The 57,671-nt window shown below is 57.5% G+C and carries 56 protein-coding genes and 3 pseudogenes (1 of these 59 cut by a window edge); 29 read left to right on the top strand and 30 right to left on the bottom strand.

The features are described 5' to 3' along the window. Positions 1-47: 47 nt before the first annotated feature. The 6 genes from QZ862_RS05635 to QZ862_RS05610 form a co-directional block, all read right to left on the bottom strand. Positions 48-1,085: an aldo/keto reductase gene (locus QZ862_RS05635; RefSeq protein ID WP_296037464.1), complete on the bottom strand. Its 1,038-nt coding sequence runs from the start codon at positions 1,083-1,085 to the stop codon at positions 48-50. Between the two features lie 14 nt (positions 1,086-1,099). Then, a complete protein-coding gene (locus QZ862_RS05630) occupies positions 1,100-2,089 on the bottom strand; it encodes an ABC transporter permease (RefSeq protein WP_296098075.1) in 990 nt (329 codons plus the stop codon). Positions 2,090-2,100: 11 nt separating this feature from the next. Next, positions 2,101-3,081 (bottom strand): ABC transporter permease, encoded by a 981-nt coding sequence (locus QZ862_RS05625; RefSeq protein WP_296037458.1) that lies wholly within the window; start codon positions 3,079-3,081, stop codon positions 2,101-2,103. Continuing rightward, entirely contained in the window at positions 3,078-4,583 is a 1,506-nt protein-coding gene (locus QZ862_RS05620; protein WP_296037456.1) for a sugar ABC transporter ATP-binding protein, read from the bottom strand. Before QZ862_RS05620 ends, QZ862_RS05625 begins: the two co-directional genes overlap by 4 nt. A 95-nt stretch (positions 4,584-4,678) precedes the next feature. Next, positions 4,679-5,719, bottom strand: coding sequence for a sugar ABC transporter substrate-binding protein (locus tag QZ862_RS05615; protein ID WP_296037453.1), 1,041 nt, complete (start codon positions 5,717-5,719; stop codon positions 4,679-4,681). A gap of 58 nt (positions 5,720-5,777) precedes the next feature. Next, positions 5,778-6,890 (bottom strand): iron-containing alcohol dehydrogenase, encoded by a 1,113-nt coding sequence (locus tag QZ862_RS05610; protein ID WP_296037450.1) that lies wholly within the window; start codon positions 6,888-6,890, stop codon positions 5,778-5,780. 310 nt (positions 6,891-7,200) lie between these two features. Between QZ862_RS05610 and QZ862_RS05605 the strand changes: the two genes are divergently transcribed. The 5 genes from QZ862_RS05605 to QZ862_RS05585 are packed head-to-tail and all read left to right on the top strand — an operon-like array spanning position 7,201 to position 13,002. Continuing rightward, positions 7,201-7,872 carry a GntR family transcriptional regulator gene (locus tag QZ862_RS05605; protein ID WP_296078593.1) on the top strand — a complete coding sequence of 224 codons (672 nt, stop codon included), beginning with the start codon at positions 7,201-7,203 and terminating at the stop codon, positions 7,870-7,872. 1 nt (position 7,873) lies between these two features. Further along, on the top strand, positions 7,874-9,412 hold the full coding sequence (locus QZ862_RS05600) for an altronate dehydratase family protein (RefSeq protein ID WP_296098073.1): 1,539 nt from the start codon (positions 7,874-7,876) through the stop codon (positions 9,410-9,412). Positions 9,413-9,466: 54 nt separating this feature from the next. Further along, a complete protein-coding gene (locus QZ862_RS05595; RefSeq protein ID WP_296098068.1) occupies positions 9,467-11,038 on the top strand; it encodes a GMC family oxidoreductase in 1,572 nt (523 codons plus the stop codon). A 31-nt stretch (positions 11,039-11,069) separates the two neighbouring features. After that, a complete protein-coding gene (locus QZ862_RS05590) occupies positions 11,070-11,852 on the top strand; it encodes a 3-oxoacyl-ACP reductase family protein (protein WP_296037438.1) in 783 nt (260 codons plus the stop codon). A 28-nt stretch (positions 11,853-11,880) separates the two neighbouring features. After that, complete coding sequence (locus tag QZ862_RS05585; protein ID WP_296098065.1) at positions 11,881-13,002, top strand: glycerol dehydrogenase; 1,122 nt, start codon at positions 11,881-11,883, stop codon at positions 13,000-13,002. Between the two features lie 365 nt (positions 13,003-13,367). On the opposite strand, the gene QZ862_RS05580 is transcribed toward QZ862_RS05585, so the two are convergent. Then, a complete protein-coding gene (locus QZ862_RS05580; protein ID WP_296098062.1) occupies positions 13,368-13,898 on the bottom strand; it encodes a recombinase family protein in 531 nt (176 codons plus the stop codon). 10 nt (positions 13,899-13,908) lie between these two features. On the opposite strand from QZ862_RS05580, the gene QZ862_RS05575 reads away from it, so the two are divergent. The 5 genes from QZ862_RS05575 (at position 13,909) to QZ862_RS05555 (ending at position 17,575) form a co-directional block, all read left to right on the top strand. Continuing rightward, the gene (locus QZ862_RS05575) at positions 13,909-14,274 is read left to right on the top strand and encodes a tyrosine-type recombinase/integrase (RefSeq protein WP_363315902.1); all 366 of its coding nucleotides are present in this window, start codon (positions 13,909-13,911) and stop codon (positions 14,272-14,274) included. Beyond that, positions 14,271-15,476 (top strand): abortive infection family protein, encoded by a 1,206-nt coding sequence (locus tag QZ862_RS05570; RefSeq protein WP_296098060.1) that lies wholly within the window; start codon positions 14,271-14,273, stop codon positions 15,474-15,476. Before QZ862_RS05575 ends, QZ862_RS05570 begins: the two co-directional genes overlap by 4 nt. A 268-nt stretch (positions 15,477-15,744) precedes the next feature. Further along, complete coding sequence (locus QZ862_RS05565) at positions 15,745-16,239, top strand: hypothetical protein (RefSeq protein WP_296098058.1); 495 nt, start codon at positions 15,745-15,747, stop codon at positions 16,237-16,239. 173 nt (positions 16,240-16,412) lie between these two features. Continuing rightward, positions 16,413-17,057 carry a hypothetical protein gene (locus QZ862_RS05560; RefSeq protein WP_296098055.1) on the top strand — a complete coding sequence of 215 codons (645 nt, stop codon included), beginning with the start codon at positions 16,413-16,415 and terminating at the stop codon, positions 17,055-17,057. Between the two features lie 122 nt (positions 17,058-17,179). Beyond that, positions 17,180-17,575 carry a hypothetical protein gene (locus tag QZ862_RS05555; protein WP_296098050.1) on the top strand — a complete coding sequence of 132 codons (396 nt, stop codon included), beginning with the start codon at positions 17,180-17,182 and terminating at the stop codon, positions 17,573-17,575. A 638-nt stretch (positions 17,576-18,213) separates the two neighbouring features. Here the strand turns inward: QZ862_RS05555 and QZ862_RS05550 are convergent. Beyond that, positions 18,214-19,479 (bottom strand): FAD-dependent oxidoreductase, encoded by a 1,266-nt coding sequence (locus tag QZ862_RS05550; RefSeq protein ID WP_296098048.1) that lies wholly within the window; start codon positions 19,477-19,479, stop codon positions 18,214-18,216. Next, positions 19,472-20,290: a shikimate dehydrogenase gene (locus QZ862_RS05545; RefSeq protein ID WP_296098046.1), complete on the bottom strand. Its 819-nt coding sequence runs from the start codon at positions 20,288-20,290 to the stop codon at positions 19,472-19,474. Before QZ862_RS05545 ends, QZ862_RS05550 begins: the two co-directional genes overlap by 8 nt. A 110-nt stretch (positions 20,291-20,400) precedes the next feature. On the opposite strand from QZ862_RS05545, the gene QZ862_RS05540 reads away from it, so the two are divergent. The 10 genes and pseudogenes from QZ862_RS05540 (at position 20,401) to QZ862_RS05495 (ending at position 29,036) form a co-directional block, all read left to right on the top strand. Beyond that, positions 20,401-21,309, top strand: coding sequence for a LysR substrate-binding domain-containing protein (locus QZ862_RS05540; RefSeq protein WP_296098044.1), 909 nt, complete (start codon positions 20,401-20,403; stop codon positions 21,307-21,309). 16 nt (positions 21,310-21,325) lie between these two features. Next, positions 21,326-22,243 carry an alpha/beta hydrolase gene (locus QZ862_RS05535; protein ID WP_296098041.1) on the top strand — a complete coding sequence of 306 codons (918 nt, stop codon included), beginning with the start codon at positions 21,326-21,328 and terminating at the stop codon, positions 22,241-22,243. Between the two features lie 7 nt (positions 22,244-22,250). Continuing rightward, complete coding sequence (locus tag QZ862_RS05530) at positions 22,251-23,174, top strand: LysR family transcriptional regulator (RefSeq protein ID WP_296098039.1); 924 nt, start codon at positions 22,251-22,253, stop codon at positions 23,172-23,174. 129 nt (positions 23,175-23,303) lie between these two features. Beyond that, positions 23,304-24,326, top strand: coding sequence for an ABC transporter substrate-binding protein (locus QZ862_RS05525; RefSeq protein ID WP_296098036.1), 1,023 nt, complete (start codon positions 23,304-23,306; stop codon positions 24,324-24,326). Positions 24,327-24,375: 49 nt separating this feature from the next. Then, positions 24,376-25,143: an ABC transporter ATP-binding protein gene (locus QZ862_RS05520; protein ID WP_296098034.1), complete on the top strand. Its 768-nt coding sequence runs from the start codon at positions 24,376-24,378 to the stop codon at positions 25,141-25,143. Then, positions 25,136-25,993: an ABC transporter permease gene (locus QZ862_RS05515; RefSeq protein ID WP_296098032.1), complete on the top strand. Its 858-nt coding sequence runs from the start codon at positions 25,136-25,138 to the stop codon at positions 25,991-25,993. Before QZ862_RS05520 ends, QZ862_RS05515 begins: the two co-directional genes overlap by 8 nt. A 29-nt stretch (positions 25,994-26,022) precedes the next feature. Next, complete coding sequence (locus QZ862_RS05510; RefSeq protein WP_296098029.1) at positions 26,023-27,054, top strand: alcohol dehydrogenase catalytic domain-containing protein; 1,032 nt, start codon at positions 26,023-26,025, stop codon at positions 27,052-27,054. Continuing rightward, entirely contained in the window at positions 27,054-27,785 is a 732-nt protein-coding gene (locus QZ862_RS05505; RefSeq protein ID WP_296098026.1) for a hypothetical protein, read from the top strand. Before QZ862_RS05510 ends, QZ862_RS05505 begins: the two co-directional genes overlap by 1 nt. Before the next feature lie 315 nt (positions 27,786-28,100). Further along, positions 28,101-28,496 carry a cupin domain-containing protein gene (locus tag QZ862_RS05500; protein WP_296098110.1) on the top strand — a complete coding sequence of 132 codons (396 nt, stop codon included), beginning with the start codon at positions 28,101-28,103 and terminating at the stop codon, positions 28,494-28,496. A 94-nt stretch (positions 28,497-28,590) separates the two neighbouring features. Then, positions 28,591-29,036 (top strand): annotated as a pseudogene (locus tag QZ862_RS05495) (carboxymuconolactone decarboxylase family protein). 64 nt (positions 29,037-29,100) lie between these two features. On the opposite strand, the gene QZ862_RS05490 reads toward QZ862_RS05495, so the two are convergent. Continuing rightward, complete coding sequence (locus QZ862_RS05490; RefSeq protein WP_296098024.1) at positions 29,101-30,024, bottom strand: SDR family NAD(P)-dependent oxidoreductase; 924 nt, start codon at positions 30,022-30,024, stop codon at positions 29,101-29,103. Positions 30,025-30,085: 61 nt separating this feature from the next. Here QZ862_RS05490 and QZ862_RS05485 point away from each other — a divergent pair, with 61 nt between their 5' ends. Beyond that, positions 30,086-31,036, top strand: coding sequence for a LysR family transcriptional regulator (locus tag QZ862_RS05485; protein WP_296098022.1), 951 nt, complete (start codon positions 30,086-30,088; stop codon positions 31,034-31,036). Positions 31,037-31,408: 372 nt separating this feature from the next. Here the strand turns inward: QZ862_RS05485 and QZ862_RS05480 are convergent, their stop codons facing one another. Further along, positions 31,409-32,173, bottom strand: a complete 765-nt coding sequence (locus tag QZ862_RS05480; protein WP_296098020.1) for an SDR family NAD(P)-dependent oxidoreductase — start codon at positions 32,171-32,173, stop codon at positions 31,409-31,411. A gap of 37 nt (positions 32,174-32,210) precedes the next feature. After that, positions 32,211-33,005 (bottom strand): SDR family oxidoreductase, encoded by a 795-nt coding sequence (locus QZ862_RS05475; RefSeq protein ID WP_296098018.1) that lies wholly within the window; start codon positions 33,003-33,005, stop codon positions 32,211-32,213. Between the two features lie 123 nt (positions 33,006-33,128). Between QZ862_RS05475 and QZ862_RS05470 the strand changes: the two genes are divergently transcribed. Beyond that, complete coding sequence (locus QZ862_RS05470; protein ID WP_296098015.1) at positions 33,129-34,070, top strand: GlxA family transcriptional regulator; 942 nt, start codon at positions 33,129-33,131, stop codon at positions 34,068-34,070. Positions 34,071-34,276: 206 nt separating this feature from the next. Here QZ862_RS05470 and QZ862_RS05465 read toward each other — a convergent pair whose 3' ends face one another. Then, positions 34,277-36,292: a diguanylate cyclase gene (locus QZ862_RS05465; protein ID WP_296098011.1), complete on the bottom strand. Its 2,016-nt coding sequence runs from the start codon at positions 36,290-36,292 to the stop codon at positions 34,277-34,279. 466 nt (positions 36,293-36,758) lie between these two features. Between QZ862_RS05465 and QZ862_RS05460 the strand changes: the two genes are divergently transcribed. Together QZ862_RS05460 and QZ862_RS05455 are read left to right on the top strand one after the other, a co-directional pair. Then, positions 36,759-37,169: a hypothetical protein gene (locus QZ862_RS05460; RefSeq protein ID WP_296098009.1), complete on the top strand. Its 411-nt coding sequence runs from the start codon at positions 36,759-36,761 to the stop codon at positions 37,167-37,169. 79 nt (positions 37,170-37,248) lie between these two features. After that, positions 37,249-38,192 (top strand): IS630 family transposase gene (locus QZ862_RS05455; RefSeq protein ID WP_296098007.1). Its coding sequence is split into 2 segments (ribosomal slippage): positions 37,249-37,585 and positions 37,585-38,192, totalling 945 coding nucleotides; the frame shifts between segments, so codons are not numbered across the junction. Between the two features lie 317 nt (positions 38,193-38,509). Here QZ862_RS05455 and QZ862_RS05450 read toward each other — a convergent pair. Beyond that, on the bottom strand, positions 38,510-38,698 hold the full coding sequence (locus QZ862_RS05450) for a hypothetical protein (protein WP_296098005.1): 189 nt from the start codon (positions 38,696-38,698) through the stop codon (positions 38,510-38,512). Here QZ862_RS05450 and QZ862_RS05445 point away from each other — a divergent pair. Then, positions 38,686-39,009: a hypothetical protein gene (locus tag QZ862_RS05445; protein ID WP_296098002.1), complete on the top strand. Its 324-nt coding sequence runs from the start codon at positions 38,686-38,688 to the stop codon at positions 39,007-39,009. The two genes, QZ862_RS05450 and QZ862_RS05445, sit on opposite strands and share 13 nt — an antisense overlap. Here QZ862_RS05445 and QZ862_RS05440 read toward each other — a convergent pair. From QZ862_RS05440 to QZ862_RS05415, 6 genes and pseudogenes are all read right to left on the bottom strand, one after another. Further along, complete coding sequence (locus QZ862_RS05440) at positions 39,001-39,468, bottom strand: hypothetical protein (RefSeq protein WP_296098000.1); 468 nt, start codon at positions 39,466-39,468, stop codon at positions 39,001-39,003. The genes QZ862_RS05445 and QZ862_RS05440 overlap by 9 nt on opposite strands. 10 nt (positions 39,469-39,478) lie before the next feature. After that, positions 39,479-39,664, bottom strand: coding sequence for a hypothetical protein (locus tag QZ862_RS05435; protein WP_296097998.1), 186 nt, complete (start codon positions 39,662-39,664; stop codon positions 39,479-39,481). 242 nt (positions 39,665-39,906) lie between these two features. Continuing rightward, positions 39,907-40,641, bottom strand: a pseudogene (gene istB, locus QZ862_RS05430) (IS21-like element helper ATPase IstB); the annotation flags it as partial. A 25-nt stretch (positions 40,642-40,666) separates the two neighbouring features. Beyond that, a pseudogene (gene istA / locus QZ862_RS05425) lies at positions 40,667-42,193 on the bottom strand (IS21 family transposase). Positions 42,194-42,330: 137 nt separating this feature from the next. Further along, entirely contained in the window at positions 42,331-42,690 is a 360-nt protein-coding gene (locus tag QZ862_RS05420; protein WP_296097995.1) for a glycoside hydrolase domain-containing protein, read from the bottom strand. Between the two features lie 458 nt (positions 42,691-43,148). Continuing rightward, entirely contained in the window at positions 43,149-43,832 is a 684-nt protein-coding gene (locus QZ862_RS05415) for a YafY family protein (RefSeq protein WP_296097993.1), read from the bottom strand. A 149-nt stretch (positions 43,833-43,981) separates the two neighbouring features. On the opposite strand from QZ862_RS05415, the gene QZ862_RS05410 reads away from it, so the two are divergent. Further along, positions 43,982-44,401 (top strand): DUF1761 domain-containing protein, encoded by a 420-nt coding sequence (locus tag QZ862_RS05410; RefSeq protein WP_296097991.1) that lies wholly within the window; start codon positions 43,982-43,984, stop codon positions 44,399-44,401. A gap of 301 nt (positions 44,402-44,702) precedes the next feature. Here QZ862_RS05410 and QZ862_RS05405 read toward each other — a convergent pair whose 3' ends face one another. The 9 genes from QZ862_RS05405 to QZ862_RS05365 all read right to left on the bottom strand — a co-directional run bounded on the left by QZ862_RS05405 (position 44,703) and on the right by QZ862_RS05365 (position 54,030). Further along, the gene (locus QZ862_RS05405; RefSeq protein ID WP_296075073.1) at positions 44,703-44,996 is read right to left on the bottom strand and encodes a type II toxin-antitoxin system RelE/ParE family toxin; all 294 of its coding nucleotides are present in this window, start codon (positions 44,994-44,996) and stop codon (positions 44,703-44,705) included. Further along, positions 44,993-45,301, bottom strand: a complete 309-nt coding sequence (locus tag QZ862_RS05400) for a type II toxin-antitoxin system RelB/DinJ family antitoxin (protein WP_116494806.1) — start codon at positions 45,299-45,301, stop codon at positions 44,993-44,995. Before QZ862_RS05400 ends, QZ862_RS05405 begins: the two co-directional genes overlap by 4 nt. Before the next feature lie 290 nt (positions 45,302-45,591). Continuing rightward, positions 45,592-47,634, bottom strand: coding sequence for an SUMF1/EgtB/PvdO family nonheme iron enzyme (locus QZ862_RS05395; RefSeq protein ID WP_296097989.1), 2,043 nt, complete (start codon positions 47,632-47,634; stop codon positions 45,592-45,594). Positions 47,635-47,636: 2 nt separating this feature from the next. Continuing rightward, entirely contained in the window at positions 47,637-48,017 is a 381-nt protein-coding gene (locus tag QZ862_RS05390; protein ID WP_113327678.1) for a VOC family protein, read from the bottom strand. Positions 48,018-48,028: 11 nt separating this feature from the next. Next, positions 48,029-49,408: an ABC transporter substrate-binding protein gene (locus QZ862_RS05385; RefSeq protein WP_296097986.1), complete on the bottom strand. Its 1,380-nt coding sequence runs from the start codon at positions 49,406-49,408 to the stop codon at positions 48,029-48,031. 8 nt (positions 49,409-49,416) lie between these two features. Next, complete coding sequence (locus QZ862_RS05380) at positions 49,417-50,256, bottom strand: ABC transporter permease (protein ID WP_112360081.1); 840 nt, start codon at positions 50,254-50,256, stop codon at positions 49,417-49,419. Between the two features lie 4 nt (positions 50,257-50,260). Then, positions 50,261-51,271 (bottom strand): ABC transporter permease, encoded by a 1,011-nt coding sequence (locus QZ862_RS05375; RefSeq protein ID WP_296078016.1) that lies wholly within the window; start codon positions 51,269-51,271, stop codon positions 50,261-50,263. A gap of 105 nt (positions 51,272-51,376) precedes the next feature. Then, complete coding sequence (locus QZ862_RS05370) at positions 51,377-52,939, bottom strand: ABC transporter substrate-binding protein (RefSeq protein WP_296097982.1); 1,563 nt, start codon at positions 52,937-52,939, stop codon at positions 51,377-51,379. Between the two features lie 233 nt (positions 52,940-53,172). Next, positions 53,173-54,030: a rhodanese-like domain-containing protein gene (locus QZ862_RS05365; RefSeq protein WP_296097980.1), complete on the bottom strand. Its 858-nt coding sequence runs from the start codon at positions 54,028-54,030 to the stop codon at positions 53,173-53,175. A 141-nt stretch (positions 54,031-54,171) separates the two neighbouring features. On the opposite strand from QZ862_RS05365, the gene QZ862_RS05360 reads away from it, so the two are divergent. Then, positions 54,172-55,965: an ABC transporter ATP-binding protein gene (locus QZ862_RS05360; RefSeq protein WP_296097978.1), complete on the top strand. Its 1,794-nt coding sequence runs from the start codon at positions 54,172-54,174 to the stop codon at positions 55,963-55,965. 122 nt (positions 55,966-56,087) lie between these two features. On the opposite strand, the gene QZ862_RS05355 is transcribed toward QZ862_RS05360, so the two are convergent. After that, positions 56,088-56,786 carry a GntR family transcriptional regulator gene (locus QZ862_RS05355; RefSeq protein WP_296037373.1) on the bottom strand — a complete coding sequence of 233 codons (699 nt, stop codon included), beginning with the start codon at positions 56,784-56,786 and terminating at the stop codon, positions 56,088-56,090. A gap of 197 nt (positions 56,787-56,983) precedes the next feature. Here QZ862_RS05355 and QZ862_RS05350 point away from each other — a divergent pair, with 197 nt between their 5' ends. Then, positions 56,984-57,646, top strand: a complete 663-nt coding sequence (locus QZ862_RS05350; protein WP_113327685.1) for an aspartate/glutamate racemase family protein — start codon at positions 56,984-56,986, stop codon at positions 57,644-57,646. Then, on the top strand, positions 57,643-57,671 hold the start of the coding sequence (locus QZ862_RS05345; protein WP_296097976.1) for an amidohydrolase family protein. Its footprint extends 1,345 nt past the window's final position; the window shows 29 of its 1,374 coding nt (coding positions 1-29); it begins with the start codon at positions 57,643-57,645; its stop codon lies beyond the right edge, outside the window. The genes QZ862_RS05350 and QZ862_RS05345 overlap by 4 nt, the downstream gene beginning before the upstream one ends.

Below are 57,671 nucleotides of genomic sequence, written 5' to 3'. Positions count from 1 at the left end.
AATACTCGCTTTCTAGTGGAAGTGAAGTTTTCGGCAGCCTGGTCGGATCAGCCGATAAGGCCCTCGGTCTCGAGCGCCCTCCAGAGTTCCTCCGGTATAGGCTGTTCGAACCACTCGACATTGGTGGTCACCTGGGCCGCCGTCTTTGCGCCGATGACAACGCAGGTGGTGGCCGGGTGGCGCATGGGGAACTGAAGTGCTGCGGCCGGAAGTGGCACGTCGTAGCCTGTGCAGATCTCCCTCAGACGGTCGGCACGGGCGATGACCTCTTCCGGCGCGTCGGCATAGTTGAACTTACGGCGTCCGGGCGTCGTGGAGGCGAGGATGCCGGAGTTGAAGACGCCTGCGATGACGAGTGCCATGCCGCGCTTCTGCGCCAGCGGAAGAAATTCGCGTGCCGCATCCTGATCGAGCAGCGTATAGCGACCCGCAAGCATGGAGCAATCGAGGTCGGCCTCATCAAGCGCATCGCGGATGACCTGCCACTCGTTGACGCCGAGGCCGAAGCCCTTGATGTCGCCGGCAGCCCGCAGTTCGGTCAGCGCCTTGAAGCCGCCGCCCTTGGTAAGTGCGCTCCAATGATGGTCATGCAGGTCCGCATGAGTCACTTGTCCTATGTCATGGACATAGAGAATATCGGGATTGGGGAAGCCGAGGCGCTGCTGGCTATCGTCGAAGCTGCGCATCACGCCGTCGTAGCTGTAGTCGAAGACTTCGCGAAACTGTAGGCCGTTGTACCAACCGGGATCGAGCGGGTTCTTTGGCGGCTCCGGCGGCAGCGCGCGTCCGGCCCGCTGCGTGGTCATCAGCCGGCCGACCTTGGTGCTGAGCGCGAAGTTTCGCTCGCCCTCCATCTTTTCGCGCAGGACCTGGCCGACCAGATGCTCGGAGCGGCCATTGCCGTACATGGGCGCCGTATCGAAATAGCGGATGCCGGCTTCCCAGGCAGCAGTCAACATGGCGACGGCATCGGCCGTTGCCACCGGGGCGTAGAGGCCGCCAAGCGGTGCGCTACCGACACCGAGTGCCGTCACGCTGAGGCCCGTGTTGCCGACCTTGCGCAGTTCAGTGGTTTTGCTGTTCATGATCAGACCTTCATTCAGATATGTGCGCGGTTCTTGCGCCGGGCCCAGACGACGATGGCGACGCCGACCAAGAGCAGTGCGCCGCGAACGATCTGTCGCTGGGAATCCGTCCAGCCAAGCAGGGCGGCGCCGCTGAGAAGCGAAGCTAGCAGCGCCACGCCGGCGATCGTCCCGATGACATTCGGCTTGCCGAATTTCAGCGCCATGCCGCCGAGCAGCACCGCGGTTAAGCCGTCGATAAAATACGAGCTGCCGATGTATGGCTGGCCTGAGGATAGATCCGCCGTGAGCAGGATGCCGGCGATCGAGGAGAGCACGCCGGAAAGGATGTAGAGCAGGAAGAGAATACGGTTTACCGGAATGCCCGCTTCGGACACCGCTGCGCGGTTCTGCTCCATAGCGTAGAGATAGTGGCCGAACGTCAGGTGTTCCTGAAGGTAATAGGCCAGCGCATAAAGCAGGATGACGATGATCGTCAGGACCGGCACGATGCCGATATTGGCATGCAGCAGCGCGCCGACAAAACCGGTTGAGGACAGCGAGATGGATGTGCCGAGACCAATTGCCGCGGCGATCGATCCCGCCAGGCCTCCGGTCGCGATGGTGCTGACCAACGCCGGCAGCCGGAAGATGGCAACCAGGCCGCCATTGATCACGCCGAAGACAATACCGGCGGCAAGCCCTGCGAGCGATGCGACGGGCCAGCCGTATCCGTGGCTGGCAAGGCCGGCAACGATCATGTTGGCGAGCGCCGCCACTGACATGAAGCTGACGTCGATCTCGCCGGCTGCGATGATCCACGTCAGGGCCAGGAACATGATCGCAGCGATGCTGGCCGAGCGCAGCATGTCGTTGATATTGCCGGCGCTGACAAAGGTCGGACGTAGCCATGCAAAAGCAATGAAGGTGATGGCGAGCAAGAAAAACAGCCCGTAGCGCACGAAGAAGGTCTGGTAGTCAAAGCCCGGGCGCTGGCTTCTGATGTTTTCGGACAATGCGGTCATCCCGTATCTCCTCAGCGAGCCGGCCGACTGGAAAACAGCCCGCCGATGAAAGACGTGAGTTTTGGATCGAACATTCCGATGGCGACGATCAGCACGGTGCTGACGATGGCATCGCTGTAGTAGTAGGGGATGGCAAGCAAGGTGAAGCCGTTCAGCATCGCCGACATCAGCAGGGTTCCGGCCAGCGTTGCCGGGATCGAAGGCGCCCCGAAAAGGGCCGCACCCAGGTAGACGGCCGCAAACGCCGGCATCAGCAGCTGGCTGCCGGCCGTCACGTTGGCGGCACCGGAAGATGCGACCAGCAAGGTGATTGCGAGACAGGCCATGGCCCCACAGAGTGCGAACGCCGCGAGCACATAGGCCTTGACCCTGACGCCGGAAAAGACTGCGGAAAGCTTGTTCTCACCGGTCGCGTAAAAGGCACGGCCGAAGCGCGAGGCGTGCAGCACGACGAAGGCGATGATTCCAGCGATCAGCAGGATGACGACCGGCATATCCAGCGTCATCACCTTCGCATCGTTGAGATCAAGAATGCCCGAGCCGAAGAAGTTGTCGGAAAGCGACGTGCCGTTGCTGTAGAAATAGGAGAGGCCGACCGAGACGCCGCCGGTGGCAATCGTCGTGACGATATCCGGGAGACGGAAATAGGAGATGGCCGTGCCGTTGATCAGGCCGACGAGAAGGCCAACGGCAATGCCGCCGCCGATGCTCTGGTAAAGACTGTAGTCATTGGCAAGAAGCCAGCCGATCGTCATGGCGCCGAGCGATGCAATGCCTGGGAACGACAGATCGAAATGGCGCACGACGATGACGAAGGTGAGACCAATCGCCGTGAGGCCGTTGACGGACATGTGGCGCAGCAGCGCATGTAGATTGCCATTGCTGAGATAGGACGGCGCGAAGGACTGGAACACGCCTGCAATGATGGCCAGCAGCACGACGAACGCACCGAGCCGGAGAACGACAGGAGGCACCTTGAACTCCTCTTTCATGATCTTACTCCCATGATGCCGGCGGCAAGAAGCTGGTCGCGGGACGGCGTGTCTGCTGACGTCGCAGGCTGGCCCTTGTAGAGCGCGATCGTTCTGTCGGCGACGCCGTAGACCTCGTCGCAGTCCGATGAGATGACGAGCACAGCCGCCTTCTGCGAAAGCTCGCGCATCAGCCCATAGAGCGTCGCGCGCGCGCCGATATCGACGCCGACGGTGGGCTCGACGAAGATGTAGATCTCGCTGTCGCGATAGAGACCCTTGGCAATGACGATCTTTTGCTGGTTGCCCCCGGAGAAGGCGCTGGCCGGACGATCGAGCTTCAGCGGTTGCAGCGCGACCTTCCTTGCCAGTTCTTCGGCGATCGCCTTGTTACGACCGAGCTTGAGCAGGCCACCGATCCAGGACGCCTTACCGAGATGGGCAAGCGTGGTGTTGAAGACCACGTCCTTCGTCATCGTCAGACCTTCGGTGCGCCGATCGCCGGGAACGAGAAAAATGCCCCGACGCAGCGCATCGTGGGGGTCTTTCAGCACGACAGGCTTGCCCTTGATGGTCATCGAACCGCCATCGGGGCGGATGACGCCGAACAGCGCCTTCGACAATTCGTCGGCACCGGATCCGATCAGCCCGAAAATGCCCAGTATCTCGCCACGCCGCAGGGTGAAGCTGACATCGGAGAAGAGGCCGCGCTTTTCGAGACCCTCCACTGTCATCATGACTTCACCCCCGGCCCGGTCATCCCTGGGAGGGAATATGGCCCCGCTCTTCTGGTCCAGCATCAGATCGGGAATGGAGACGGCATTGGAACGCGCCTCGGCAATCGTCATCGTCGCCACATTGCGGCCACCGCGAAAGACGGTGAAGCGATCGGCGATCTCGAAGACTTCCTCGAGGCGGTGCGTGATATAGATGATGGCGATGCCGGCCGCCTTCAGCGTCCGCATCAGCTGGAACAGCGACGCCTTCTCGCGCTCGGTCAGCGTCGAGGTCGGCTCGTCTAGGATGAGAATGCGGATGTCCTCGCGGCGCAGCGCATGCAGGATCGCGACGATTTCGCGATCGACGGCAGCCATTTCACCGACGCGGGCATCGAGGTCGATCTCGATGGGAAAGCGCTTCAACAGCTTCTGCGCAGCCATTTGCATGGCCTTGCGGTCGATACGACCCGTCAACCCGGCCCGCTTCGATTCCTGGCCGAGATAGATGTTCTCGACCCCGGTGAAGTCGCCCACCAGTTCGGGATGCTGCTGGACGGATGCGATACCGCAATCGATGGCCGCAGCCGGGCTGCCGAGCTCGACGCTCTGGCCACCGATCTCGATGACGCCTGAATCCTTCTTGTAGACCCCCGAGAGGATCTTGATCAGCGTCGACTTGCCAGCACCGTTGACGCCGAGCAAGGCGTGGATCTCGCCGACCTCAAGATCGAAGCTGACGGCATCGAGTGCTTTGACGACCCCGAAGCGCTTTTCGATAGCGCGCATGCTGATTACATTTGCCATTGTCTCGTCCCAACAGTCTGCAGGCGCGGCGAATGCCGCTGCCTGCTTTCCTCCGAAAAACGCGCCGGTACCGGGCCGGCGCACTTCGTTCTGCCTTACAGCGCGCGCGACCAGCCGAGCTTGATGGCTTCGCCCGGCTTGTCGTAGGTGTCAGGAATAGAAGGCAGGCTCTTCAGGCTCTCCTGTGTCACCGCGTAGCTGGGCGTGATGACGAAGCGGGGAGCCTTGCGGCCGGCGATGACCTCATGGGCATAGAAGGCGTTCATGTAGGCCATTTCGTAGAAGCTCTGAGCCATGGTGAGGGCGAAGGGTGAGCCGGCCTTGATATATTCGAACGACTGCCTGCCACCGTCGATACCGGTGATGAAGACATCGCGGCGGGCAGCACGGATGGCGAGAGTGCCTTCAGAGGCAGCGCCGTCCCACGCGCACCAGACGGCGTTCAGGTCTGCATTGGCCGTCAGGATGTTGTCGACGACCTGGCGAGGCGTGGTCGTGCCGCCCAGCGCAAAGGCGATTTCCGAAACGATCTTGATGTCAGGAAAGCGGGCGAAAACCGACTTGGCTCCCAGCGTCCGCTGATCCCAGGATTCGTTGGACGGCAAGCTGACCAGCGCGACGCTGCCCTTGCCGTTCAGGCGCTTGGCGATGTATTCCGCGCCGGCGGCACCGAGACCGAAATTGTTCGACATGGCGGTCGAGGTGACCGTGGTGTTCGGAACGTAGCTGTCGCCACAGAAGATCGGGATACCGGAGGCAACGGCCGCCTGCACCGCAGGCGAGATCGCAGAAGCGTCGGCCGGGGTGATGAAGATGGCCGCGGGCTTGGACGCCACGAAGGCGGCGATCTGGTCGGCCTGCTTCTTGATGTCGTAATTGGCGTCGGCGATCGTCAACTTGCCGCCAAGCCGCTCGACGGCGTCCTTGTAGCCGTTGACGATGTGACGCCCCGATTCCCAGACGGTCCAGCCGAGCGAAGCACAAAACTGCAGGTCTGCGGCCTGGGCGAACTTCGGCTTCGACAGCGCCGCCGCCACGGTCAGGGCAGCACCGGCGCTCAACACGCCGCGGCGCGTCAGCTTCAGGGACGACAGGTAGGATGCCTGATCATTGGTTTCATTTTCAAATTCGGACATTGATTTGATCCTCCCGATCGATGGCCGGAACAGCCCAGCCATTTCCTCTCCATCGCACTCAACGAGAGTCGCGCATGATCTCCAGATACTCCTCCTGCGTCGCGAGACGCGGATTGGTGCCATGGCAATGGTCCTTGAGCGCTTCGCCCGAAACCTTCTCCATCATCGCCTGCGTCACGCCCATCGCTTCGAGGCCGGACGGCATGCCGATTTCCTTGTTCAGCTGCGCAATTGCCTCGTCCGGGACGCCGCCAAGCATTTCGGCCAGCACATCCCACTTCTTCCCGATGGCCTGTCTGTTGAAGCGCAGGACGGCCGGTGTCAGGACGGCATTCAGCGTTCCGTGATGGAGATTGAGTTCGCGGATGGCTCCGAGCGGATGGGTCAGCGCATGCACGGCGCCAAGGCCTTTCTGGAAAGCCATGGCGCCTTCCAGCGCAGCCATCATCATGTTCCAGCGGGCATCCCGGTTTTGGCCTTCCTTGACGGCGGTGCGTAGCGCGGGAAGGCCGCGCTTCAGCCCATCGAGTGCAATGGCTTCGGCGGGCGGATTGACGGATGGTGCCATGTAGGTTTCGAGGCAATGCGAAAGCGCATCCATACCGGTCGCAGCCGTCAGGAACGGCGGCAGGCCGTAGGTCAGCTCCGGATCGCAAAGCGCAATCGATGGAAGCATGAAGCCGCTGAGGATACCGAGCTTGCGGCCCTCCGCCGTGATGATGACCGCAGCGCGGCCGACTTCGGAGCCTGTACCGGACGTCGTCGGCACCGCAATCATTGGACAGATCTTGCCGTGGATCCTGGAAGCACCACCGGCAACGGCGGTATATTGCGCCAGCGGCCCCGGATGGCCGCTGAGAAGACGAACCGCTTTTGCAAGATCCAGGGATGAACCACCACCGAGACCGACAATGCCGTCGCAATTCTCGCTCTTGAATATCTCGTAGGCGGCGAGAACGGCGTCCTCCGTCGGGTTGGCCGGCGTGCCGTCAAAGACGACGGGGCGCGTTTCGAACAGGGCAAGTACCTTTTCGACGATGCCTGTTGCGACCAGTCCCTTGTCGGTGGCAATCAGCGGACGCTTGACCCCGAGCTCGGCCAGAAGCGACGGAAGACGCGATATTGCGCCATCGTCGAACTCGATGCGTGTCAGGTAGTTGATCGTTGCCATGGCGATATGTCCTGGTTTCCGCTTTTCAGGTGATCGCGATCCAGCAGGCGGCTGCGGCGTTACCGCACCTGCCTTGACCAAAGTCGCAACGGGCCGAAAGGCCGTATTTCGTCCTGGAAGCACCTCGGTGCGTCCGCACCTTGGCTTTTCCTCTTCATTGACGGCGCCAATAACTTTTCCTCTTGCGCCGCCGACTAATATATGAGTTATAAAAGGCAGAACATCGAATTGCTGTCAACGGCAAATCGTAAACTTTCCGAAGGCCCTACAAGACGGCAGTTACGAAGAGAAATCAACGAGCATACGGACTATGAGACTAATCCCAAAAGCAGAACACATATATGGGTTATTGCGACAAGCCATCGTCCATCTGGACATGCAGCCGGGTGCGGTGATCTCGGAGAAGGATCTTTGCACGGAGTTCGGCGTGTCACGGACACCGGTCCGCGAGGCGCTGCAGAAGCTTTCCGACGAGGGGCTCGTCGATATCTTTCCGCACTCTGGCACCTATGTCAGCCGGATCTCGTTCAATGTCGCGGAGGAAGGTTTCGTCATCCGCCGCTCGCTGGAAATCGAGAGCGTCCGGAAGGCTGCATCGCGGATCACGGACGGAGATCTCGCACGCCTGCAGACGATCATCGGCGAGATGCGGGGGATTCTGGAGCGTGACACGCTGGCAGACTATCTGGACGCGGACGACGCCTTGCATGGCGCCATCGCCGGCATCAGCGGATATCCACGGATCTGGAAGTTCATCACGCTCGCCAAGGTCCACCTGGATCGCATGCGGCAGCTGAGTGCACCGGTACCTGGCCACCTGGCCATGGTGACGGAACAGCACGAGGCAATCGTCCGCGCCCTCAAGAACCGGAGCGCCGACCAGGCTGAGCTGGCCATGCGGATCCATCTGGATTCCTCGTTCGAGGTGATGGCCAACATGTACGAGGACAAGGTTTCCCTGTTTGAGAAGAAGGACGCCTGACATGACAGATTACTCGACGTCGTCCCCCCTGCTGCGGCTCCACGCGCGCGACAATGTTGCCATCGCCCGCGTTCCCCTGGAACCCGGAAACTGCGACGAACTCGGCGGTGTCTTTGTCCATACGCGCATCCCGCAGGGCCACAAGGTCGCGGCAGCGGCACTCGGCAAAGGCGAAAAGATCGTGAAATACGGCCAGGTTATCGGCTTCGCTACCGCTGACATCGCCGTTGGCGACCATGTCCATACGCACAACATGGCGATGGGCGACGTGGTGCTGGAGCACGAATTCTGTGTCGACGCACACGAGCCCTATTTCCTGGCACCGGAGGAGCGCGCAAGCTTCATGGGCTACGCACGCCCCCACGGGCCTGCGGGCACGCGAAACTACATCGCCATTATATCGTCGGTGAACTGTTCGGCCACTGTCTCAAAGGCCATCGCTGCGCATTTTTCCGTTCCGGGTCGCCTTGAAGCTTATCCGAACGTCGATGGCATCATCGCGCTGACCCATGCCGGTGGCTGCGCCATCAACACCAATGCCGAAGGTTATCGCTACCTGACGCGGACGCTTGCCGGATACGCCACCCACCCCAATGTCGGCGGTGTCGTGATGATCGGCCTCGGCTGTGAAACCAACCAGATCCCGGCCATCCTTGCCGCCCACGGCCTGACGGAAGGCGATACCTTCCGCACGATGACGATCCAGACAACCGGCGGCACCCGCAAGACCATCGAGCAGGGCATCTCGGTCATCGACGAGATGCTGCCCAAGGTCGATGCGATCCAGCGCACTCCGCAGCCGGTATCGATGCTGAAGCTGGCGCTCGAATGCGGCGGCTCGGACGGTTACTCCGTCATATCGGCCAATCCTGCGCTCGGCTACGCTGCCGATCTGCTGGTGCGCCATGGCGGAACCGCATGTCTGGCCGAAACGCCGGAGATCTATGGCGCCGAACACCTTCTGACGCGCCGTGCCGCAAGGCCGGATGTCGCCAAAAAGCTTTTGCAGCGCATCGAGTGGTGGCGCGACTACGCGGAGCGCGGCAAGGCCGAACTCAACAACAATCCGTCGCACGGCAACAAGGCCGGCGGCCTGACGACCATTCTCGAAAAGTCGCTCGGCGCCGTAGCGAAGGGCGGCACGTCTCGCCTCAACGCCGTTTACGAATATGCCGAGCCAATCACCGAAGCCGGCTTCGTTTTCATGGATACGCCGGGCTACGACCCGATCGCAGTCACGGGCCAGGTCGCAGGCGGATGCAATATCATCTGCTTCACCACCGGCCGAGGCTCCGTCTCGGGCTTCAAGCCGGCCCCATCGCTCAAACTCGCGACGAACACGCCGATGTACGAGCGGATGGAAGAGGACATGGACATCAACTGCGGCACGATCGTCACGGGTGATGAGACGGTGGAGCAGGTCGGGGAGAGGATCTTCCGGATGATCCTCGACACCGCCTCCGGCAAGCAGACGTCCAGCGAGATCTTCAACTACGGCGACAACGAGTTCGTGCCCTGGCAGGTAGGCGCGATCATGTGATTTGGAGGAGCGGCATCTGAGCGCGAAAGCCATGAGATGCCCGGGAGAGAGAAGATGACAGAACTGAAGAACTTCTACGACGTCGTGATCATTGGCGCCGGGGTCGGCGGCGGAGCTCTGGCAAACCGTCTGGTCGAGACCGGGCGCAGCATCCTGATGATCGAGCGTGGCCCGCGCCTGCCGCGCGAAGCCGACAACTGGAGCGTCGACGCCGTTTTCCACACGAGGAAGTACGTGGCCAAGGAAGAGTGGCGCGACAAGGACGGGGTGATCTTCAACCCCAGCACCTATTATTATGTCGGCGGCAACAGCAAATTTTTCGGTGCTGCGACCCTGCGCTTCCGCGCCGAGGACTTTGGTGATCTTAAGCACGAGGGCGGCATTGCCCCTGCCTGGCCGGTTCCCTATTCGGAATTCGCACCCTATTACGATGTCGCCGAGCGGCTGATGGGAACCCACGGTACGGCCGGCATGGATCCGACCGAGCCGCCCCGCTCGGGCCCGATGCCTTATCCGGCGATCGGCCACGAGCCGGAAATCGCCTTCTTCGAAAAGAAGCTGCGCGAAAAGGGCCTGAAACCCTTCCCGCTGCCGATTGCCATCGACTATCATCAGGGCGGCAGCTGCATTCGCTGTCGGACCTGCGACGGGTTTGCCTGCAAACTCGGCGCAAAGGGCGATGCCGAAGTCCGCCTCATCGACCCGGCCATTGCCAAGGGCAATATTGATCTGATCACCGAGACGCTGGTGCACCGCATCCTGACCGATCCAACCGGCAAGCGCGTCACCGGTGTCGAGCTCACCCATCAGGGCGAGAAGAAGATTGTGACGGGCGACACCTATATCTGCAGCGCCGGCGCGATCAACTCGGCAGCTCTCCTGCTGCGCTCCGCCAACGATGCCCACAAACGCGGTATCGGCAACAACATGTCGGACCAGCTGGGCCGAAACTATATGGCCCACAACAACACGGCCATGATGGCGGTTTCGCCGTTCAAGAAGAACCGCGTCACCTTCCAGAAATCGATGGCGGTCAACGACTATTATCTGGCGAACAGCGAGAAGCCCTACCCGCTTGGCAATGTCCAGGGGCTTGGCAAGCTGCAGGGCGGCATGCTGACGGCCAACGCCAAGTGGGCACCGGAATGGCTGATGAACCAGTTTGCCGAACGCAGCGTCGACTGGTGGATCATGTCGGAGGATCTGCCGGATCCGAACAACCGCGTCACCGTCGATCCGGATGGCAAGCTAAGGCTGAGCTATACGGAGAACAACCTGAAATCCCATAGCGAACTCGTCAAAGTCTGGGGACGCCACATGCGCTCGCTTGGCTACCCGCTGATCATCACCCAGAAGATGGACATCAAGGTCTCCATGCACCAGTGCGGCACGGCGCGCTTCGGCAACGATCCGAAGACTTCCGTTCTCGACCAGCATTGCAAGGTCTGGGATGTCGACAATCTCTACGTCGTCGACGCGTCCTTCCTGCCATCCTCTACCGCTCTCAACCCGTCGCTGACGATCGTCGCCCAAGCGCAGCGCACCGGGGAGCAGATTTTGAAGCAATGGGGAGAAATGGCAATGGCCCCTATCACCATGACGACAGCTTCGCCGACAACCGCCTGATCCAAAGACCTACAATCGGGAGGAGAAACCGATGGATTACAGCAAGATCTTCGATCTCAAGGGAAAGAAGGCAATCGTCACCGGCGGATCGCGCGGGATTGGCAAGGCGCTGGCGGAAGCGCTTGCCAGCCATGGCGCCGATGTTGCCATCGTCGTCCGCTCCACCGTGGACAGGGCAGAAGGTGTCGTCGCCGAGCTGCGCGACATGGGCGTCGACAGCTTCGCGATCCAGGCCGATGTCGCCGATGAGGCGGACGTCGAGCGCATGACGGAAGCCGTGCTGGCACGCTGGGGCCGGATCGACATTCTCGTCAACAATGCCGGCATCATTTTTCCCGGTAGCGCAGAGGAGTTTTCACTGGATCACTGGCGACAGACCATGGCCGTCAATCTCGACGGCGTCTTTCTCGTCTCCAAGTCAGTCGGCAAGGCGATGATCAGGCAGAAGGATGGCTCGATCATCAACATCGGCTCCATGTCCGGCCGGATCGTCAACTGGCCCTTCCGACACACCGCCTACAATGTCTCGAAAGCAGGGGTGCACATGCTCACCAAGGGCCTCGCCACAGAGTGGGCCGAGCACAACATCCGCGTCAACGCTATCGCTCCCGGCTACATCATGACAGAGCTGACGGAAGACGTGCTGAAGGATCATCCCGACGTCGTCCGCGACCATTGGGCAAAGGGCGCCGTGCAGAACCGCATCGGAACGGTGGACGAACTGGCCGGCGTCATCGTCTACCTCGCAAGCGGCGCTTCCTCCTTTACCACGGGAGAAATAATCACAGTCGACGGCGGTCTGACGCTTCGCTGATCGGGTTCATTTCCAGGAGATTTTCACCATGACACAACGCGGTTACGGCGGCCCATTGCGCTATGTGCAAGGCCCAGGCGTTCTGGCCGACCTTGGCATCTATATCGCTCCGCTTTCGAAGTCTGCACTTATCATCATCGATGCCTTTTTCTGGAATAGCCTGCGCCCGCAGATCGAGCGGAGCCTCCAGGAGCAAGGCGTCAAAAGCCGCTTCGTCAAATTTTGCGGCGAATCGACTGACAAGGAAGTCGCGCGCTGCGTCGACGAGGGCAAGGCCGGCGATGCCGGTGTCGTCATCGGCGTGGGAGGCGGAAAGGCGCTCGACACCGCGAAGATCACCGCCTTCAACATCGGCGCCCGCATCGTCACCGTGCCGACCATCGCCTCTACGGATTCGCCCACCAGCTCCATCGGCGTCATCTACTCGGAACAGGGCGTTTACGATCGGGTCGTGCGCTGCGGCCGCAACCCGGACGTCGTGGTCGTCGACAGTTCGCTGATCATCAAGGCGCCGGTACGCTTTCTGGTGGCCGGCATGGGCGATGCCCTCTCCACCTGGTACGAGGCTCGCTCGAACATTGAGTCACGCAGCAAAAACTATATCGGCGACGGCTATGCCACAACGGCAGCCGGCATTCACATCGCACGCGCTTGTCACGAAGTACTGATGCGCGATGGCCGCTCGGCCTTCGCTGCGGCAAGGGATGACCGACTGACGCCAGCCGTAGAGAACATCATCGAAGCCAACACGCTGCTGAGCGGCCTTGGCTTCGAGAACTGCGGCGTTTCGGCCGCACACGGCGTGCACGACGCCCTGACGGCGCTGGAACCTACGCACCACTTCTTCCATGGCGAAAAGGTTGCCTTCGGCGTCATCTGCCTCTTGGTGCTGGAAAACCGCTCGCCGGAAGATCTCAACGAAGCGCTGGACTTTTGTATCGACCTCGGCCTGCCCACCACCCTATCGGATCTCGGTCTTCAGGATGTGACTGCAGAAGACATGGCGGAAGTCGGCAAGCTCGCCATGCTACCGTCAAACGTCATTCATTCGGTTCCGGTGAATCTCTCAGAATCGCTCGTTGCGGATTGCATCTGGACTGCCAGCCGATTGGCGGAAACGCGGAAAATTCGAGGCTATAATGGAGCTTAAGCCCGGATCGCTCGGCAGCAATACGGGCACTCTTGCCGACAATTATGATGGATTTTATATTCTATCTTGAGGAGTGACAGTTCATACTTCGAAGTGAGCACTTCCCGCTGACTGGTGGTCATGCACAAAGAATGCCAATTCACAGACAGCAAAGCACGGGCGTAACGAAGTGGGTTCGCTCGACCCCGCAGGCTCCGACCGGCGAGCGGGCGAAGCGCCCACACGAGACGCGTGAGAGATTGTCGCTTTTACTTTGGAATTTCAAACTGCAGAACGTCATACGTCTGTTAGAGTTAGCGCGCAAAAATAGCCCAGATTTTCGCTAACGATTTGGGGTCGGAACAAGATGTGTTCTTGGCGACACGCTAAGATCGAACGGACCGTGAACCTTCGTCGCGAACCCGCATAACCGTCTGTCGACTAGTCGTAAATTTTCGCGCAATAGCCGAAACGCTCATTCCCTTTGCGAGATCATCGCGTACATCCATCTTCTGCTCATCACTGAGTGTAGATGGCCGACCGAGGGTCTTACCTTCCGACTTTGCACGCTTGAGGCCGGATTGGGTTCGTTCGATCAGCAAGTCGCGCTCGAACTGCGCGACAGCATTGAGCACCTGCATGGTCATCGTGCCGGACGAACTGGTCAGGTCTGCGCCGCCGAGGGCAAGGCAGTAAACGCGTACGCCCATCTCGGCGAGAGCCTTCACAGTGGTGCTGACATCGATCGCGTCACGGCCGAGGCGGTCGAGTTTGGTCACTATGAGAATATCGCCGGACTCCAGCTTGTCCATTAACCGTGAAAAGCCGCGGCGCTGTGCGATTGCGGTACTGCCGGAGATCGTCTCAGTAACGATCCGGCGCGGCTCGACATGAAAACCGGCGGCAAAGGCTGGCAAGCAGGTCGAACTGCCGTGCCACCATTCCCTTGAGGCCTACCTGGATGATTATCTCGACGGCGCAGGCCTGAGGGACGCTCCTCGTGCGCCGCTGTTCCAGACCTTCCATCGAGGCACGTCTGAAATGTCCGGCAAGGCGCTGCCCCAGGCCAACGCCTACGCCATGATCCAACGCCGCGCCGTCGCGGCCGGCATTAGTACCGCCGTGTGCAATCACACGTTCCGTGCCACAGGGATTACGGCCTACCTTAAGAATGGGGGAACGCTGGAGAAAGCCGCGAACATCGCCAACCATTCATCCACCCGGACTACACAGCTCTACGACCGCCGGAGCGATGATGTCAGTCTGGACGAGGTTGAGCGGATCCTGATTTGATCGAGCCTATGACAACGCCATCTCCCCAAATGATCCGCGAATTACGTAGCGACATCGCAAACGTCATTTCTGACTTCAAAGCTTATGACGTGCCGGGCGTTTGTACCCGCCTGGGCCTCGCAGATGGGGACGGTTCAGAAGCCTTCAATAGCAAGTACAAGTATGCCATGAGCAGGCTGTCGGCCGTACCAGCTGAAGGTCTTTTGCCTATGGCAAAAAAGCTGCTCCTAGAGGTCACCAACTACCGTCTCTCGGAACAGGTCGCCAAATTTGAAGAGATCGACCAACCCGCAGTCACAGAGATTACTCGCAGGCGAATCTTGTCTGTCCTCAAGACGCGTCCCCTGACAACGGAGCTGCATGAAGTCGAATCCATCCAGCGTATCTGGCCAGTAGCCGAAATTCCCTCTCCTTACGGGTCGTCTGGCGGTCTCCTAGAGGATATCTATCAGCATACGGTTCGCAACTACGACTGGGGAACCGACGAGATGCTGATCCACCTTGGGTTTCTCAGCTGCTCCCAACGCCAGCTATTCCGGTTCCTGGAGGAACTGACAGCGCCTGTCGTTCAAACCCTCGAGGCGCAGGCGGCCTTGGTCGCTGACCTAAATTCTCATCTACAACACGATGGTTTCCGTCTCGCCATGACCGGCAAGGTATCAGGCTCGCCAATCTACAAGATGCAGCGCGCGATCCTTGGCAGCCCGGCCGACCATGGCATCAGTGCTGCCCTGCAGGCCTTTGACCCGAACGATGTTCATGGTCGGTGGATCGCGGCAGTGGAAAGGCGTGCAGACGATCCCCACGGCGCTATCACTCTTGCCCGCACCCTCCTTGAGGACGTGTGCAAATGGATCCTGGATGAAGCAGAAGCCGAATATCCAGATAATGCTGATCTACCTGTTCTTTACCGTAGGCTTGCCAAGGTTCTTCGCCTCGCACCGGATGACCACACGGAGCAGACTTTCAAGCAGCTCCTCGGCAGCTGTCAGCAAATCGTTGAACTTCTGGGATCCCTTCGAAGCAAACTTGGCGACGCCCATAGCCCGGGCCCCAAAAAAGCAAAGCCGCAACCGCGACTCGCTGAGCTCGCTGTCAATCTATCCGGAACCATGGCGACTTTTCTTGTAGAAACCTGGCGGGCTCGTAAAGCAGAAGGCGCTCTCGCGCCGACAGATGCTCCTGTCAAACCAGTAGCCTGATAGGAATTTTCCGATACCCGGGTGAACCGGGAGACGGGCGGTACCTATATACTGTTACTCTGCTGCTGGTTCTTCCTGTTTTCCGAATATCCTGATTATCAGTATATCTACTTTGGGTGAACCTGCGTTCGTACCACCCTGAACTCAGAAACAGGGGGCGTGCGAACCTGAATTCGCCCACTCCCGAACCTAGGTTCGCCCCGTAGCGTCTCGCCAATCGCGCGAAACAGCCTGATATAGAGGGCATACGCAAACACGGGAGACCGACATGGAAGAAACTGTAAAAGCAAAGTCGCCGGATGTCCAGGCGCTCAAACAGAATGAAAAGAAATGGACGCCGACGCTGATGAAGGCGGGGTGGAGCGCCATCCCGAACATCATTATCGAGAAACAACGCGCCTTGGGGTTGGACGCTCTAGACGTCAATATCCTGCTGCACCTGATCCAGTACTGGTGGACCGACGACAACGTGCCACGTCCTGCGGTCGGCACGATCGCGGAAGCGTTGAACGTGACGCCCCGGACGATTCAGAAGCGCATCACCGGAATGCAGAAGATCGGGCTGATCACGCGGGACGAGCGCCGGCACAGCAAGTTCGGGAGCCAGACCAACCTTTATCGCTTTGACGGGCTGATCGCGGCCTGCACGCCGCATGCGCTTGAGAAGATCGCGGCTGCCAAAAAGAAGTCTGAGGACGAGAAGGACAGGGTGAAGCGCAAAAAGCCCAAGCTTGTCGTGAACAACAACGCGCCGAACTCTTGAGCGGGCGAGGCCGCAATCGACAGGAAGGATTGTTGACCTCACTGTCCGTCAGACGAGACAGCTGGCCCAGTGCTGTGGCAGGCTCATAAAAAGCAATGCCCCGGGCGCTTGCAATGCAGAGGCGCTACCGAGGCTCACGAAGACAAGATGGAATAAATTGAGGAGATATTCAAGTGGTTTTTGAGTATACGCCGACGATTATCGCGAATCTGGAGTCATCCCACTCCCCCGAACGGCTGGGACCTTACTACGCCCTTGCCGGTAACGACAAGGTGCTGGGGCTCCAGCTGTATGCCTGGAACAGCGCATTGTCTCAGGCGCTTTACACGCCGTTGCAAGGGCTTGAGATAACTTTACGCAACGGGCTTGGCGACCGGTTGAAGACTGCATTTGGCCCGACCTGGTTTGATCTTAATCCCGGGCCGGCGTTGCAATACCCCCTGCCCGACATGCTCCTGAAGGTACGCACCGATCTTGGCCGTCACGGAAGCATCGCGAATCACGGGCGCGTGGTGGCAGAGTTGAACTGGGGGTTCTGGACGGGGCTTCTTGCCAAACGCTACGAGCAATTGTGGCGCTCGCACTTCCGCAAGGTCTTCCAGTCAGAGGGGCCCCTCACCCGTGCGCAGATCTTTCAGCCGCTTGATGATCTCCGCCGGCTGCGTAACCGGATCGCGCACCACGAACCGATCCTGAACCGCAATATTGCTGCAGACTACGCATCGATCATCGAGCTGATCAGCTACATTTCGCCGGACACGGCCCGCTGGATCGACGAACATAGCCGGGTTGCAGCGGTGATCACTGCTAAGCCTTGATATGGCAGTGGGTGCGATGTGCTGCGACCCTTTAAATCATGGGTCAGTCGCGCCTGTCTGCGTTGAATTTCGTCGCTACAGCAACTAGAACTGACCAAGATTGATCGCGTGGGGATCCGGGTATGTGGTTTTGGCTCAAACGAGGCATCGCGGTCGCTGTGCTAGGATATGTGGCTTACGGTGTATGGGACTACTACCGTGCCGGCTACTTCACCCGCCCGGATATGCCTGAAGGGGCATTTTCGATCTCCTACAAGAGCGGTCTCAGAGCGATCCTGGTTGATGTCGAAAACCACCAGGAGAGCCGCAGATATCTCGGGTATCCCATGGATGTCCCGTTCTATCTGAAAGATGCCTGGGTGAAATGCAGCCCTCCGACAGAGGAGGAAAAACCGAATGTCGAGACATTCCTGGCCGAGCGTAGTATGCCGGGCCAGCGGTTAGAGGCCGTATGCCGCATTCAGGCTGACAACGATACCGTTGTCCGGGGACTGATCACCAGCGTTCCGCGTCTGTAAAGCCTCTGATTCCCACGCTTCCTGAGAATTTAGCGGATGTAGATCTGCATGTTTTCTGGACCATTCGCGGCTGTTCGGAGGAGCCGGAGATGACCGAAGACCAGATCCCCTGTTCCTGCGGGCAATAGCGAACGGCGCGGTCTACTACGATACGGCCCTGAAAATCGACCCGGCAACCGGCCTGAAAAGGCGAAGCCAGTTCCGCATACGTCATGACAAGCTTGTACGGATGTACCATCAGAGCGAGTTTGTTGAACTGGATGTGGGGCTAGGACACACATCAATGTAGTCGACGGAAGCTGGATCTTACCTGACGCTGTTGCGATTGAGTGAGCTCTGGACCAATAGGCTCTGTTGTATCTGCTTCTCGTCCAGCTTCAAATTCAGCGGGCATCAGTATTGGCTTTTGCTCTTGAAAGGATCAGGACCGTCGGCCCTGCCATTGGAATGGAGCTAACACGCTGAAATTGCTTATCCACGGGCCGACAGTTCGTCTTACGCCAATAGATGGTATAGCGCGTGTTGCAGATATCAATCCCGCTTCGGCAACGCTATAGAAGAGATGCGTTTCGCTGGACCGAATCGGTCCAAAGTGACGCAACTTTTTTCTCAGATCGCATTGTTCGCTCTTCAGGCTTTCAAATTATCGCATTTTGAAAACAAAGATGCTTTCTGACGCTGTAAGCCGAAACGGACGCTGATGAAGCACTCAAGGCGGCCGCAATTCCAGCTGCTTGACCGGTGACAAAGGCTGTACCCATGACTCTCAAAGAACCATAGGCAGCAGCATCTGCGCCAGCGACCCTACCCGCGAGGAACAGATTATCCGCACCGACAGCTTGGATGGCTCCCATTGGTATATCAGCAAAGCCGTCGCCGCCAAGATCGACGAAATGTGCCCGACCGGGTGCCTCGTGAACCTCCATGGGCCATGCAGCACGCCCGATGCCATCTTCGCGACGGTCACCTTCGCGTAAAGCGGTAGCGGTCAAATCGTTACGCGAATGCGGACGGCGTGTCTCGCGAATACCTATCTGTGGCCCCGTGGCCGAGATGAACGCGTTTTCGAAGCCAGGCATCTGCCGGAGCAATTGCAAATTCCGCCAAGCTTGCCGTCGTGCCTCGCGTTCCGCATTGCCCAGACTGGCACCGCTCAAACCATCGGTCACAAGATCGATCGTCATCCACCAATAATCGTTCGACGTCGGCAGCCGCAACATGACGCCGCCGTCGGTTCGATGAATTGGAACATCTGAGCAAGCGTTGTGCTCGGCGATCAGTTGCGTCATCTGCTCGCGGTCGAATGTCACACCCGCTGAAACGCCACCGATACGAACGGGCATTGACGCGGGTTGGACGTGATCACCAGCGCGGCTGTCGGTCGTCATCTCAAGTCCCGCATGCGACGCTAGAGCAGCTTCACCGCTGGCATCTACAAACGCGGCTGCGGTGATCCCGTAGCTACCGGCATGGTCAGTCACCGTGATGGCGCCAATTCCACTCGGCTTCGTGGACACCGCAGTGACGCGACTGTGCAACAGGGTTTCGAGGCCATTCATGTCGGTCAATTGGTCGAATGCAAGCTTGACCGCCTCGGGGTCCAGCATGACAATCCAGTTGCCGCTGCTAGATCGTATCGGAGCGATATCCTGGCCAATCTTCGCAAGCATAGCCAGCAGTTCGACACCGATTCCTCCAACTGCAAAAACAGGCTCAGGACCTTTCAGGAAGAAGCCGCAGTAGGCTAAAACCAACGAATTGGCAGCCGCTCCGCCCAGGAAACCGTATCGCTCGATGAGTGCGACTTTCGCACCCATGCGGGTAGCAGCTACAGCCGCGCTCATTCCGGCCGCGCCACCTCCAACGACCACGACGTCGTATCGTCCACCTCGGGCTTTAGACATCAGTTGGCACTCCACCGAATATGCCCATCACTTTTCCAAGCGCAAAAAGTTGAGATTTGGCCATTTCCTCACCCGTCTGAATTTTCAGCAGCCGAGCTTTCGCAAGTGTGAGCATCGGCGTCATTTTCGGGCTCGTCACGACATCAGCCACCAGACCTTCTGGTGGCACCAATGCCAGCGTTGAGTAAGGTACCGGCAGTGGATCGTCATGCTGCATACCCGACGAAGACGCGTTGACGATAAGATCGAAGGCGCGCTGGGGTACTGCTCCTGCCAAAATAGAAACGGCTGGGAAAGCGCTGGACAGACGAGCACAGAGACTGGCGCCACGAGCCTTGTCGCGATCGGAAATAAACAGATGCGAAACGCCTTCGCGTGCAAGCGTGTAGCTAATCGCACTGCCAGCAGCTCCTGCTCCGACCACCAGCACGACTTTGCCATTGGAAGCGAAACCCTGCGCCCTTAAGGCTGTGAGGAAACCCTCGCCGTCGGTCATGTCGCCAGAAAGCCGTCCATTCGGGTGACGCCTCACCACATTCGCAACACCGAGAAACTGCGCTGTTGCACTGAGCTCATCGACCAGCGCGGCGACTGCTGCCTTGTGCGGAATGGTGACGACGAAGCCATCCATATTCTGCCAGCCACGCACCGTCGTAACGAAATCGGCAACGCGCTCCGGGGCGAGATCGATGGGGATCATTACCCTATCCACACCCTCATCGGCAAAATATCGGTTGAAATTACCCGGCGATTTCACTTGGACAATGGGTGATCCGATGATCGCCACCACCCGTGTTTCGCTTCCGATCACAAAGCTCCCTCCCAATTTCGGAGCGACGATATGAGACCATTGCCTATTGACGCCAATATAACTTTAAACCCATCCTATAACTTGGATTTATAGAAGCAATGCGAGCACGGATGCCAAATCCCAAACTCAGAGAGCGGCAGATCGAAATTTTTCGCACGATCATGGCGACGCATTCGTTGACGGCAGCAGCCCGTCACCTTGGTGTTTCGCAGCCGAGCCTGTCGATTGCCATCAAGCGTCTCGAAGACCAACTTGGTATCGCGCTATTTGCACGCATTTCCGGCCGACTGGTGCCGACTCAGGAAGCGGAACTGATCTTTACCGAGGTCGAGCGCGTCCACCAGCAATCCGAAATGCTGTCTGATGTCATCTACTCGATTGCTCGAGGCGACGCCTCTGTCTTTCGGTTCGGCTCGACGCCAAGTCTTGGCATGCGATTGGTTCCGAAGGCATTGAGACGCCTGCAACTGGAAGGGGCTGCGGGCACCTACTACAGTGACTCACTATCGCAGCGCGATGTTCGCGACTACCTGCTGTTCGGCCAGGGTGCCTGTGTTGCAACGATCGCAGAGGTCAACGATCCGGTGATAGAAACGGCGAAAATAGCCAGCGCCGGTCTCGTCTGTGTCCTCCCGAATGATCACGCGCTGGCTGGCTGTAAATCAGTAACGCCGCTGGCGCTTGCTGGTGAACCGCTGATCTCTTTCGGAACCACCACCACACATGGTCTTCTGATTGACGAGACCTTTCGGCGTTGGGGCATATCGAGAAACACGGCGGTCTATGTGCATTTTGTCGAGGCCGCACTATCATTCGTCACAGAACGCATTGGCATCACGATACTCGACGCATTTTCCGCTATCGATTGCGAAGCAAACGGGCTCGTGGCAATACCGATCGAGAAAAGCGTCAGCGTTTCCGCCTACGTCCATATCTGCCATCTTCGCCCGCGACAGAAGGGCGTAGACAGACTGATCGAGGCGCTGAGGAACATAGCCGCAGTGACCTCACACGCTTAAAAGGTACAGTTAATCAATGTATAGACGCGCCAACGAGCTGTTTCCAGGCTTTGAAGAAAATCGCATCGAAACGCCCGACATCAGTTTCGCCGTTCTGACAGCCGGCAGCGGTCCCGTGATCCTGCTTTTGCACGGCTATCCGCAAACCCGCTCGGCATGGCACCGGATCGCGCCGGTACTTGCCGAAAACTATACCGTCGTTGTTCCAGACCTCCCGGGCTATGGTGAAAGCCGCGTCACTGGCAACTGGCAAGGAATGGGTTCCAAACGTCGCATGGCGAAAAGCCTGGGAGAAATGATGCTGGCGCTAGGACATCTCCGGTATGCTGTCGTTGGTCACGACCGTGGGGGCAGGGTTGCCTATCGCATGGCGCTTGATTTTCCAGAAACGATCACGGCACTCGTCTCGGTCACCGTCGTCCCCACACCGGAAACGTGGGAAGGTGTCAGCAAAGCCTTCGGCATGGGAGCATGGCACTGGTTCATGATGGCCCAGCCCGCGCCTCTACCCGAAAAACTGATGGCCGCGGATCCGCGTTTTCTCATCGATCTCACGCTCGGCAAAATGGCTGAGAATATTGAACGGATCGATCCACTGGCGTTGGAAGACTACAGGTTCGCATTCGACAATCCCGATGTTCGCCACGCCATGTGTGAGGATTATCGGGCTGGTGCCGCAACAGACGAAACTGACGATCTTGCTGATCGCATGTCAGACCGCAAAATCCAGGTACCTGTCCTTTTATTCTGGGAGAAGGATAGGCTCTATGGCGGCGGTCGCGAACCACTCGATATATGGGCAGACTGGTCATCTAAGGTTCAAGGGAAGGGCATTGGTGGTGGTCATCTGCTGCCGGAGACCGCCGCCAGCGAAATGCTCGAAGATCTCCTGCCATTCCTTGAAAAGGCGATCGATGTCCCAGGACAATTATGAAACTTCGATGGCCCAACGGCCTGATGACGGTCTCCTCAGCCTTCGGCAGATGGAGGTTTTCCATGCGGTCATGCAGGCGCGCTCCATCACTGGTGCCTCAAAGGTTCTTAATGTCTCTCAACCAGCGCTGAGCCGTACGATCCGTCGAATCGAAGACCTGCTTGGCATTGCGCTTTTCACACGCGACCGCAACGGTCTTGTCCCTACATCCGAAGCACTTGAGATTTATGCCGAGATCGACCCGCTGATACGGCAACTGACGGGCGTCGGCACCCAGATAGGCCGCATCGCACGCGGTGAAACGGCTGTATTCCGGGTTGGATCGACAGCCAGTGTGGCGCGCGCGCTGGTGCCACAGGCTCTAAGAACATTGTCCGTCGAGGTGCCCGGTATCGAGCTTTTCTTCGACGTACTTCCGGTAGACCAGATCGAGGAATACCTGATTACCGGACGCGGAGAAGCGGTTGTGACGATCGCCACGCCAGATCATCCGCTCATTGCTATCGAGCACGTGGGGCGGGTCGATCTGGTCGCGGTCATTCACAAGGATCATAGCCTTGCAATGACGCCTGTCATACGAGCGGCCGATCTGGCGGATATGGATTTTATAGCTTTTGCCCCAGGCGGCGCTCATCAGACAGTCGTCGATCGATTTCTCAATCGCGAGAAATTGAAAGTCAATACGCGTGCTGTTGCGCGATTTTCGGACACCGCACTGGCGCTAGCGAATGAAGCAATGGGCATCGTGCTGGTTGACTACGTCACCACGCTCGGACCCGTCGGCAGCAACCTCGTCGTTCGGCCCATCGAAGACGCCCCACAATTCTCGATATCGGTTCTATGGAACCGCCGCCGCTCGCATTCCGCCAATCTGCGCAAACTCACTGAAATTCTGTCTCGCAGATTGGCCGACCTGCCGCCGCTCGCCTGATTGAAAACAACCATCCGCATGCCTCAAGGGCATGGGAGACATAATCATTGTTCGTTGTCTTGCTTTTCAGCCGGTGGCAATAAGAGCGAATGGCGTCTCGGACACGTCATCTTTGGGAGGAGAAACAGAATGAATATATTTTTGAGCCGCCGTCAGGCGCTTATCGGCATGGGCGCACTCGGCAGCGCTGCGGCTTTCGGTCTGCCCGCACGCGCTGCAACCCGCAATCTTGCAGTGCTTCACCTTGCCAGCCATGCGCCAAGCTTCATTGCTTTCGAGCGCGGCTATTACAAGGAAGCTGGACTGGATATACAGCTGAAGTTCTTCGAAGCCGCTCAACCGATGGCCGTCGCGATCGCCTCCGGTGATGCTGACTTCGGTGTAACCTCAATGAGCGGTGGTCTCATCAGTCTTGCCCAGAAAGACGCCATCAAGGTTATCGGCGGCGCATTGACCGAGGAGAAGGGCGTCACCGGCGCAATTATACTTGCATCGAACAAAGCCTATGAGGCGGGTCTCACTGACCCGTCCAAGCTGTCCGGCAAAAGCTTCGGCATCACCACGGCAGGCTCCTCGTTCCACTTCATGGCGCACAAGATTGCCATCGCAAACAACATCAAGCTGTCGGATATCGAACTGCGCCCGTTGCAGAAACTGGGGGCCATCGTCGGAGCCCTGACCACAGGTCAGATCGATGCATGGGCGATCCAGCCGAACGTCGCCAAGAAGATGATCCGCGAGGGTGCCGCGAAGCAGATCGGTCTGGTTTCGGATTACGCGCCGGATTATCAGGTCACCACCGCCTTCACCTCGACCAAGAATGCGGCCAGTGAACGCGAGATGACGGCAGCGTTCGTCAAAGCCTATTCACGCGCAATTGACGATTACAACGCCGCCTTCGTAGACAACACGGCTGACGATGCGGAACGCGACGCTCTGGCGAAAATCGTCCACAAATATGTCGAAAGCGATAGCCCGTTCGACGCTGCCAAGCAGAATCTGATCGATGGCGCCATGCGCATCAATGCAGGGTTGGCACTGTCGCTTGGCAGCTGTGTCGAGCAGCTCGAATGGTTCAAGGCAGAAGGCATGGTCAAGGACGCAATTACGAACGAACAGCTGTTCGAGACGTCCTACGTAAAAACCATTTGATCAGCCAGTTATTATCGCGGAGGCCTAACGGCCTTCGCATGGAGGAACCATGGATCTGAAGCTGAAGAACATCAGCCATTTCTACGGAGCCGTAGAGGTTCTGAAAGATATTTCACTCAATATTCCGCAAGGGCAGATCATCTGTCTGATCGGGCCATCCGGTTGTGGCAAATCGACATTGCTTCGGTTTCTCGGCGGCCTTGAACGACCAAGTTCAGGCGAGGTGCTGCAGATCGGGAATCCTCCACCCGGCTCACTCAATCCCCTCACCTACGTCTTCCAGCATTTCGCCCTGCTGCCCTGGCGCACTGTAGAAGGCAATATCCGGCTTGTGCTCGAAGATCACAAGCTCAGTCGGCTCGAAATGGACGAGATCGTCACAGACGTTCTTGACCGTACCCGCCTGACGGATTTCCGCACGGCGCTTCCCAAGCAACTTTCGGGCGGCATGCGCCAGCGTGTCGCGATCAGCCGGGCACTGGCAGTCCGTCCCGCGGTGATGCTGATGGACGAGCCGCTTTCAGCACTCGACAGCCAGACGCGCGAGCTTTTGATGGATGACCTTGTCGCGTTGTGGACACGTCAGCCGTTCACGTCCGTCTATGTGACCCACAATCTAAACGAGGCAGTGCGGCTTGGCCACCGAGTCGTCGTCCTTTCCCGTCGACCAGGCCAAATCCGCGAAATCGTCGATATCGATATCCCGCTGTCCGACCGCCATCTTGGCGATCCCGTGCTGGAAGAGAAGCAAAAGCAGCTCTGGGACCTGATGCGCGAAGAGGCCATGGCCGCAGACAAGGAGTTGGTCAATGTCTAACGTCACCACACTTGCCAACGCTGCCGGAACATCCGGCGACGACAGGAAAGAAATCAGAACTGCTCCGGTACGCCCCGTCGCATTTCGCGGCGGCGGCTTTGCGCCGATCCCAGTGCGCGGTTTGGGCATCGCCGTGTTCGTGGTCCTGATCACCCTTGCTGAGATTGGAACGCGCAGCGGTTTCATTTCAAACCTGACACTGCCGCGCCCCTCCGCCGTACTCGATACTTTCGTGCAGCTCTGGCAGACTGGATTGCTCTTGAAACACCTGCTGCCATCGCTTCAGCGGCTGTTCATCGGCGCATTAATGGGCATCGCTGTTGGTATATCGATCGGCGTGATGATCGGCCTTTTCAGCTACTTTCGCGCAGGGCTGGTGCCGCTGGTCGCGGCGCTGTTTCCAATCCCGAAGATTGCGCTTCTGCCGCTATTCGTGATCTGGTTCGGCATCGATGAGACGTCGAAATACGCCCTGATTGCTTTCGGCACATTCACGCCAACCGTGGTCGCGACTTACGGCGCCGTCGACAATGTCGATCGCACCCTGATCCGTATGGGCCAGAGTTTCGGGCTAAGCTGGTGGTCGATCGTTCGCAAGATTGTCCTGCCTGGTGCGTTCCCTGCCATCCTGTCGGGCCTACGGGTGTCGATCTCGATTGCCATTATCCTCCTCGTCGCGGCCGAAATGCTTGGTGCCCAATATGGTGTCGGCTCCTACATTCTCGAGGCAGGTTCGCTCTATGATCTCGAAAAGCTGTTTGCCGGTGTCACTATCCTCTCTGTCATGGGCCTGATCGTGAACTTCGCAATCGGACAGGTCGAGAAGCGCTTTTTAAGCTGGCGCGGCTAATACCTGCACCTTATCAATGGAGATTGAATATGCTGGCATTGCAAAAAGTCCGGCCCGGCAGTGGCGTGCACTTCAATACGATAGCCAAGCCTGAAAACATTGCCGCTGGCGAGGTGTTGATCCGTGTGCATTTCGCCGGCATCTGCGGGACCGACCTGCATATCGCCCAATGGACGCCGGGCTACGAGTCGATGGAAAGTGCCATGCCCGTCACGCTCGGCCACGAATTTTCAGGCACGATAGAACAAGTCGGAAAAAACGTCCCAGCCGACGTGATCGGAACCCGTGTCACCGCCCGACCCTCTACAACATGCGGCCATTGCGAGGCCTGCCTGAAGGGCGACGAAGATAATTGCACTTCACGCAAGGGCGTTGGCATTGGCCGAAACGGTGCGTTCACCTCCTATGTCTGCGTTCCCTACAGCAATTGTCACACGCTGCCGGACAGTCTCGATATGGATATCGCTGCGCTAACGGAACCGATGACTGTCTGCGCAGAGGCCGTCGCGACGACCGAGGTTGCGGCAGGTCAGACCATACTCGTCATTGGGCCGGGCTTCATCGGCCAGGGTATAGCAATCCTGGCGCGCTCGCGCGGCGCGAAAGTCGTCATCATGGGCCGCGATGATGGGCCACGTCTCAAAAACCTTGCCGCTGCTGGTTTTCAGCATCTGATCGATACTAGCGATGTCGACATTGAAACCGCGCTTTCCAAATTTGCTCCGTTCGATGCGATCATCGAAGCGGCAGGTGTGCCGACGCTGGTCGCCGCTACCTTGCCATTTCTTAAGAAGCGCGGAATTTTCACCGTCGTCGGCATCCATCCCAGACCCGCCGAGATCGATCTTACAACACTTGTGCGCATGCACCAGCAAATACGTGGATCCTATCGAGCCCCCGCAGCCGATTGGGACGGCGTCATCGCCTTTCTTGATGGCCATCAGGATTTGATACGGCAACTGATTTCGCACACCCTGCCACTAATTGACGCTCTCACCGGCTTTCAGGCTGCGCATGATCATGTCGCCTCCAAAGTGATTTTACATATGGGAGAGGTTTGATGGTCGCAGCCATTCTCGCGCTCTGGAACGATTATCCGGCAGACCTCGCCGAAGAGTACGCATCATGGCACACGTTCGAGCACGTGCCCGAGCGTTTGACCGTACCAGGCATGGAGGCCGCACGCCGTTACGTGTCGGCCAGCCAAATCGAAACCTATTTCACGCTCTACGATCTTGAGGATATTAGCGTGATCGAACACCCCGCTTATATCGACCTCGTACGCAACCCCACCCCCTGGTCGCTCAAGATGCGTCGAAATTTCTCAAAGGTCCTTAGAATTCCAGGCAAGATCGCGGCAACTGGAGGAAAAGGAATTGGTGGAGCCGCGAACGTTCAGGCTTACTCCGTAGATCGAGGCAAAGCGCAAGCATGGGTGCGCGCACTCGAGACAGAGTTGTACCATTTGATCACGCAGTCCCGTCTAATTAGCTTCAGAGTAGCTCTCGCCGAACCAAACCAGATTTACGAGGTTTTTTCGCAGGACGAGAAGACCGACCCGGACACTCTCAACGTGGTGGTAATCGCCGAAGGCGAATCCGTTCAATCGCTTTCTGCCGTGCAGAACATATTAACTGAGCAGATCCTCGCCACGCTCGAACCTCAGAAAATTCTGCGCAACGACCTTTTCACGATGTTAATCAGCTATCGCGGCGACGAGTTTCCAACAGACCGATCGCAAATCGATTCGACCAGAGTTTCAAACCGTCAGTCAGATTTTACGGACCCATGACCTGTCCGTTCATACGTATCGCCTTGAGCCGAATCGAACTTACGACAGCGCTGTTGTTTTACGTCGATCTCATCCAGACTCTTCAGGTTGTCAGAGACTCAGAATCCCAGTTCTTAATCGCGTTCGTCGGTGCCTCGTCAATCATAAGAGGACCGCCTCGAATTTCGGAATGCTGTTGTCCTCGCATATCTTCTTTCGTCTCGCTGCAAAAGTGTGGGTCTGCACAAGGTGAAAACAGCAGTGTAGTGGCTCACGATCAACCCGCAGACCTGACAAGCTCTGCCCTTCTATCCCGCTACGGCACTTGCGGTCTCTCTGGCCACAGCTTCCGCTCATGACGTCGTCAAGCCTGGACTTGCGTACCACACGAAGAATGCAAAGGTGACGCTGGTTTACCAGCATCCCCTCCCGGACGTTTCCGGAAAGAGCGTGAAGGGCGTCCTCGTCGAATACGGCCCCGGCGGCTACAGTTCGGCTCATACGCATGCAAAATCCGCCTTGACCTATGCGACGGTTCTCGAAGGCGCCATCCCAAGCGCCGTGAACGGTGGCGAGACGAAGACTTTCATCGCCGGGCAGAACTTCACCGCGCTGCCGGGCGACCGCCACAACGTCAGCGCCGACGCCAGCAAGACCGAGCCGGCGAAGCTACTCGCCGTCTTCGTAGTCGACACCGATGACACCGCCCTGACGACGCCGCGCAAGCCGTAACGCTAGCTACCAGACCTACCTAATAAACTACTGCACAAGCAACGACGGTTTACTCGGCGAACGGAGAACCGTGTCCACGAGAAAGGAAAACGATATGACCCGCATGAACTGGTCCGAAGTCGCCCCGGACGGCGCAAAGGCGCTCTTCGGCGTCCATCACTACGTCACCAAGAAGACGAACCTGCCTGAAGAGCTGATTCATCTCGTCTTCCCGCGCGTGTCGCAGATCAACGGCTGCGCCCGTTGCATCGACATGCATAGCCGCGACCTACGCAAGACGATGTCGGTAGACAAGATCACCTCGTCCCGGTGTGGGACGAGGTGCCTCACCTGTTCAGCGACCAAGAACGTGCCGCTCTCGCCTGGGCCGAGGAGGTGACCAACGTCAGCCAGACCCACACCTCGAACGAGGCTTATGCCGCGGCCGCGACAGCCTTCGAACCGAAGGATCTCGTCGATCTGACGATCACGATCGCCGCGATGAACGCCTTCAACCGCTTGGGCGCGCCATTCCGGCGTCCGGTGGCGGCCAAGGCCTGATCAGCGTCCGGTCATCGCTCGACGAGCACCCTGCCGTTCCGGACAGGTCGACAGGGTGTTCCGCTCACAGAGGCAATCCCAGCATCCGCGTCGCCATCTCCCAGAGCCGGACCGCGTTGTCCTCATCAACGGCGTATCTCGCCACGCCTTTGAAGGGCCCAGGTCCCCGCTCGTCAACGACCGAGGCCTCCTGGCAATCGTCGAAATATCGACCGGAAATGCCTTCAACGAGCGGCGAACCCGCCAGCAGCACCGACGTGGCTGCCCCCTGCTCTATTGTCTTGCGCAAATGCTCGGGGGTTCGCAGGCCTCCGGTGTGCTTCTGGAGCCCCGTGGCAATCGCTCCGGGATTGAGCGCGTTGGACGTTATCCCGTCGCTGACCCAGTTCTTGGTGATCCCGACGGACAGCAGGATGCAGGCTGTCTTCGATTGCCCATAAGCAAGCAGCGGATCGTATGGAATGAAGCGGAAGTCCGAATCGTCCCAGAACACGGGCGCGAACAGGTTGCCGGTCGAGGCGACGGAAACGACACGGGCACCATTTGCCTTGGCCAGATGCGGCCGCAGGCCAAGGGTCAGCGCGAAATGCCCCAGATAGTTCGTGGCAAACTGCATCTCCCGCCCTTGCGCAGTCCGCTGCAATTCCGGAATGGCCATGACGCCCGCATTGTTGACGAGAAAGTGCAAAGGCTCGTTCCAGTTCTCCGAGAATTGCTGCACGGAAGACAGATCCGCGAGGTCGAGGCGCCGAACGCGCAGTTGAGCCTCGGGCATACTCTTTTTCAGCTCAGCGACTGCCTTCTCCGCCTCATCCGGGCGGCGGGCCGCAATCGTCACAGCAGCTCCCGCGGCCGCGAGAGCGCGGCTCGTCTCCAGCCCGATGCCAGCGGCGCCACCGGTTACGATGACGTTCCGGCTGGCGAGGTCGACGCCTTCCAGAACGTCGGCGGCCGTAGATGAAAAGCCAAACTGTATCGGTAAAGTCATGGTTTTACTCCTTCAGTAATCGACTTGTCCCGAAGATAAGCGCATGGCATTCATGAACTAGATGACCACCGTTATACGCAATGATGAGATAATTCGAACAGTGGGCTTGCTCCCTCCTGGCGAGCTAGCGGCCTTCCTTGCCGTCGCCGAGCACGGAGGTTTTCGCGCTGCGTCCCGAGTTCTGGGCCAGACGCCGTCGGCACTAAGTCACGCAGTCGCCGGACTGGAGAAGCGTCTCAAGGTAAAGCTCTTCCACCGTTCGACGCGGAACGTATCGCTGACTGAACCGGGCCGAAGGCTTGCAGAGCGGCTTTTGCCCGCGATCGGGGAAATAGGACTGGCCGTTGAGGAACTGCACGAACAGGCCGCCTCGCCGTCCGAGCTTGTTCGGATCAACTGCGACGCCAACGCCGCCGAGCAAGTGCTGATGCCGCTGCTGACCCGCTTCATGAAGCTGCAGCCGGCAATGCGGTTTGAGATCCGGTCCGAGGGAAGACTGGTCGATATCGCTGAAGGAGGTTTCGACTGCGGCATCCGCGCGGCCGAACTGGTTCCTGGAGAGATGGTTGCCATCCCGATCGGTCCGGACCAGCAGCATATCGTCGTGGCGTCGCCCGCCTATCTCGACAATGCGCCACCCGTGGAGAGTCCGTCCGACCTAGCACTTCACCAATGCGTCCAACTCCGCTTGGCGGGCGGGTCGATCTATCGCTGGGAGTTTCAGCGCCGCGCCGAGGAGGTCGTCGTATCGACGACCGGAAACCTGGTCGTTGACCAGTCCAGACTTCTTCTCGCGGCGGCACTGGACGGTTGCGGGCTTGCCTATGTGACGCGGTGGATGGCGGCTGACGCACTCTCCGACGGGAGACTTAGGCAGGTGCTAGCGGAGTGGACGCCGCCCTATCCTGGCCTCTGCCTTTACTATCCGAGACACCGCCATATCGGAGCGGGAATGCGCAAATTTCTCGACTTCCTGAGGAAGGCAACGGACATACACGCCAAAAATGGTTGAAATATCACACAGTTCATCTCGGGGAACATGTCGGCTTACGTATATTATAACCCGCTTACGAGCGCCGACCCACAACCGCCGTCAAATCCGACATGCGTGACCGCCGTTGGGGACCTATCGTCGGACATTCAGAAATTCGCCTCCTAAATCCCGAAAACAGTGGTGTCTACGGTGCTCGGCCCTTTTCCTCCATGTTCTGGGGCAACAGAAACAAACCTGTCTCAACCAGTTCAGGTCGAAAAGACAATACAATGGCTCTCAAGGATATGTTGGCCAGGTAATTTTTTAGACGGCGGCATTTTTCTGTGAAGTCATGCCTGACCGACAGATTTTGGCCGATGTCGATCGGATCAAGCGACATCGGCCTTTTTTTCAGGCACCGACGGGGATCGGGTTATCGACGATGCTGCGATTGAACGCTTCAAAGAAGCCATGTTCTTTCGCGCCCGGATTGTCGCGCAGGGGCTTGATGGCGTCGACGATCACTTCGGGCGCATCCGTGCCAAGCGCGGCGAGCGTCTGCTCGATAAAATCTGGTAGCGGCATGGCGCGCGGATCACCGCTTTTGTATATCAGATCGGTGTCCACCCATGGCGGAGCGATTTCCTGCACGCGAACGCTGGTGTCGCGAAGCTGAAAACGCTGCGACAGGGCGAACGAATGGAGTGCCGCCTTCGTCGCCGAATAGATCGCATTTGTAGCGATCGGAACGAAGGCAAGCACGCTGCTAGTATACAACACGGTTGCCTCTGGCCTCGTCTTCAGATGTTCGATCAGCGCCGAGGTCACACGGATGGGTCCGAGCAGGTTGGTGGCGATCAGGTCCTGCGCGACGGCGTCGTCAACCGGGCCAGAAACATCGTCAAAGGGCATGAAGCCGGCATTGTTGAACACCACATTGAGGTCGGGATAGTTTTCGATCAGTTGCCGCGCGGCGGACTGGATGCTGTCGAGGCTAGACACATCTAGCGTGATCGCCGCCATGCCGGGGTTGGCTGAGGTCACTTCGTCCAGCAACGCGGTACGCCGCCCGGAGATGATCACCTTGTTGCCGAGGCGATGGAGAGCTTCCGCAAGGCCGCGTCCGATACCGCTCGTGCCGCCGGTGATGAAGATGGTATTGCCAGTTAGTTTCATAGGATCAATCCTTCATTCTGGAAAGGGTTCGACGCGTTCAGGCTGCCGTCGTGAAGCGCGGAGCCGGCCGGGTGGCGGAGAGCTGTGGGCCAAGGGCGAGACGTGCCGCCTCATAGGCGTTCCACAAATCGATATCCCGAAGCGCGGGGATTGTGCTGGTTTCGCCCTGATCGAGCCCGGCAAGCGCGGCATCGACCATGTCTTCCGCCTGCATCACGATTTCGGTGGGAAGATGCTCGACCGGCAGGCCGCCGAGAGCCCAGAAATCGGTCCGTGTCGCGCCGGGCAGAACAGCCTGGGCGCGGATGCCGCGGCCTGAAAGTTCGTGGTTGAGCGAAGTTGTGAACGCCTGGACGAAAGCCTTTGTCCCGCCGTAGACGCCGTTGAGCAGTTCGGGCGCAACCGCCACGATCGAGGCGATATTGATCACCGTGCCGCCGCCGCGCGCTACGAAGCCGGGCACTGCCGCGTAGGTCAGGCGCATCACGGCGGTCACGTTGAGGCGCACCATTGCTTCCATGCGATCGACATCGCTTTCCAGCAGCGTCGTGTGGGTGCCAATACCGGCATTGTTGACCAGCGCCGTGATGCTGTTGTCTTCGCGCAGCACCTTCTCAACGCCCGCCAGATCGGCGACGTTGCCCAGATCGGCGGCAAGCACTTCGACGGCACGGTTCGTCTTGTCCGAGATCGCCGAGGCAAGCATCTGAAGCTTGTCCCTGTTACGGGCAACGAGGATCAGGTCGTAGCCGCGCGCGGCAAGACGGTCGGCATAAATCGCGCCGATGCCGGTGGAGGCGCCGGTGATGAGTGCAGTTCCCTTGGTGGTCATCGGTCTGTTCCTTGTTTGTGGAGAAAGCGCCATCGCTTTCGACAAGGACGTTATGGACCAAATGACATTTGTCCGATATGACGTATAAACTACGTTTTTCGGACATAGAGTTTGGAGGGCCGAATGCCTCACGTTTCCATGGTACTGACGCCGGGCTTCCAGTTTCTGGCGCTCGGCGTGCAAGCGGCTTTCGAGCTGGCCAATGTGTTGAGGGATGAAACTTATTACACCCTTTCGATCACCTCGGTCGAAGGCGGACCTGTCATGTCATCCAGCGGTTTTTCCGTGCCAACGACCAGGCTCGACGATGTGGGACAGGTGGATACGCTGCTTCTTCTGGCGGGTCTCGTCCCCCCTCCGCAGCAGGATGAGGCGACTCTTGCGACGTTACGCGATTTGGCCAAGGGATCGCGACGGGTCGCGGGGCTCTGCACCGGATCGTTTCTGCTGGGGCAGATGGGCTTTCTCGACGGTCGGCGCGCCACCACCCACTGGTCCTATGCCAAGGAGATGCGCAGGGCCTTTCCAAATGTGCGGGTTGAGGACGACCGCATCTTCATCAACGAGGGACCGGTCTGGACATCGGCCGGCCTGACTGCGGGCCTGGACCTAGCCGTGGCATTGATCGAGAAAGATCTGGGACGTGACGTGGCAAGCGCTATCGCCCGAAGACTTGTAATGCATCATCGCCGCGCCGGCGGCCAGTCGCAGCATTCTGAATTGCTTCAACTTTCACCCAGCAGTGACCGCATTCAAAAGACGTTGATCCATGCGAAGACCCATCTCGCCAACCCTTTGACCGTGGAGGAACTGGCCGAGGTTGCGGCCCTCTCGCCTCGCCAGTTCAGCCGGGCGTTCCATGCGGAAACCGGCCAGACGCCCGCCAAGGCCGTCGAGCAAATCCGCCTTGAGGCCGCTCGCCTTATGATCGAGGAGACCCGTCATCCCATGGAGAAGATTGCGCAGGAAAGCGGTTTCGTTGATTTAAGGCGAATGCGCGATGCATTCATGCGCCAATACGGACAACCGCCGCAGACGATCCGGCGGCTGGCAAAAGCCGACTGAGAATAGCTGCGGAGGTGAAGCTCTTGAAAGGAATCGAACCACAAAACTCTGATCCGACCCGAAGGGCTCCTCTTCACCACGTCTACGACACTCGCTTCACTCCAGTTGAATGAAATATATAGATGCGGTCGGCCCGGCCAAGCTGGTCGTAGCTGCAGCAATTGACTTGGCTTTCTAAATGTTTCATCTGAAGAGCCGTGGTCAGGCTAAGCCGATGTCAGTTCCATTTTGATCGTCTCGGCCATCATGCTCATGACCGTCGCAGAAACCCGATCGCGACCAGTGGCTTTTGCTATGTACAATGCCTGATCGGCAGATTGAAACAGTGCCTCCTGTCCAGCTTCGCCTAGAGCAGTGGTGACACCGAGGCTGATCGTGATGTGCCCTTGCTCATGTCCGGTGTGGGTTATGTTCAATGATGACACAGCTGCCCTGATGACCTCCGCACAGTGTAGAGCACCGGAGGCGTCGGTGTTCGGCAGGAGCACGCAGAATTCCTCGCCTCCATACCGGGCGCAGCTATCGGCTGGTCGGCGAATAGCGCCGGAAATTGCAGAGGCAATCTCCTTCAGGCAACGATCGCCTTCCACGTGGCCATACACGTCGTTAAACGCCTTAAAATGATCGACGTCGATGAGAATGACTGAAAGTGGTGTGCCCTCTCTCGCGCTCCGCGTCGCCTCAAATTCAATAAGGCGGTTGAGCTCGCGACGATTGTTAATGCCGGTCAGCTCGTCAGTTATCGCCAATCTGGAGAGTTGTTGATTGACAGTTTCCAGCTCAGCTTCAATCGCCTTTCTCTTGGAGATATTGCGCATTGTGAAGACCAAGCCACTTTCGTCAAACATCCTTCGCCCGCTTACCTCAACCCACAGAAGCTTTCCATCTTTTCGGATGACACGGTACTGCTCCGAGCCACCGCTGGCGTTGTCACGCGTCCGTCGGAACAGCTCTCGCACACGCTCGCGATCTTCCTCAAAGACCAGGTCTAAGGGGGCACCGCCGATCAATTCATTCGGCTCATAGCCTAAAACGTCACGGGACGCGCCGGATACGAAGGTGCGGCGGCCAGCAAGATCAACTGCTGTGATCATATCGGCGGTGTTTTCAGCAACGAGTCGAAAGCGGCGCTCGACGTCTTGGGCCGCTCGCAGCTTTGCTGCCGTTTCATTCAAGCTTGTCGCAAGACTGCGAAACTCTTGCGCCTGCCAGTCCTCCATTACCACTCGGCTAGAAAACTCACCCTCACCAAGGCGCTCAGATTTTTGAACCAGCCTCATAAGTGGTCTAAGTTGTGTGTAATAGGCAATAAATGCAGACAGTAAAATCGCGGTGATGAGCGCAACGACAGCGAGGATAATTGACCAACTTGCTCTTCCCTGAACCGCCGCGAATGCATCGGCCTCAGGCTGGCCCAAGGAGACTGTCAGTGAGCTTCCTGTCGCGTCAGCAACCGGCGCAAAGCCAAAGAAGCGATGAACATTGTCAAAGCCTACTGAGAACGTGGTGCCGCCTCTAGGCTGATCCGCGATGGCCTTAATAAGTGGGTGGTTGGAAAATTCGGTTCCAAACGGAACGATTGCTGGCCAGCGGACGAGGACCCGCTGATTGGAAGGCTCGATTAGAGCTACAGTGTGGTTCGTTTCTCCTGCGATAGCTTGAGCGATGTTGTAGAACGCGTCGAGATTGAGTGCACCGAATATAGAAAGCTGTTCGCCGCTCGACGTCGCAGGGAGACGCATCGCGACCGCAACTGTCGGCTTCTTACTGATCGGTCCTATCATAAAACGCCCGACAAGTAGCTCGTCAGGACCGGCCTGTGCAATGCGCAACGCGAGGTCCATATCGCCAAACTGACCTTCCGTCCCCGCTTTGTTGTGGCAAACAATCTTACCCGTCGCGTCTAGCACGCCCATGGTTATGAACATTGGCTGGCCAGCTAAAACCTTCTGGATGAAACTGTCGCAGCGGAGGCGGTCGCTTGCCTGCAGGAGCGGCATGCCTCTAAGGGTGCCTAGGACGACCTTGGCATCCCGGAAAACTCGAGAGAATTTTGCAGCGCCGAGTTCTGCATCGAGTGCCACGTTGCGCCGGGTGGCTTTATCCGCCTCGCTGTAGGAGAAAATAATGCCCGCAGCGATCAGCGCCAGAAATGGCGTAATGGTCGCAGTGATCAACGCCGCCATGCGCGAACGCACGCCCATAGTATTTAGTATCGACATTCCTCGCCTCGAGCAGAGCCTCAAATTCGTCTTTGGTAACACCATCGAGTCAACGAACGGCTAAAATGTTATTCTGGCAGCGATGTTAGCTTGCGTCGAATGCTGCCTTTGTTGGACATTTCTCGCCGCGGTGCTTGCTTGCCTTCACAAACCGGGAAGCCTACTCCTTTCACATCAATGATCATTCGCATCACTGTTTCTCTAAAGGCTCGTTGAGTACCGACCCCTTGTGAACTTGTGCCTGACAGCACTGTATTGGCTGATGCAACTTGAGGGTCCCGCTGTTGGGGAATGGCTGGACCTCCTGCCACCGGAAATAGGGTGAGTGTAAGGGTGTCTGCTCAAGCCAGCGCTCCACGGGATTTGATTACCATATTGCCGGAATCGCTAAAGAACCTAGCCGTAGACGCAATCAAGACGGGCTGATATCAAGCCGAAGAGGTCGTTGTGAATTTTTCTTTAGGGCATGCGCATAAACGATCGTATTAAGAATATATCAATCGACGCTTTGCTGCGGTGGTCCTTTGAACACTCTCTGCGACCATTTTATCGATATCTGATCGTTGCTTTCGTCATTGCGGTCGTTGCTGTCATTCGCAATGTTTTTATTACTGACCTTTTGCCATGGCTTCTTTTCTTACCCTTGATTTTGTTCTGGGGGCTGCTGTTCGGTCGGAATGAGGGCTTTTTCGCCAGCGTCGCCTCTTCGTTAGCAGCCGCGTTTTCGATCGGGAGCCTAACGAACCCTTTTTGGTTGACCGGTGCGCAATGGACAGGCAGCAAACTGTTTGTCGCTGTCACTTCATTGCTTGCGCTGTTCACGACCGAACTGAGAACAGCATACGCATGCGCGGCCAAGCTAGGGCACGTCCATTGAACGCGGAATCGTTTTGAGGATTCCTTTGGTGACGAAATTCTGATTCCTTGCTCCGAGTGGTGATTTGGTCGGAGGGAACATGACTCGAGCTTTTAGCGACGATCTTCGTAGCCGCGTCTTGGCTGCTTCGCGTGATGGTATGTGGGCGCGCTCTGCGGCGGCTCGATTTGGGATCGGAATTTCGACAGCCATCGCCTGGATTGCCAGTGCACGGCAGGGGCAGTTGACGCCAGCGAAACAGGGACGACGCGGCGGCTCGCGGCTTGATGCCCACGAGGATTACATCGTGGGTATGATAGAGGAGGCAAAGGACGTCACGCTCAATGAGATGGTCCTGCGGCTGGCCGAAGAGCGGGCGGTCTCCATTGGCCGCAGCGGGCTTGATGTCTGGCTGCGAAAGCGTGGCTGGACATTCAAAAAAAGACCGCACATGCATTGGAGCAGGAGCGCCCCGACCTTGTGAAGCGTCGTCGGGACTGGTTCGAGGGACAACTTGATCTCGATCCGGCACGTCTCGTCTTTATCGATGAAACAGGCCTGAGTACAAAAATGTCCCGGCTTCGCGGGCGGGCTATTTGCGGAGAGCGGTGCCGTTCCCCGATCCCGCACGGACACTGGAAAACGACGACATTCACCGGAGCACTCAGGCTTTCGGGCATGACTGCACCCATGGTCATCGACGGCGCGATGAACGGGATCGCGTTTCTGGCCTATGTTGAGCAGGTTCTCGTTCGAACCTCGGCACCGGGCGACATCGTCATCATGGACAACCTGCCTGCGCATAAAGCCGAAGGCGTACACCGGGCAATTAAAGCGGCGGGATGCCGACTGCTTTACCTCCCGCCGTACAGCCCAGACTTTAATCCGATCGAAAAGGCGTTCGCTAAACTGAAGGCGCTCTTGCGCGCAAAAGCCGAGCGGACCGTCGATGCACTTTGGGATGCGGTCAGCCAAGTCGTCACAATGTTCGAACCGCAAGAGTGCGCTAATCACTTCATATCCTGCGGGTATGATCCCGAGTAAAGTGGAAACGCTCTAGCCGCCGATGGGAGTCCTTGCGGCCGTCGTGCGGCGTCGCTGCGTCCAGGCGGCTACTAGGATGAGGATTTCTTTCCCCTCTCCCGCCCCAACGTTGAGCAACGACATCGAAGAAGCTGTACGCAGCGTCGCCCAAGAACTCGGATGCAGCCGCGAAGAGATGCTGCGGGTTATCGTCAGAGAATGATTGGAGCAAAACGCCTACCTACCGGTCCTTGGATCTAAACGACGAAGGAGAGGCTGACTGCAATCCCTAGCGGCTGATGGCAGCCCGGATGAAGGCCGCCATCCCCCGTTTCGGCTCAGTTCACAGGTGTGGCGCCGGCGGTGCCGCACTTGGCGAACCTACCTTTGGCATCCTTGCACTGAACCTTCTTCTTCGTCGTCTCGCACTTGACGAATTTGCCTTTGGCGTCTCGGCACTGCTCTGCGCTCGCCGGCGCAGCGGCAAAAGTCGCGAGGGCAGCGACAATCAAAAGTGACTTCCACATTCTCGAATCCTCCTGACCCTAAATTTAATGGTCGAAGGCATCGTTACAACAAGCTCAGAAAAGCTGAAGCCGCGACCCTGCATGCAGTGAACGACGACGTTGCCGCGTTGATGGCTCACGCTATTGCTTGGGGGAACCTTAGAGGTGCTGCGTATGTTCAATTCGAGACTGGGTTGAGAGCGAAGTTGTTTGAGATCGACGGCGAGGCGAAAAAGCAGCAGCATGAAATCGCCGTTCTTGCCGATCAGACGGTGCACCAGGAAGCGCAGATGGGACAAGCTCACAGGGACGCAGCCTGTTACTCAATCTAACTTTTCAATCGAGAAGTCGCGTATATTAAGTTCAAAACCATAACCATCTAGATCTTTTAATATTAACTTATTGTCTGATTTCAGCATCGCAGAAATAATTATTTCGCCGTGACTGTACTCCTTGATCCAAGCTAGCTGATCAAGCGATCTTTCAACAATAGTTGATTCAGTTTTTATAATAACCTTGTCGCTTAAAAACCAAATAGCCCCAATTTCCTGGTTTTCGTCTATCCTTCTCAAATTTTGGAACTTTTGATAAAAAAAAGCGGAGCTACTGCCGTAGACGGCAAAGCTGCCATCGCTACCAACAGAAAAATTTGGAGTTAGGTGTGAGGGGAATTCGCAAGTCCCCACGAGGGACGAGTTTCGATGGAGCTCGTACTCTCTGTAGTCGGTAAGCGCTCGGGTTTCGAACAAACTAAATATCGCGTTATGCGCGACACAGGAAAAGGCTACCACGTCTCACCTCTCAGTGTGGGCCAGGTAGAGCTGTCACGAAACTCACAGACCCATCAGCTCTTATTTGCCATGCAGATTTGACATTGGCAGTGACACCATTCGGACCGGTAATAGGGGCGGTCACTTCAATTTTACTATTTTTTACCAGAGCGCTGCCAAAATTTTCTTTGAGATGATTTTGCATGGCTTTTGCCAAATCATCACCTGAACTGAAACCCAAATAACCCGCAAAGTAACCGCCTTTGCCCTTACTATCGGTACTACCTGGAACCTTGCCCAGCAGATAATCGATCTTCCCGTAAGGTGAGTTAACCGGCCCAGGTATCGTTATCGAAGCGGTGTCTGTTGATTTTCACTGAGAGCTGACCCGGGATTTGCGCCGAGAAGTGACCCGCCTTGGGTATCGTCCGTCGTGGTTGGGGTGGTCAAGTTCCTGCGTTTCTCCTTCGTCGTTTTGGGCTCATGGGCTGAACTGTTTTTGAAGCGGAAGCTGTCGTTGCCGGTTTCGAGGACGTGGCAATGATGTGTGAGGCGGTCGAGCAGCGCGGTGGTCATCTTGGCATCGCCAAACACCCTGGCCCATTCGCTGAAGCTCAGGTTGGTGGTGATGATGACGCTGGTGTGCTCGTAGAGCTTGCTTAGTAGATGGAAGAGCATCGCACCGCCTGAAGCACTGAATGGCAGGTAGTCCAGCTCGTCGAGGATGACGAGATCGGAGTGTGCCAGGCGGTTGGCGATCTGGCCTGCACGACCTTGGGACTTCTCCTGCTCAAGCGCGTTGACCAGTTCCACGGTTGAGAAGAACCGAACCCGCTTGTGATGATGTTCGATGGCCTGGACGCCGATGGCCGTGGCAATATGCGTCTTGCCCGTGCCGGGACCGCCGACCAGGACGATGTTGTTGGCGTCGTCGAGGAAGTCGCAGCGATGAAGCTGACGGACCAGTGCCTCGTTGATCTCGCTGCTGGTGAAGTCGAAGCCGTTCAGATCACGATAGGCTGGAAAGCGTGCCGCCTTGAGCTGGTAGGCCGTCGATCGCACTTCACGTTCCGCGGTCTCGGCCTTGAGGAGCTGCGATAGGATCGGGATGGCAGCCTCGAACGCCGGCGATCCCTGCTCGGTGAGTTCGCCAACGGCCTGGGCAATGCCGTGCATCTTCAGTTGCCGCAGCATGATGACGACAGCGCCGCTTGCCGGATTATGACGCTTGGCGAACCTCCGTCTTTCTCAGCGCATCGTAACGTTCGACATTGGCCTTGGGCTCATTGGTGAGCGTCAAGGCCTGAGGCGCGTCGATGGTGGGCGGTGTGAAGGATTTGCCGTCGACGAGGCGATGCAGCAGGTTCAGCACATGCGTCTTGGTCGGAACGCCGGACTTCAGCGCCATGTCCACGGCCGACAACACGGCCTGTTCGTCATGCTGGAGAACAAGGGCCAGGATATCGACCATCTCGCGGTCGCCACCCGGCTTCTTCAGGAGATATTGCTGCAAGGCCCGGAATGCCTCCGGTAGCTCAACGAATGGAGCGCCATTGCGAAGAGCACCGGGCTTGCGCTGCACCACCGCCAGATAGTGCCGCCAGTCGTAGATGGTCTGTCCTGGCCGATCGTGAGAACGGTCGATCACGCGGCGATGCTCGCACACGATCTGCCCCTCCGCTGCGACGACGACACGATCCGGGTAAACCCGCAGGCTCACCGGTCGATTGGCGAAGGATGCCGGGACGCTGTAGCGATTGCGCTCCAGATGGACGAGGCAGGTTGGCGTGACCCGCTTTGTATACTCGACGAAGCCGTCGAACACGCGGGTAACAGGCATCAGCGCCAGAGCTTCCTCAGCCCAGATGTCAGCAATGGTGCCGCGCATCTGTCCGTGTGGGATCTTTAACCAGAACTCCTTGCATCGAAGCTCCAGCCAGTCGTTCAGGGCATCCAATGATGGAAACCGTGGAACAGGTTGGAAGAAGCGATGACGCGCATCCTGAACATTCTTCTCGACCTGTCCTTTCTCCTAACCGGACGCGGGATTGCAGAACTCGGGCTCGAACACATAGTGACTGGCCATTGCCAGGAAACGGACATTGACGTCGCGCTCCTTACCACGGCCGACCTTGTCGATCGCCGTGCGCATGTTGTCGTAGATACCGCGGCCGGGAATGCCGCCAAACACGCGGAATGCATGATTGTGGGCATCGAACAGCATCTCATGCGTCTGAAGGAGATAGGCCCGAACAATGAAGGCACGGCTATAGCTTAGCTTCGTATGTGCGACCTGCAGCTTGGTGCGCTCGTTGCCGATAATGGCCCAGTCTTCCGACCAGTCGAACTGGAACGCTTCGCCTGGCTCGAAGGCCAGAGGCACGAACGTTCCGCGCCCTGTCGTCTGGAATTCCCTCTGCCGGTCTGACTTCCATTCCCGGGCAAAGGCTGCAACGCGGCAATAGGAGCCGTCGTAACCGAGGCTCATCAGGTCGGAATGGAGTTGCTTCAGGGTGCGCTTCTGCTTGCGGCCCTTCTTCGATTCCGTCTTCAGCCAGGCCGACAGCCGATCCGCGAAAGGATCAAGCTTCCTCGGTCGCTCCGGGACCTTGAACTTCGGCTCCACGCCGTCCAGGCGCAGGTATTTGCGGACGGTGTTCCGGGACAGGCCGCTCCTGCGGCAAATCTCCCGGATCGATAGGTGCTCTCGAAAATGCCAGCGTCGTATTACGCTCAGTAACGCCATGTCGATCACTCCAGAGCCCCCGCTGAACCTCGCGAGGGATGATTGAAACATGGGGCAAATCTCAGTGGTAATTTCCCGCAATCCCGGGTCAGCTCTCAGTGCAAATCAACAGGCCGTCGATTTGAGCAGCGTTGTAGTCAGCATCCAACCGCAAAAAGGATCGTGCTGCCCCTGCCTTTCGGCTGACCAACGCGCTTGGCGAAATCCATGGCGCTTTTCGCGTTTGCCGTTCCAGCTTGGCGCGAAAAGTTGGAAATATCACGGCTGCTGTCCTGAAAGACCGGAAGAATGCCAAATCCTTCCTTGGAAAGGAACTTGGCCTCTTCGGCGGTGATCATTTTTGGACGGGCTGAACTTGCACAATATCGGATGAGAGTGTCGACGCCGCTCTGCTTGAGAAAGGACAAAAATCCACGCCCGGCATTGTTGTTCAGTCGAATGCTGATATCGACAACAGACCAGCCAGCAGCATTCGAGAAGTCATCTCGATAGGACATCTGTATTCTCCCAAAATTGTCTTAAAGCACTGCATCGCTGATGATCACAGCGGTGAAAGTGGCCTGTTACTTCTATGGAGCTTCAGATGGCGACCATACGATCCTCCCATAAACCGAGCTCGATATGCGATGCCACACAAATAATAGGGTAAGAAGGGAAAGTCTTTTGTCACGCAGACGCCACCAGTACGCAAATTTCTAGCGTTACCTGGCAAAAAGTCGCATACCACTTCCACGAGTTGCTTGGGTAACTAGCTATAATCCGACGTTTTGCTAAGAATGCAGAATACGCACACTTACACGGAATGCAATACATCCCGCATCGAATAAAACACGTTCTAGGGGTATTTGTGTTCCCGCGCTGAGAGTGCTGTGCCGCACATCTTGAACACGTGGGGCTCCACTTGTATTTGAGCGGCGTGGCGGAGACTATCCCGACGGCCGCCGTTCAAATTGCGCTATTTCTCGCTGAGCTTTAGAAGGTAATCCCGCAACAAAATCACCCGCTGGGGACGAAAACTGGCCCCGTTGCCTGAAAGGCTCTCGACCCGGTCGACCCTGAACATCCGGAAATCATCACGCAGACAGCACCAGGCCAGAACTGTCAGGACATGATCACTGTATATGATGGAAAGGGGGCGAATAGTACGCTGGCTGGCAGTGCCCGCCTGATCTCGATAGCCTATTTCGATCTCCTGCTCCTCCCAGCACGCCTTCCGTATCGCTGGTAGATACGGATGCAGGCCGTAGCGACCCTTTGGTCGATAGACATGGGATATTGAATGCAGCAATTGCTGCTCGCGATCGTCAGGCAAGGTTGCGGCAATCTTGGCGAGCACAGCCTCGGCGGCGCGCGCCAGGTCCGGGTCGCCCATCTCGCGCACTTCGCCCAGTCCCACGGTAATCGCTTCGATTTCAAGACGATCAAATGTTTGCGGCGGCAGAGCATAGTCCTCGATCAATCGATAGCCATAGCCGCGTTCTCCCTCAATTTGGGCGCCCGACAGCCGCAGCAGTTCGATATCGCGGTAGATTGATCGTACGGATACGCCGCGTTCGACCGCCAGACGCTCCGCCGTAATCGGGGGCGCCATGACGCGCATAAGCTGAAGAAGGCGCAGCAATCTATCGGGTCCACTCATCATCCAACTGCCGTGAAGTGTCAGTTGGGTACATGTATACCCGTTTCATCCATTTCACATAGCCAAGGGGCAAAAACGATAAGCATCGGGACCACAACGATACCCATCGAGCGTTCGTGGCGAGATTTTTTTTCACAGGAAAGTGAACTATGGTTTTCGGTACATTTGCCCAGATCAGTGTCTGGGGCGTTCTTGCGGCCTCCGCATTCGGTTTCGTCTTCGGGGGCGTATTTTACGGCGCCCTGGTACCCAGATATTACGCGATAGCGTTGGGACGTGAGACCATGCCGGCCGCCAAGCCGGACATACTGACCATTCTTGGCCCCTTCGTGTGCAATGTCGTCATGATCGTCACGACGGCCGCGATCATGCGCATGATCGGCATTGTCTCCCTTGCCGACGCCCTGTCGCTCGGGCTGGTGATCGGCGTTGGTTATCTCCTGGCGATGTGCATGACTATTGCGATCAATCCCAATTTCCCCAGGCCGTTCTACTACACGATGGTGAACGCGCCCTATTTCCTGGTCAGCAGTTTGGTGACGAGCGGCGTGTTATTTCTGTTGCAATAGGCCTGTTATGCGCATGAGCGCAGACGATGTGAGGATTTTCGAGGTGCCGAAACAAACGCAGGCGTGGTTCTGGAATTACCACGCCTGCGTTTTGCCAAGATGGTCAAGGCGACCTGAAAGTGCCTTGACCTTTCTTGGTGGGCCACGCTTGAAAATGAGCGGGCCCTGGCCCGTCAAACCAGCCATTGTGTCCGCTTTATCATGTCGCCGTTTGGAGGCTGACGGTCCACTATCCACTCCAAAACGGTCGACACTTCGCCTTGATGGGAATCGAACCGTCGCTCCTGCGCGAACGTAATCATCAGCTTAGCGGCAGTTGTTCTGGCCATTCCTGCGCGCCATGTAGTACGCGGAGAATTCGAACTGTTGTTTGGGTAATCAAATAAGCGGCGACATAAGGCGTACCATTGATGACGAGTTCGCGTGTCCCGGCAATTCTGCCAACGCGCCCACTGGCAGGAAAATCGAGCAAGCGACGGGCGGCGGCGGCTATTCGCTCATCGATCAATATGGCTGCTGCAGGATTGTCTGCCTCGATGTATGTGAAAATAGCGTCGCGATCCGACAACGCAAACGCAGACCAAGTCAGTTTCATGTTTTTGGCAAACCAGCTTTAAGACGGGCCGCCGCTCGACGTGTGGCAAAGTGCGCCTCGACCTCGTCATCCGATAAATCCGGTCTAGTATCGTTCAATGCTTCTAGTACCTTGGTCCGAAACCAAGCATCGTGTGCTTCACTGCCAGAAAGAAGCTCAAGAGGCAGCGCGCCTTCGTTAGCAGTCCGGGTGAGCATGATACGAACCGCATCAGATACCGTGAGGCCCATGCTTTCAAGCACGGCGGAAGCACGGTCCCGAATTTCGGAATCAATACGTGTTTGTACAAGAGCGTTTGCGGCCATAACTATCTCCGACGTTTTAAGAGATGGTAATTCATTTGCATGACAATTCCCAGAGTGGAGTGTCGAGAATTCGCTCGAAGCATTTCTGCTCTTGATGGGATATGAACCGTCGACACGTTCCTGCGCACCTTGAGGACGCGAAGAACCGCACACTCGTCTGCTTAATCTAGGAAGTGGTGACGCCGTAGTTCACGCGTGCCGGCGACTCCCACCGAAGGAAGTTGAGCAAACGACCGGTGGAGGATACTTTCCGCTCATCTCTTAACATAGTTTCCGTTGGGTGCGGACCGCTAGTGGCTCTTGTTGCTGACGACAATGCGAAAGCCGTTGCCGCGCCAGAAACCGTCCGGCTCCAGACTGCCGCGATAGGTGCAGCACGCTTTCAGCTTTCCGCTGGAAAAGCACCCGCCTCGCAACACCCGCCTGATGGATGGAGCGGCGTCGCGGTCCTCGCGTCCATCATTTAACCAATACGGATATCGGAAGCTCGGCGTCGCCATATCATCGCCCCATAAGGTGGTACACCATTCCCACACTTGGCCAGCCATGTCGTAACAGCCATATGGCGAGCGGCCTTTTGGAAAAAGACCTACAGTACAGGTATCGTTGAAACCGGTTTCTTCGGAGTTGGCGACGTCATGTGCCCAGAGATGGCCCCACGGATAGACGACCGCCGCCCCTTCTTCCATCTGGTCGCCCCGCGCGGCACGTTCCCACTCAGGTTCGGTTGGAAGGCGCACGATCTCGTCGGTCCCGATACGCCCATGAGATCGCCACTTTCCGGTGAGCCAATCGCAGTAAGCTCGCGCATCGCGCCACGTCAAATCCGTTGCCGGGGCCGATTGCCTCTCCGCGTTGGAGCGATCTTGGCTTTGCCACAGGCGCCCGGTCTCTTCTATGAAGCCCGCATAGGCACGGTTCGTAACGGGATAAAGACCGATCTTGAATCCCGCCACCTCGACACCGTGTGGCGGAGCGGAGTTTGGATGCGTTGAAGAGCCGAAGGTGAATGTGCCGCCCGGAACGTCCGCCAAAGCTTCTAGATCCCGGGTATCGCCCCAACGCGAAACGATGCGGCCTGCCACCTCCCGCTCTGCCGCGCTGAGAAGACCCCGCTCGATGATATCGAGAAGATGCGGCATGATCTTCTGTTGCAACGGGCTCTGCCCACTCAGCAATCCGGCTGACAAAAGCACACCGCGGAGATCGCCACTGGCGACCAAGGCTTCGATAAGACTGCCACTCGTGAATTTTGCATTGAGACGCGCCGCAAGGCTTAGAACGACCGGCGTCCACAGATCAGGGTCCTTAGTGAACTGCGAGGCGGCGATCTCGGGCGCCTTCTCGGCGAGATATCGTGCGGCGAGCAATTGTCTGGCGCGAACAACCGGGAAAAGGCCTCCATCATCTGAGTGGCCAGCCACGGAGTCGTAAGCCAGACCGCACAGTAAATCTGCGGTCTTTTCGTCCTCTGTGAGCTTTTCGAGCCAACGATCAACGATGCCTTCAGTTGTATCCTCTTGCCCGCCGCCCTTCATTGCCATGACGAACTGAGCAGGGTTGGCCGCCCCTTTTGATAGCACGCTTGCATTTCCAGCCGGAGCACATCCGGTGAAGCGGGTCACAGCCTGAAGTCTCTGAGTCTTTAGAAAGGGAAGCAGTTCGTGGCGGGCAAATACCGAGGGAAGCGAGATGCGTTTTGCAGCCTGCGATTCGATCAATGCGAGAATGCGCGTCTTCGGATTATGCAGCTGAAAAGCGGCTGCGTCTTCCAGAATGACAGACGCCTCCCGCCCTGCCGCCTCTACACCATCGAGAATGATGAGCAATGCCTCATCCGGTTCCTGCAAGGCGCTCAAATCCGGCGCGGCGTGAGCAAGCTGAGTGTAAAAACTCAAGCCTGCCGTGACCTTGACGAAAATCGGCAAGACTTTCTCTGTGCTCCATTCTTCAGGGTGAACCGCGCCCTGATCGTTACGGACAACAACATTTCTCGGGATGTCGCCTTGGGCAAGGGAAAAGGCCAGATGCTTGGCGAATGTGCTCTTGCCGCTCCCCGTCTCGCCGATCAGCGCAAGGGTCGCGTTATCGCGCACAAGTTCCAGCGCAGAAAAATAGACGGCAGGCTCCGGCTCGGCTCGATCCTTCAATTTGCGTAAGCCTTTCGCGGCCTTGTCTTCTAAGCTGAAGTTCACCAGCAATGGGATATAGCCTTGCTCAAGGGTCGCGACCGCGCCGTTCGGCAGCGATAGAAGCGGCTCCTCCCCGAAGGCTTTCGTGTTTAGCAGCACTTTCGCGCGTAACGCGGCTTTGTCGCCTCTGGTATCGCTCATCATCAGAACAGCTTTGCAACATCCGGGTTATGAAAGCGCTGGATTTCGATGGCGTAGCCAGCGGGATCCTCAAAGAAGAAATGGTCGCAAAAGCGACCGCGCAACAGGTCAGACTGTCCCTTCACGCCAGCGTCCTTCAACCTCTGGTGCCACCCTTCCACATCCTGCGCGACGATCGTCAGCAGGACAGCGCTCTTCTCCTGGTGCTTCAGATGGCCACGATTGCCGTCTACGATACCGAAATAGCACCTGCCCGCAATACGATAGATTCGTGCCAGTCCCTGATCAAGTACCAGTTCAAAACCCAGCACATTCTCGTAAAATGGCACCACGGACATGATGTCATCGTAATAGAAGAAGGTAATCGAGTAATCTCTTTCCATGTCATACGTCCTTAGCGAATATTAAGTGTGCCTTTGTTGTCGATGGACAGGCCTCGCAGATCCTTCCGCGCGGCAAAAACATCGATAGGATGGACGAGATAGAGCCAAGGCGGGTTTTGCTGCAGACGCTTGAGGCAGAGGGCGTAAGCCTCTTCCCGGTCCGCATCCTCGACCGCCATGTTGGCATCGGCAATCAGCGCTTCCGTCTCCTCGTCATCGTAACCCTGCCACCAGACGGCCTGGGTCGCGCTCGATATCTTGTCGTTCAAGATGCGGTAGGTGCTGTGCGGCGACGAGTCAAAAATCGCCATGTCGCCCATGTCTTTGCGACCGATTTGACGAGCATATTCCGGTCTATCCAACTGCGTGGTAACGTTCACTTTCAGGCCGACTGCCTCAAGCGACGCGGCAACGAATGCACTCATCTCCGGCGCTCGCTCAGGCATGAAGGTTGGCGTGCGAAGTTCGACATCGTTGCTCGTATCCAATTCTCCCAGCAGACGCCTTGCTTTTTCCGGATCGAAGGGGATCGGTGAGAGGTTGGCTTTGGCAGCACCCAAGTGAAAGGGGCTGACGATGGTCGCTGAGGGAACTGCGAGGCCGTGGAAAATGTCTTCGGCGATTGCTTGCGTATCGACCGCATAATTGACGGCAAGTCTGGCTGCGGGAGAGCGAAAAATGCCTTTTCTGCAGTTCAGGTAATACATCACCGACAGTGTGTTGACGGCTTTTCCCCACTGATAATCTGGAGAAAAATCGAGACGTTCTTCCACGCGCTCCAGATTAGATGCCGCATCGACATATCCGTAGCGCAGGTGCTCATACCGGACATCTGCATGCTTCTCCGCCAGTGCCGTAATATGTTCGGGGCCGGTTACGCCAGTCGCCCTCTTGAGGATAACGCGTCGCTGCGTTTCATAGTCCTGAACCAGGTAGCGCCCTGTGCCGAGAAGCGGGTGGCCCTCAGCGTTAAAGCGACAAATGTAAAACTCTGAAAAGATATCGAGAATATCAGCAATGGGCGTTGGATTGGCCACGCGCACCGCCTCATCCCCATCGGCAAGAATTTCGGCATGCTCTAGGTAGCGGGCATAAGACCATTTCATGCCGAACGTATCGACCGCATCAAGAATGCCGTCGATGAACAAGATAACATCTTCGGCCACACACCGCTTTCCATCATGGAAGACAGCGCCTTCCCGAATATGGAATGTCCAGAGACGTCCATCGTCCGTGCGTGTCCAACGCGAAAACAGTCCGGGCAGCACATGTCCGTTTTTCCATCGCAGCAGAGGTTCGAAGACGAGGTTCTTGAGCGTCAGCACGCTCGTGTCGTCTGTCACCCGCGTCGGCGGAAGGAAGTCGATTTTTTCGAGGCTTATGGTCAACATCGCTGGATTTACTCAAGCTCACTTCGGCGACGTGGGTTGAACCAGTCCGCCAGACTGTCACCGATTAGATTGAACGACAAAACCGCAAGCAGGATTGCCATGCCCGGTGCTAGCGCCACCCATGCCGCACTTCGCACATATTGAAGATTGGCGGAGACGTCGGCACCCCACTCAGCCATAGGGGGCTGTGCACCAAGGCCAAGAAAACCCAGGCTTGCCGTCTGCAGGATCGCGCTACCCAGCGCCAGGGTCGACTGCACCAACAGCGGACCCAGTCCGTTGACAAAGATATAGCGAAAGAGGATTCGCTGAGGCGGCAAGCCCAATGAGACGGCGGCTTCGACATATGGCTTCACCGAGACGCTCAGAGCCTGGCTCCGCGCAACGCGCGCGAACTGCGGCGCCAACGTGATCGCAACAGCAAGCATGGCGTTTTGCAGGCTTGGGCCGAATGCCGCGGCGAGCGCAATGGCCAATACCAAGGCCGGAAAAGCCAAAATGGCATCGACAATGCGCATGATGATGCTATCGACCCAGCCTCCGGTAAACCCGGCCAGCATGCCGAAGAACACGCCGATCACGAAGGCAATCACCACCACGCCGACCCCAATCGTGAGCGTTGCCCGCCCGCCATGCATGATCCGGGTCAGCACGTCGCGACCGAACGCATCGGTTCCGAGCCAATGAGCGAATGTGGGACCTTCAAGCTTGTGCAGGATATCGAGCTTCGTGGGCGTGTATGGCGTGATCCATGGGCCGATGGTAATGGCACCGACCAATAGCAGCAATATCAGGAGACCGACGAGCGCCAGCGTGTTGCTTTTCAGAAATAGTAAAACGTCTCGCATGGCTCTACTTCATCTTCTTGCGCACACGCGGATCCAGAACGCCGTACAGCAGATCCACCACGATGGATGTCAGCACAAAGAGCAACGCAAAAACGAGCGTGGTGCCCTGAATGACAGGATAGTCCCGGTTCTTGATGGCCTCGAACATGTATCGTCCGATGCCGGGCCAGGCGAAGATTGTTTCGGTCAGGATGGCGCCGCCGAGCATTTCAGCAAATTTCAGACCTATGACGGTGATGGCAGGCAGCAACGAGTTGCGCAGGCCATGCCTGAGAATGACATCGCTGCGCCTCAAGCCCTTGGCTTTCGCCGTGCGGATGAAATCCTCGCCCATGACATCCAGCATCGTGTTGCGCACAAAGCGCCCAAGTGTTGCGGCGAGGAAAGCGGCAAGGACGGCTGTCGGCAATATCAGGTGCTGGATAGCGCTCCACGCCGCGTCAAAGTTTCCGGTCACGATACCGTCCAGGACAGCAAACCCGGTTATTCGTTCAGCCGTAATGAACGAGCTCATCCGACCTGAAACAGGCAGCCACCCAAGATAAGTGCCGAAGATCAGCTGTAAAATCAAAGCCAGCAAAAAAGCTGGCATCGAAACGCCGACTAGCGACGCAATGCGGGTGACGTGGTCGAAGATCGAGTTTGGCCGTGTAGCGGACAGGACGCCAAGCGGAATACCGATGATGATGGCTACAATAACCGCGAGAACCGAAAGTTCGATGGTCGCGGGCAGACGAGAGAGAATTTCATGTGCGACCGGCTGGCCTGTCTTGAGCGAGATACCAAAATCGCCGCTGAAAAGGCCCAAGACATAATGGACGAACTGAAGAATGACAGGCCGATCGAGATCGAGTTGGGCACGTAGCGCCAAAATCTGCTCCTGCGTCGCACCCGGTCCAAGGAGTGTGACTGCCGGATCGCCCGGTATCATGCGAACGAGCGAAAAAACGATGACCAGCACAATACACATCACAGGTATCAATGCGATCAATCTGCGTATGATGAAACTCGCCATCTTCTCGCTTCACTCAATATTGGAGGACGTCATTCCAGATGCACGACGTCATTTAGGCGTGATCAGAAGGCGGACACCCAAGGCGCCCGCCCTCCGTGAAGTGTATTACTTCTTGGAGACCGACCAGTATTCGTTCAGCGGCGGTGCACTGTTGACGACGAGCCCTTCGACGTTCGCGCGCGCAAAGACGATCAGCTTGGGGCTGAAGAGATAGGCTGCAGGCACGCGCTTGGCGATTTCCTCCTGAACCTGGAAGTAGAGCGCTTTGCGGGCTTCCATATCCGGCGTCTGCTGTGCCTTGAGGATCAGATCATCGAGCGATTTGTCCTGTGGCATGCGGAAGGTCATGGCCGTATCGGCAAGCGATGACAGATAGCCGATGGTAATATGTGCGTCAGGATCATTGTACCAGGGCTGCCGTCCATCCAAAGCCACGTCGAACTGACCGGAGGTCTGCAATGCGCGAAGAGCCGGGAATTCGGTCTGCTCGATCGTTGCATTGATGCCGATATCTGCGAGGTTCGCCTGAACGAAGGTCGCGACTGCGCCCCAGAGCGGGCCTTGGAAGCTGTAGAGTTTGAGAGAGATGGACGATGGATCTACATTCGCCTGTGCAAGCAGCTTCTTTGCCAGTTCCGGATCGTAAGTCGGGGCCAACTCTTTCATTTTAGGATTGAAGGCCCAACTGTTCGATGTCAGCGGTCCATAGACGCGCTCCGCTGTACCTCCGAAAACGCCCTGCAGGAGTCCGTCATAATCAATTGCGTGGGTGATCGCCTCACGAACCTTCACATTGGCGAAGGGTCCATTTGTCTTCTTGTTGTTGAACTCAAGCTGACGGATGATCTGACTGGGGCTTTCAATGACCTTCACGTCCTTGTTGGACTTTAGCGCTTCGATATCCTCGGCTGCGATGGCCGAGAGCTGACCTTGCTGCTGAACAATGTCGACGCCGCCACTTTCCAGCTCCAGCCTGCGCGTGGAGGCATCTGGAATGACGCGGTAGATGATCTTCGAAAGCTTTGGCGCGCCACGGAAGTAATCGGGATTGGCTTCGAGCACGACATTGGTATCTGCCTGAGCAGCCTTGAAGACGAAGGGGCCTGTGCCGACCGGATTTGACGCGAATTTATCACCGAACTTTTGAACTGCGGTCGGGCTGACGATGGCCGACTGAGGCTGCGCCAGAATAGAGAGAAACGCCGGATAAGGCGCCGATAGCGTGATCTTGACCTCCGCCGGCGAGACGACGGCAATATCCTTGATCAGATCGAATGTCGCTTTTACGTAAGGGTTAGAAGCTTTGGTACGCTCGAGCGAGAACTTCACAGCGGCAGCATCGAACGGGGTTCCATCCTGAAACTTCACGCCCTCGCGAAGCTTGAAGCTGAACTCCTTGCCATCAGGCGACACCGTCCAGTTGCTCGCAAGTCGGCCTTCGAGTTTGGTGAAATCTGGGGCCGTCCAAGCGACCAACGTGTCGAACACATTCAGGATAACTTCACTGCCAATGGGCTCGGCCTTGTTAGTTCCTGGCTCAAGACTGACCGGGTCGGATGGCACAGCCACCACCAGGGTCTTCAGTTGTTCCTGCGCATTTGCGACAGCCGCACCCGCCAAAATCGGCAAAGCCACGGCCGCTGCTGTAAATCCCTTCCAGATCTTCATTCGCCTGCCCTTTCCAAGTATGGAGCACCAGCCCCGTTCCCGCGTTGAGCGCGTTCAATCGCACCTTATCTATGTAGTATACTACGAGATATATCAGCACGAGCGCAGCATGTAAAGTAATCCGCCTCGACTTTAAACAGAGAGAAAATTCGCCTATTTTTTGCGCATGGGTGAGAATATCCTGCCCAAATTTCTCAGTCTGCCGTCGCGATCCTGCTTATGAAAGCAGAACGTCAGACCGGAGATGCGCCCGAAACGACAGGCCGGGACGGGTCCGCAACCCAAGCCGACCAGGACCCAGGATACATGGAGGCGCTGACCCCAATCGCCGCGAGCGCCAGCACCGTATGGGCAGCGGACATTCCGGCTCCACAATAAACGCCCACTTCCTTAGAGCCATCCACACCAAGCGCACGGTACATTTCCGTAAGCGTCGCACTATCGGCGAAATTGCCGTAGTCGGTGACGTTGTCTGGCGCTGGCGCACTGACCGCAAGGGGAATATGCCCTCTCGGGGGTTGCCCCTCGACAGTTGGACCTCCGATGTAGTTTGGACGGATGCGTGCATCCAGGAGTACCCCACGCCTCGCAAGCGCAAGAGAGCCATCGGCATCGAGTTCCAGCATGTTGCCAGCAGAGAGGCTGATCTCGCTGGCGACGGGCGTCGCAATCGCTTCTGTCACGGGAAGTCCGGCAACCTGCCAAGCGCGAAAGCCACCATCCAGAACCCGGACGTCCGGTAGCCCTGCCCATTTCAGCACCCACCAGGCGCGCGCGGCCGTCATGCTGCGATCGCCATCATAGACGACGATCGTGCTCTGCTTGCGCAATCCCCACTTGCGCGCCTTCTGCTCCAGGACCGCGATATCGGGTAATGGGCGCTGGCCACCTTCGACCGTCGCGGGCGATTGGAAATCGGTGTAGGCTTGGGTATCGATGGCGCCTTCAATCCGAAGGCCCTTGAAAGACGGCTCACTTGTGTAGGGATTGATGGAATGGACAGCCAGAATCGTTGCGTCGTTGCCTGCCTCTCTAAAAGCTTGAAGCTCGACAGGCATCAGAAGAACGGATTTGCGGATATCATCTGCCATGCCGCGTTTACTCCTCGTGGTATCTGACGTTTCAAGATCCTCCCCCATAAGAACACGCTTGGCAAGTTCAAATATCTTACGTAGTATATTACGAAAGTCCGTTTTTGTCCGGCATGTCATTCCTCGTTTGGAGCAACCTGCGTGTCCATTCTGACCGTTGAAAATCTCACGACATCCTTCCGGCGAAATGGCATCTGGACGCCGGTCGTCAACGATGTGAGCTTTACGGTCAACGCTGGTGAAACGGTGGCTATTGTCGGCGAGTCGGGTTCCGGCAAAAGCGTCACTGCCATGTCGATCATGCGCCTCCTGCCTGAAAAGACTTCACGCGTCAGCGGCAGCGTCAAGCTCGGTGATCGTGAGCTTTTGACGCTCTCCGAGAAGGACATGCAGGACGTTCGCGGCAATCAGAGTGCCATGATTTTTCAGGAGCCGATGACTTCGCTGAACCCTGTCATGACGGTCGGCAGGCAAATCGCCGAAGCCATGCGACGCCACCGTCAGATTGGACCAAGCGAAGCCAGGGCAGAAACGATCAGGCTTCTTGACCGTGTTCGCATTCCTTCGTCTGCGAAACGCTTCGATGAGTATCCACATGAGCTTTCGGGTGGCACACTACAGCGCGTCATGATCGCCATGGCACTTTCTTGCCGTCCCAAGCTGCTCATTGCCGATGAGCCGACGACTGCGCTCGACGTGACCGTTCAAGCTGAAATCCTGGAACTGATAAGGCTACTGCAGGCTGAAGAGAACATGGGCGTGCTGTTCATTACGCACGACATGGGCGTCGTTGCGGAAATCGCGGACCGCACGCTGGTCATGTTCCGCTCCAGAGTGTTGGAGACGGGCCCCACCAAGCAAATATTCGACAGCCCGGCTAATGGCTATACGCGCGCGTTGCTTTCTGCGGTGCCGAAGCTCGGGTCGCTGGCGGATCATCCACAGCCTGCCACCTTCCCACTGGTCGATGTCGAAACGGGCAAGGTGATACCGGAGAGACTGACCTCGCTGCCACTTGAAACGCCAGTTTTGGAAGTTCGCAATCTGGTAACACGATTTGCGGTCAGAACCGGAATTCTCGGTCGCGTCACGTCCCGCGTCCACGCGGTGGAAGACGTATCGTTTGACCTGAAAGCGGGAGAGACACTGGCTCTGGTCGGTGAATCGGGCTGCGGCAAATCCACGACCGGCCGTTCGGTCCTGCGCCTCGTGGAACCCGTCAGCGGCACGATCAAGGTGGATGGTGAAGATGTGAGAGCGATGCCGAGAAAGCGCCTCTCACGAGTCCGTCGCCAGATGCAGATGATCTTTCAAGACCCGTTTTCGAGCCTTAACCCGCGCATGCGCATTGGCGACGCCATTGCTGAGCCGATGATTGCACACGGCATTGCGAGAAAGCGGGAAGCGCATGACAGGGCAATCAACCTTCTGGAAAAGGTTGGACTGAAGCCCGATATGGCAAGCCGCTTCCCACACGAATTTTCAGGTGGCCAGCGTCAGCGCATCAGCATCGCTCGTGCGTTGACGCTCAATCCCAGTCTCATCGTCGCGGATGAGGCCGTTTCGGCTCTTGATGTCTCCATCAAGGCGCAAGTTGTAAACCTGATGCTCGAGATACAGGAGAGGCTGAATGTCGGCTATCTCTTCATCTCCCACGACATGGCTGTCGTGGAGCGTGTCAGCCATAGAGTGGCCGTCATGTATCTGGGAGAGATCGTGGAAATCGGCTCCCGATCGCAGATTTTCGGCAATCCACAGCACGATTATACCAAGCGGTTGCTGGATGCCGTACCGGTTGCGGATCCGCACAGACGCCAGCAGCGCAAACTCAGGATCGGCGCTGAAATCGGCAGCGCTGTTCGGCCCGTCGATTACGTGCCGGAGAAGTCAATCTATCGCGAGGCCGCACCCGGCCATCTGGTCAAGCAAAACTGAAGCATCGCCAGAACATCGGCCTTGATGCCGATAAGCTCAATGCTCCACATGAGGGTTGCATCACATCGCGATCACCGCACGTCGTTATTGCCGAACCACCTGTGGCTTTCGCGCGGCACGCCTTAGAGGGTCAGTCTGACCTGCGAATTGGAGATCAACGCATCCAGCAGCCCTTTGCGCGTATTTTCATTGTGATCCAGCATAGCCTGCTTGGCACTCTCGCCATCACGCTTGCGCAGGAATGCGACGATGCGCAGATGGTCCGCCTCCGTCTCGGGATTAAGGTCGCGAACCCGCGTGCCCATATAGAAGAAGCGGGCACATTCCTCGAGATGGCTGATGACCAGCGAGGCTAGGCGCGTGTTGCGTGATCCTCTCGCGATAGCAGCGTGAAACAACTCATTGGATGTCACGAATGTCTTGGTGCTGTTATCCTCACCTACAACATAGTTTGCCTGCGCCAATTGATCGAGTGCACCCAATTCCTGCTCCGTCAGGTTCTGAGCGGCAAGCGCGGTGGCTGTCCCTTCCAAAACACCACGAATAGCGAAAAGATCGTTCACGTCCTTCAGTGTTACAGGCGTGACACGATAACCGCGCCTTGGGAACGCCTCCATCAAACCTTCTACACAAAGGCGCCCCAGCGCTTCGCGCACCGGCGTTTTGCTCATCTGAAGCTGTTCGGCTAGCTCCGGCTCGGAAACCTCGACGCCTGGAGCAAGTTCACCGACAATGATGCGCTCGCGCAACGTGACGTAAGCCTGCTCAGTCAGCGATTTCGCCCGCTTCTCTTGAGGGGCAGACCTTTCAGAAATGTTCAAACATGCCTCCATGCGCAAAGCGCGCTGTTTCGTCTTTGTCAGTCATGTGCAGCCTGCGAGTCAAAGCTTTTCAAATCCAGGTTCGTTTTTCCACATCGTGCGAAAGTCGCTTTGACAAGCTTGAGATGCGTAATATACTACGTGGTATATTTTAAATCTGCAACACCATCACGGTGTGCCATGTCGCGGGTGTAGGCGTGTCAGAAATCCTCATCATCAATCCGAACAGCTCGAAGGGCGTCACGCAATCGATGGAGGCGTGCCTTGAACCTGTCCGGGCGCGCTCCTCTCACGCGCTTCATTGCGTTGAGCTGGCAAAATCGCCGGCGGGTATCGAAACCGACGATCACGTTACCCAAGTGATACCGAACATCATTGAAGCCGTATCGACATCGCAGGCTGACGCCTTCATTCTGGCCTGCTTTTCCGATCCCGGCATTGCTGAGGTCCGCAAGCATGTGGACCGCCCGGTCTATGGCATCGCGGAATCGGCTTATCTTGCCGCGCACGCACTGGGCAACAGCTTTGGGATCATCTCGCTTGGACAATCCTCGATCGACCGCCACCTTCGCTACTTGAAGACTCTGAAACTGGATCAACGGCTGGCGGGCGACCGTTCGATCGACAGGACGGTCAGCCAGCTTGTCGCCGCGAACGTGGTCGACATCGTCTCACAAACCGCGCGTCTGCTGCGGGACGAAGACGGCGCAGATGTCGTCATTCTCGGTTGTGCGGGTCTCGGCGGTTACAGAGATGCGCTTCAGCAGAACCTTGGGATCCCGGTCATCGATCCGGTTCAGGCCGCAGCCACCCTGGCCGTCACCCACCTTGATTTGGCATATGGAAGGACAAGACGATGAGCTTCGACCTTATTGTACGCGGCAC

This window comes from uncultured Agrobacterium sp., assembly GCA_913777615.1.
Lineage (GTDB): Bacteria > Pseudomonadota > Alphaproteobacteria > Rhizobiales > Rhizobiaceae > Agrobacterium.
The sequence above is the reverse complement of the archived record's forward strand: the minus strand, read 5'-3'. Positions and strand labels throughout refer to the sequence as shown.

Coding starts and splice junctions, on each gene's coding strand:
- QZ862_RS05555 (WP_296098050.1), top strand. CDS start 17,180: ATGTGGTTTTGGCTCAAACGAGGCATCGCGGTCGCTGTGCTAGGATAT.
- QZ862_RS05635 (WP_296037464.1), bottom strand. CDS start 1,085: ATGAACAGCAAAACCACTGAACTGCGCAAGGTCGGCAACACGGGCCTC.
- QZ862_RS05490 (WP_296098024.1), bottom strand. CDS start 30,024: ATGACTTTACCGATACAGTTTGGCTTTTCATCTACGGCCGCCGACGTT.
- QZ862_RS05515 (WP_296098032.1), top strand. CDS start 25,136: ATGTCTAACGTCACCACACTTGCCAACGCTGCCGGAACATCCGGCGAC.
- QZ862_RS05390 (WP_113327678.1), bottom strand. CDS start 48,017: ATGGAAAGAGATTACTCGATTACCTTCTTCTATTACGATGACATCATG.
- QZ862_RS05370 (WP_296097982.1), bottom strand. CDS start 52,939: ATGAAGATCTGGAAGGGATTTACAGCAGCGGCCGTGGCTTTGCCGATT.
- QZ862_RS05525 (WP_296098036.1), top strand. CDS start 23,304: ATGAATATATTTTTGAGCCGCCGTCAGGCGCTTATCGGCATGGGCGCA.
- QZ862_RS05465 (WP_296098011.1), bottom strand. CDS start 36,292: ATGTCGATACTAAATACTATGGGCGTGCGTTCGCGCATGGCGGCGTTG.
- QZ862_RS05585 (WP_296098065.1), top strand. CDS start 11,881: ATGACACAACGCGGTTACGGCGGCCCATTGCGCTATGTGCAAGGCCCA.
- QZ862_RS05595 (WP_296098068.1), top strand. CDS start 9,467: ATGACAGAACTGAAGAACTTCTACGACGTCGTGATCATTGGCGCCGGG.
- QZ862_RS05520 (WP_296098034.1), top strand. CDS start 24,376: ATGGATCTGAAGCTGAAGAACATCAGCCATTTCTACGGAGCCGTAGAG.
- QZ862_RS05375 (WP_296078016.1), bottom strand. CDS start 51,271: ATGGCGAGTTTCATCATACGCAGATTGATCGCATTGATACCTGTGATG.
- QZ862_RS05600 (WP_296098073.1), top strand. CDS start 7,874: ATGACAGATTACTCGACGTCGTCCCCCCTGCTGCGGCTCCACGCGCGC.
- QZ862_RS05605 (WP_296078593.1), top strand. CDS start 7,201: ATGAGACTAATCCCAAAAGCAGAACACATATATGGGTTATTGCGACAA.
- QZ862_RS05480 (WP_296098020.1), bottom strand. CDS start 32,173: ATGAAACTAACTGGCAATACCATCTTCATCACCGGCGGCACGAGCGGT.
- QZ862_RS05610 (WP_296037450.1), bottom strand. CDS start 6,890: ATGGCAACGATCAACTACCTGACACGCATCGAGTTCGACGATGGCGCA.
- QZ862_RS05565 (WP_296098058.1), top strand. CDS start 15,745: ATGGAAGAAACTGTAAAAGCAAAGTCGCCGGATGTCCAGGCGCTCAAA.
- QZ862_RS05460 (WP_296098009.1), top strand. CDS start 36,759: ATGCGCATAAACGATCGTATTAAGAATATATCAATCGACGCTTTGCTG.
- QZ862_RS05450 (WP_296098005.1), bottom strand. CDS start 38,698: ATGTGGAAGTCACTTTTGATTGTCGCTGCCCTCGCGACTTTTGCCGCT.
- QZ862_RS05410 (WP_296097991.1), top strand. CDS start 43,982: ATGGTTTTCGGTACATTTGCCCAGATCAGTGTCTGGGGCGTTCTTGCG.
- QZ862_RS05420 (WP_296097995.1), bottom strand. CDS start 42,690: ATGTCCTATCGAGATGACTTCTCGAATGCTGCTGGCTGGTCTGTTGTC.
- QZ862_RS05530 (WP_296098039.1), top strand. CDS start 22,251: ATGGCCCAACGGCCTGATGACGGTCTCCTCAGCCTTCGGCAGATGGAG.
- QZ862_RS05550 (WP_296098048.1), bottom strand. CDS start 19,479: ATGTCTAAAGCCCGAGGTGGACGATACGACGTCGTGGTCGTTGGAGGT.
- QZ862_RS05400 (WP_116494806.1), bottom strand. CDS start 45,301: ATGGCCGCAAACGCTCTTGTACAAACACGTATTGATTCCGAAATTCGG.
- QZ862_RS05385 (WP_296097986.1), bottom strand. CDS start 49,408: ATGTTGACCATAAGCCTCGAAAAAATCGACTTCCTTCCGCCGACGCGG.
- QZ862_RS05475 (WP_296098018.1), bottom strand. CDS start 33,005: ATGACCACCAAGGGAACTGCACTCATCACCGGCGCCTCCACCGGCATC.
- QZ862_RS05590 (WP_296037438.1), top strand. CDS start 11,070: ATGGATTACAGCAAGATCTTCGATCTCAAGGGAAAGAAGGCAATCGTC.
- QZ862_RS05535 (WP_296098041.1), top strand. CDS start 21,326: ATGTATAGACGCGCCAACGAGCTGTTTCCAGGCTTTGAAGAAAATCGC.
- QZ862_RS05485 (WP_296098022.1), top strand. CDS start 30,086: ATGACCACCGTTATACGCAATGATGAGATAATTCGAACAGTGGGCTTG.
- QZ862_RS05405 (WP_296075073.1), bottom strand. CDS start 44,996: ATGAAACTGACTTGGTCTGCGTTTGCGTTGTCGGATCGCGACGCTATT.
- QZ862_RS05630 (WP_296098075.1), bottom strand. CDS start 2,089: ATGACCGCATTGTCCGAAAACATCAGAAGCCAGCGCCCGGGCTTTGAC.
- QZ862_RS05380 (WP_112360081.1), bottom strand. CDS start 50,256: ATGCGAGACGTTTTACTATTTCTGAAAAGCAACACGCTGGCGCTCGTC.
- QZ862_RS05395 (WP_296097989.1), bottom strand. CDS start 47,634: ATGAGCGATACCAGAGGCGACAAAGCCGCGTTACGCGCGAAAGTGCTG.
- QZ862_RS05415 (WP_296097993.1), bottom strand. CDS start 43,832: ATGAGTGGACCCGATAGATTGCTGCGCCTTCTTCAGCTTATGCGCGTC.
- QZ862_RS05620 (WP_296037456.1), bottom strand. CDS start 4,583: ATGGCAAATGTAATCAGCATGCGCGCTATCGAAAAGCGCTTCGGGGTC.
- QZ862_RS05505 (WP_296098026.1), top strand. CDS start 27,054: ATGGTCGCAGCCATTCTCGCGCTCTGGAACGATTATCCGGCAGACCTC.
- QZ862_RS05470 (WP_296098015.1), top strand. CDS start 33,129: ATGCCTCACGTTTCCATGGTACTGACGCCGGGCTTCCAGTTTCTGGCG.
- QZ862_RS05540 (WP_296098044.1), top strand. CDS start 20,401: ATGCCAAATCCCAAACTCAGAGAGCGGCAGATCGAAATTTTTCGCACG.
- QZ862_RS05510 (WP_296098029.1), top strand. CDS start 26,023: ATGCTGGCATTGCAAAAAGTCCGGCCCGGCAGTGGCGTGCACTTCAAT.
- QZ862_RS05365 (WP_296097980.1), bottom strand. CDS start 54,030: ATGGCAGATGATATCCGCAAATCCGTTCTTCTGATGCCTGTCGAGCTT.
- QZ862_RS05615 (WP_296037453.1), bottom strand. CDS start 5,719: ATGTCCGAATTTGAAAATGAAACCAATGATCAGGCATCCTACCTGTCG.
- QZ862_RS05625 (WP_296037458.1), bottom strand. CDS start 3,081: ATGAAAGAGGAGTTCAAGGTGCCTCCTGTCGTTCTCCGGCTCGGTGCG.